This window comes from Asaia sp. As-1742, from assembly GCF_011753235.1.
In the GTDB taxonomy this organism is placed as follows: Bacteria; Pseudomonadota; Alphaproteobacteria; order Acetobacterales; family Acetobacteraceae; genus Asaia; species Asaia bogorensis_B.
On the sequence record NZ_VWWA01000016.1, the window covers coordinates 1 to 44,982 of the forward strand.

A 44,982-nucleotide genomic window follows, 5' to 3' on the forward strand; every position below is an offset into this window, starting at 1 on the left:
GACTATGCTGTATCGCTCGACGGACTGCCGCTGTCGTCGTGGCGCTCCCGTGGTGAACCTGGCCCATAGTGCTTCCTTCCATTCCGATGAAAAGATTGCACCATCAAAACCCGGGACCAAACACCTAGACCTGAATTCCCCGGTTGGGTTTCCCCCGATCAGGTTTTCCTCTAGGTCGGTTTTTCTGGACGAGCTTTCCCGTTGTGCCCTCTACTCTCAGGGCCGCCTTCCCCTCCCTGCCCCTGAGCGTTCGCAGGCAGATGGAGAAGGAGCAGGCGGGAGCCTTTTCGCCCATCACATTGGCCGGGATTGTTCCAGTTCCGCCAGACACCGCATCTCGCCTGCCTGCAAGGCCGTTACGACCTTGCAGGCCAAGGTGCGCAGCATTCCTAGCGCTGGACCTCGAACCCTCAGCGCCGGTGACACGCTCTCTCAGAACGCCAGATCGACCTGCCCGCCGAACTGGCGCGCTTCGTTGAAGTAACCCTGCGAGCCCGTCGTTACGCCCAAGGTCTTGAAGTAGACATGCTGCTCGGCAAACAGATTGCGTGCCCAGAGCGAGAAGGTGGCCTTTGCGCCGGTATGACCCAGCCGCACATTGGACACAGCGACACGCCCGTTGACGATCAGCCCACTGTCCCCCTTGGGCTGATAGACGTTCTTGGGATTTCCGATCCCCGCGTAAACAGGGTCGGTCGTGCTGGCATAATATCCGCTGTCGATATTGCCATCGAGATGGCCAAGCAGGGTAAAACCCTGAAACGGACGCACATAGTCCGCCTGAAAGCTGCCGGAATGGGCCGGGGTATAGCTCTGGTAGATTGGCACGAGCATGGTGCTGACCACGCCCACCGAGTTGGGATAGGGATTGGCGGTGGGGGGAGTGTGAACGTAGTTATAGGCATAGGACAGGCCAAGCGTCAGGTAGCGTATGGGTGACACGCTCAGCTCGGCTTCGACGCCGCTCAGGTCACCGCGACCGGGCGCATTGATGGTCGAGGTGGTTGTACGCGTCGTCAGCTGATTGCCAATCTGGTAAGGCCTGCTGAAATCGACCTGGATATCCTTGTAGTCGCCCCAATATCCCGCGACGTTGAAACGTACACGCTGATCGAGAAACTCGGTCTTGGTGCCGACCTCGAACATCGAGACCGATTCAGGCCCGAAAGCCTCGTAATTCTGCGCCCGTGAATTGGCTCCGCCCGGTTTGTAACCCGTGCTCCACTTCCCGTAGAGCAGCACATGACGGGCAAGATCACCGCTGATTTCAAGCAGAGGGTCCACGCGCGACCAGCCTGCATCGAAATCGATCGGGCCAGACACACCCGCCGTATTGACCGGTGCCTTGTTGTTGACCGTTGTCAGCGTGCCCTGCTTGCCGTCGTGAGACCAGCGCAGCCCCGCCGTCAGATGCAGCGCGTCATGTAGTACGGGTGGGGTATAGACAGCATTGCCGTAAACGCCCCAGCTTTTTGACGTGACATGGCTGGCACGATCGATGGGCTGCAGGCTCCAGTCGTCATAGGCCGGGCCGGTCAGCAGCTTGTATTCACTGCCAGCAGCATTGGTGAACTGGTTTGTGTAGAAGGCCTGCGCGTTGTCGGCGGCATGCTCGCGGTAATAGATAAAGCCACCCTGATATTTCAGACGCTTCGTGTGGCCAAAGGCCTGTATCTCCTGGCTGATCTGGTTCTGCCAGAATCCTGCCAGCGAGTTACGCGCAAAGCTCATGCCGGTGAAATTGCCTGTCGTGTTGGAAAGGCTCCCGGAGGCCATCCCGTTGTCAAACTGGCTCTGACTCAGTTCGCGATACGCCGTGATGGATCTGAAAGACAAATATTGCGGTATCGCCTTGTAATCGAGCGTCATGCGATGCCCGCTGTTCTTGCCGATACTTGGCTCTTCAGGAACGCCAATAAAGGCTTTCTTGGCACGTGTCGTCTGCAACGTTGCAAGCTGCGCGAGCTTGTTCGTTCCTCCCTTGAGCAACTGCATCCACAACGTGGTCGTGCTGTCATAGGAATTGTCATAGGCATAGTCAGCGGTGAAGTTATCGACCGGGTGATACATCGCCTCTACATGCACGCCGTGCTTGTCGTACTGGTTGAACCCACCCGTGTCCGGCATCGGGTTATCGACAAGTGGTCCGCGATGCGCGGTCACAGCGTCAATCTTGATCGCCAGATCATGGAAAGCTGGCAGATCGAGATGCAACTCGCCCTTGTTACTGTTGTAATTGCCAAACCCGCCAACCAGACGCATGCCGAATTTTCCTGTGGGACGACGCGTCACGATACTCAGGGCGCCAGCCTCGGTATTCCGGCCGAACAGTGTTCCCTGCGGGCCCTTGAGCACCTCCATGCTCTCGACGTCGAAAAGTGCCGTGCCAAGTGCCTGCGGTCTGGAGACATACACGCCGTCGATATAGACACCCACACCCTGGTCACGTGCTGGCTGGTTGCTGTCACCCAGCACGCCGACACCTCGGATATTGACCACCAGGGCTGAATTGCGGCCTGAAAACTGGGCAATACGCAAGGAAGGTACCGAGCCGTCGCCCAAATCAACCAGAGAGACAACGTGACGGTTGGCGAGTTGTCGGGCGCTGAGGACCGACACGGAAGCCGGGTCCTTCTGGTAGTTTTTGCCGTGGCCCTGACCTGTCACGCTGATGCTCTCCGGCGTAACGTGATGGGCAACATGACGGGCGGACGATGCCCGAGCCGACGCCGGCGCTGTAGCAACCTCGCTGGCAGCGGCCTTGCTCGCCTGCTCGGCTGACTTTCGTGCGCCATGTATTGTGTGCCGCGAGGTCCCCGGTTTGCCAGCAGGCGCTACCCTGGATGTCTGGGGGGTATTCTGATGGATGTCATCCGACAGAGGCGTTGCGTAAGCGGCCCCTGTGCAGCAAAGGAAAGTACACAACAGGCATAGTCTCTGACCTCTCGACACAAAACTCTCTCCCGCGCCGGATGCGCCACACCTGGTCGCCCGGCTTTTCTGCAATCGACCTTGTTTCCGGTGAACTCGCCCATCAGGCGCTTCGGACTGACACCAATTAGATCGAAACAGAAATAGTTTTGTGTCGAATCAAGTATAGATAATGAAGTAATTATTGCACTGACTTATAAATGAAATAATTATTCAATATTATATTCATATTATTTTTCTCTTGAAGAAATACGGGCTAAGTACAGCGTCGGGTCGTGAATTTTCCGACCCGAAACCCTGCCTCCATCGGCGTTGCTCAACAACCCTGCGGTCTCGAGAGGTCTCGGGGCGTGCCATGGTGCAGTCCAGCAGCCGGGAGACGACCGGCGATCACTGCTCGATCGCAGAGGCATTTCCCGGATCCGAAGTCATCAGATGATGGAACAAGAACCTCGCGACAGGCGAGCGCCCCTGAAACGGTCTTGCGATTGCTCATGAGGCCAGGAGCCTTGGCTACACCCAGCTCTGTCGTGCTGTTCAGACGACGGCCCCGGCTTCCTTTTCGATATCGTGCAGACGTTTGTAATCCACGCGATAATTCCCCAGCTCATCCTGCAGCACCATATCGACGAAGCGCATTCCCTTTATCATCTTCGCATGATCGTAACCGTGCTGGATCAGCACGGCCTGGCCTGTTGCCTCATCCGTGCCGCGCACAGTGACCAGAATTTCAGCATAGGTGGCATCCAGCTGCTCGATGCTCAGGACAGCCAATGGGCTCGCGCTGTCGATGGGATGCACAAGCATCTCGGTGTAACGCAGCTCCGGTACCTGCGATTGCAAAAGAGCGAGCGGGGTAAAGATACGCGTGGGATAACCCCCTTCCCCAATCACGAACTGTGAAAGGGAGAGTTCGACCTCCATAGCCAGAACAGCACTTTTGCGGGAATTAGCCAGCCTGATACATAATACCGACGGGGTGGCGCGTTGGCTGATCACCCCGATATGGCTGAACAGGATCTGTGTACGTGGACGTGAAAACCGCGCAAAGACCACACCTGTCGAGAGCGCGTTGATCATCATACCCAGCAGGGCTTCGACCGACACAAGCGCGTTGGCTATATGACCGCTCGGGGCCATGACACCATAGCCGACAGTAGACAGCGTCTGGACACTGAAGAAAAACAGCGAGAGCAGATCAAGATTTGTGGCGTTGTTGATCTGCGCATTGCACAGCTGATAGAGCAGCGCAAACGCCAGATTGACCACGATATAGGCAATCGTGGACCACCCGAGAAACCTCGGCCATGAGGTGGTCAGGGCGTGGTGGTAGAGGTCGGTCCAGAAATTATTGCCAATACCGATGCGTATGACCGAAGCCCGCTGTCGACCCGTACCGATTTCATCGCGGCCCTGCCTCGCTCCATTCCCCTGAAGGGGCAGCCCGGACTGCACCCTGAAGAACTGCCGCCAGCGGGACCTGTCGCGCTTCATCGCCCTTGTGCGTGGGTGAGCCTTCGCACCTTACCCTATCGCCGCCTCCTGAAGGCGGCGCAGAACCAGGTCACGCCCCATCAGAGGCAGAAGGGCATGCAGTTCAGGTCCGGCCTCCTCGCCCGTCAGGGCAAGACGCAGCGGATGGAAGAGAGCCTTGCCCTTGCGGCCAGAGACGTCTTTCAGCGTTGCGATCCACTGCTTCCACGTTTCGCCATCCCACGGGGCGTCAGGCAGGGTCTGCTGCGCCTGCTCCAGGAATCCGGCCTCGTCACGCAGGGAGGGAGGCGCGATATCGCCCTGCACCACTTCCCACCAGAAACCGATTTCGCCGGTCAAATCGACATTACCACGTATGGCATTCCAGAAAGCCTCGCTTGCCCCCTCAGGCAGGCGGGTGCGGACATCCTCGAAGGACAGGGTATGCAGCAGGCGGCGGTTGAGCCCCAGCAGATGCTGCATGTCAAAACGCGCTGCCGAACGCGAAATATGCGACAGATCGAAACTCGCGATGGATTCTTCCAGCGTCATGGGCACCGGGTCGTCCGAACTGCCGATTCTGGACAGGTAGGACACAACCGATTGCGGCTCCATGCCGTCATGACGCAGCGCACGCAGCGACAACGCATCGAAGCGCTTGGACAGCTTGCCACCACCTTCATCCAGCAACAGGGGCAGATGGGCGAAGGTGAAACGCGCAGCCTTGCCACCCAGTGCCTCGATGATATCGAGCTGAACACCAGTGTTGGTAATATGGTCCTCACCACGGATGATATGGGTAACATCCAGCTCCATGTCGTCCACGACCGAGGCCAGCGTATAGAGCACCGTTCCATCAGCCCGCACGAGAACAGGGTCGGAAATAGCCGTCAGCTTGACCGACAGATCACCCATCACGAGATCGCGCCAGCTCTTGTGACCGTCTGAGAGGCGAAAGCGCCAGTAGGGCGTCTTGCCATTAGCTTCGGCACGCTCACGCTGCTCAGGCGTCATGCGCAGCATCGCACGGTCATAGATGGGAGGCTTGCGCGCCTTGAGCCGCAATTCGCGCTTGGCGGCCAGTTCCTGCTCGCTCTCGAAACAGGGATAGAGTCGCCCCGAAGCCTTGAGAGCCTCGATCGCCTTGGCATAGCGGTCCAGCCGCTCCGACTGATGGGCCATCTCGTCCCAATCGAGACCGAGCCATTCGAGATCCGTCTTGATCCCCTGCTCGTATTCCGCCTTGGAGCGCTCCAGATCCGTATCGTCGATGCGCAGCAGGAATTGTGCGCCATGCTTGCGGGCGTACAGAGCATTGGCGATGGCCAGACGGGCATTGCCAACATGGAGATAGCCGGTCGGGCTGGGGGCGAAGCGCAGTTTCATGCTGCTTCTATGCCAAGGGCGCGGGCAATTTTCCATAGCCCGCGCACGGTATCGCCATCAGAAATATGCGTGAGTCCGAAAAGCGGTGCGTTCAGAAAACCCGGGAGAACCCCGCCCGCTGCAATTCGGCGAGTGCACCAAGTGCGCTAGGGGTCACGATGGCGCGCGGATCGAGATGGTTCGTCAGCGTCGCCGCAAGCTGTTCCTGTCCCGGATTACCGGCCACGGCACCTAGAGCGAGCAGACGCCCGGCATGGGCCCACACAGCATTATGGCAGGCAAGGAACACAACGCCCCGGGCCTGCAAGGCCGGGATACTGCGTCCAGCCGCCCCGTAAACGCCTTGCTCATCCTGATGATGGCGCGAATACCCTGTGGTGACCTGCCTGAGCGGCAGTACCGACTGGCCCGACGACGTCAGACGTGACAGGCCATAACGCGACCAGGCCTCGTCATCGTAAAGCGCCAGCTGCGCCTCACTCCACAACGCCATGACAAGCAGGGCCTCGGGGTGACCGAATGAAAAAACCTCGCTGTTCAGCAGGTTCTGCGCCTCGACAGGCCAATTGCCTGAAAGTGCCGTCCCGGTTCCGATCATGCGCTCTTCGCTGCGATAGGCCCGAAGGGCTTCGAAAGCGACGTCGTCCCACAGATCGGGATGATCCAGCAGGCGCGGCAGCGTAGTGAACTGACGCCGGCGCGGTACAGCCTGAAGCTGACGACTGAGCGCAGGCAGGCTGGTCTGGGGCGATGGCGGCTGAGGAACGACCGCTGAACTCGTCTCCCGTGCCACTGCGGCGCGTGAAAGAGCCGCAAGCACAGGGCCAGCTGACAGGCCGACCAGAATCTGACGCCGGTTCATCGGCATCAGAGCTCGACCTCCTCATCATCTTCCACGAGACGGCGCGGATCGAGGGTGCGCCAGTCACGCTCCATCGGCGTGGCGGGGTTGGCAGCGAAATCCTCAAGTTCCGATGCAGACTTCCAGCCATCATCTCCGGCCTCGACGACAATCGCGTCTTCACCGAATGAGAACCAGGCTTCGAGCACTTCACGCCCCGCGGCCCCGCCAACGCGGCAGCGCTCGACGCTGTCGCGCACATAGGCCCGTGCATAGGCATTGGCGTGGGCGAGGTCCTGAAAGTCTTTCACCTCCTCCACGATGCCTTCTTCCGCACCGCCCGAATTATCGAGAATACGGACAAACCAGCCGCGATCGGGTTCTGCTTCAGAGCTGCTCATGCTTCGCTCTCCTTCTCTCTGGACCGGATTTTCTGCAGGAGGAACTCGCGTCCGACTTTCACCCGCTTTTCACCGTCATAAGCCACGATATCGGCCGTGGCGTAGGTTTCGTTCCATTTGACCGGAATGAACGAGCCTGTTCCGACCACATCGAGCGGTGCATGGGAATCACGCATGGTCATGCATTTCTGCAGGCCAAAACCCGACGAAACGATGATCCGCACCTCGGGGAAACCAGCGGCATTGAGCTGCTCGCGCATCCACCAGATGGCGGCGGCCGACACGCCCGTGCCGACCAGATCCTTCAGCTCGTTATCGGAACGGTAGCGTCGTATCGTACCGGGCGTATGACGCTCCAGCACGGCATAGGACGATTGGGGGTCGAGCCCTTCAATGAAGCGTCCGCCATGCGTATCGAGACGCACGCTGATTCGCCCCTGCGCCGCCAGCTCGGGGAAGCGACGGCACACTGCGAGCGCATCGGTGATTTCCTGCCCGAAATAATCGACCAGCACCACGAGAGGGTCGTCAGGATAGACCTCGCGATACATCTCTGCGGCACGCAGCGTCGAGCCCGCATAACCGATCAGGGCATGAGGCATGGTGCCCAGTCCATGATCCTGGCCGAAGAAAGCCGCCGTAACATCATTGGCGCAACCGACGAAGCCCTTCGCGCCCTCGCGCCGGGCAGCGCGTGAGCCGATCGAGGCGGCATAGCCCATCATTTCCTGCATCTCGAATCCGGCGCAGTGACGGGCTTCCATGGCCATGAACGCGGCATCCGGCAGGGCCAGCGCCATCTGGTAGGCATTATGGGCCGCGACGCAGGCTGAGCCGAGCTTTTGCAGCAAAAGGGTTTCGAGGGGGGCCATGCGGGTAAAGGGCCCGGTCAGGTAAAGCAGCGGCTCACCTGCGCCAACCCAGCGTCCCTCAGGGTAGATCGTCTCGATCTCGACCGAAAAACCCTGCTCACGCGCGACATTTTCGAGCCACGCGACCATCAACCCATGCGCCGCAATGACGGGTCGGCGAATGAACAGTGCGTAGGTGACCTGGCACTCGCCAAAATGCGAGACGATCTTCTGCGTCCGGTTGAAATAGGCGTCTGTCCGCCCGGCAATCTCGCCGGGTGTCAGAGCGAGTTTCGGGCTTAGCGCTGCATCAAGTGCAGCGCGTCCCTCATCGGCCTTGGGGGGCGTCATTCCCGCAACGCCCCGTGATCGCGGAAGTGACCCGTGAGTTCCTCGGCCAGCAGGAACGCCATCTCAAGCGACTGCTCGGCATTGAGGCGCGGGTCACAGAACGTCTCGTAACGCCCGGCAAGGTCAGCTTCCGTCAGACAATGGGCACCGCCCACACATTCAGTCACGTCCTGCCCGGTCATCTCGATATGGATGCCGCCGGGGCGCAGCCCAGCCTGCTGGAATACCGAGAAGAAACCCTTCACCTCGCCCAGGATCGAGTCGAAGGAGCGGGTCTTGATCTTGTCTGCCGTGGCGATGGTATTGCCATGCATCGGGTCGCACAGCCATGTCACGGTGCGGCCAGAGCCACGCACCTTGTCGAGCAGTGGCGGCAGGAAATCACCCACCTTGCTGGCGCCCATGCGGGAAATAAGCGTGATGCGACCGGCCTCGTCCTTCGGGTTGAGGATATCCAGCAGCTTCTCGAGATCTTCCAGCGTGGTGGTGGGGCCGACCTTGATGCCAATCGGATTGCCCACGCCGCGCAGGAACTCCACATGCGCCCCATCGGGCTGGCGTGTCCGATCACCAATCCACAGGAAATGGGCCGAGCAATCGTACCAGTTCTCGCTCAGGCTATCGATGCGCGTCAGGGCCTGCTCATAAGGCAGCAAAAGCGCCTCATGCGAGGTGTAGAACTCGGTCTCGTTGATCTGCGGCGCGCTCTGGTTGAAGCCACATGCCCCCATGAAGGACAGGGTCTCATCAATGCGCTGGGCAAGGTCCTGATAGCGTTCGGCCAGTGGCGAGCGCTTGACGAAGCCGAGATTCCAGCGATGCACCTGATGCAGGTTGGCGTAACCACCCGATGCAAAGGCGCGCAGCAGGTTCATCACGCCAACAGACTGGAAATATCCCGTTTCCATACGCGCCGGATCGGGGATACGCGCCGCCTCGGTGAATTCCGGGCCGTTGATGATGTCGCCGCGGTAGCAGGGCAAGGTCACGCCGTTCTGCGTCTCGGTATCGGATGAACGCGGCTTGGCATACTGCCCGGCCATACGCCCGATCTTGATCACCGGCACCTTGGCACCGAAGGTCAGCACGACGGCCATCTGCAGCAGCACACGGAACGTATCGCGCACGATATCGGCGGTGAACTCGTTGAAGCTCTCGGCACATGCCCCGCCCTGAAGCACAAAGGCCTCGCCACGCGCTGCCTTGGCAAGCTGGCTCTTCAGGCGCCGCGTCTCGCCCGCAAACACCAGGGGCGGATATCGCCGCAGACGGGCTTCGACAGAGTCGAGCGCGGCTGCATCCAGATAATGCGGAGCCTGACGAATGGGGTGCGACCGCCAGCTCGACGGCGTCCAGCCGGCGTGCACAGCGGATTCGCGGTTCGGGTGCATGAGAGTATTTTCCTTGAGCCGAAAAAAAGGGTTCTCACTATGAAACGGAATGACCGATCCGGCTAGAGGCTAGCACTCTCGCACCCGGCGAAACGTCAGATTCCAGCGCCGGTCTCCTGTCAATTCATGGTGGCCCGGCTTCAGCGGGGCGATCCCGTGATAGGCCAGGCGCGACGGACCACCCCACACCACGACATCTCCGCTCAAGAGCGAAAGCTTGCGTGTCGGGACCGTGCGCTCCAGCCCACCGAAGAGAAATTGTGCGGCCACACCGAGCGAGACCGATACGATCGGGCTTTCCAGCGCCGTCTCGTCGCAGTCCTGATGAAGCCCCATGCGTGCACCGGGCGCATAACAGTTGATCAGACAAGTCTGGGGCACAAAGCCAGGATGGCCCGCCTGCTCTGCCATGACCCGGGCCAGTTCGAGCCAGTTATCCGGTATCCGCGGCCAGGCCGTACCACTCAGGGGGTCTCGGGACTCGTAACGATATCCAGCCCTGTCGGAATGCCAGCCCAGCACGCCACAATTTGTCATCTCGACCGAAAAACGCCGACCACCCGGCGTCTCAAGGCGGCGCAGGGGGGCTTGCGCCATGATTTCGTGCAGTTGTTGCATCAGCCTGGCCTGCATGGCCTGCGCGGCGCCCGGCAGGAACAGGGCGCCGGGTGCCAGAAGCTCGGGCTGTCTGGCTGCTGAGAAGAGATCGTCCATCATAATAGGCTCTTGCCGCCTCTGGTCTCACGAACTACTTGAAAACAGTATCTGCGCCAGAGATCGGGCCAAATTCCGAAATGGCAACCACCACTCCTGTGCGGCGACCGCAGCGGGACGAAACTGCAAGGGAAAGCTTTCATGGCAAAGCTCCGTCGCGGCGCCTTTCTGGCCGCCACTCTGTTTGTTCTGCCTGCCGGAACCGCCTTTGCGCAGTTTACCGGACAAAATGCCCCCAACGAGGCCCATGCGCCGCAGAACAACAGCAACGACACCGGTGTGGAATATCATGGCAAGGGCGAACACCTGACCGCCAAGGGGCGCCACTCCCTGCCCCCCGGCTATCAGGAAACACCGAGCACCGAATTCAAGCACGGCCCGGACCCTGACCACGCCGATAACGTGCAGCGTGACGCCGTCACCGGTGCCGATCTGAGCAAGTTCGGCTCGGCCTATTCCAATTCCAGCCCGGTCCAGAGCGGACAGCTTGGCGACGCCACCGGCAATGGCTGGGTCGCTCCGCGCTGATACGTCTCCTCCCGGCTGTGAAAACTCAGGCAGCCGGATGACATTCCCGCGGAAGGCCGCCTGAGCCTTCTGCGGCCGAGGCGGGGCCGAACGCCCTGCCTGAATACTCTTCCCTGACCAAGGCCTCACCGTCGCGTGACGCTTGCTGGCGGCTCCGGAACTTCAGACCGGACGCCCTGTTCTTTCCTCCATGCCAATCGCCTGGACATGGCCCCGTTGCGGGAGCCGCGCCGACAGGCCCAATGCAGAGGACAGGGACCATGCCTTCATTGAAACTACGCGACGGCAACAGCCTCCACTTCAAGGATATGGGCAAAGGCCGGCCCGTATTGCTGGTGCATGGCTGGCCTCTGACAGGCGATATGTGGGAATATCAGACCCTTGCCCTGCTGGAGGCCGGATACAGGGTTATCACCTATGACCGTCGAGGCTTTGGCCAGTCCAGCCATCCTTTCGGCGGCTATGATTATGACACGCTTACCGGTGACCTTGCCGAACTGATCGATCATCTCGATCTGCGCGATCTCACGCTCGTCGGGTTCTCGATGGGTGGTGGCGAAGTGGCGCGTTACCTGAGCAGCTATGGCCCCTCGCGCTTGGCTGGCGTTGCGCTCATTTCCTCGGTCGTGCCCTACCTGCTGCAGGACCAGAGCAACCCGGATGGGGTGCCGGTCGATGTCTTTGCCGATTTCAAGGTCCAGATCCGACGGGACCGTTTCCATTTTCTGGCAGAGTTCCTCAAGGGCTTCTACGGGGTCAGCATGATCCGCAAGCCGGTCAGCCAGGCGCTTATCGACTGGAGCTTCACACTCGGCATCATGGCGAGCCCCAATGCCACGCTCGACTGCATCGACTCATTCAGCCGAACCGATTTCCGCCCTGATCTTGCGGCCTTTACGGTGCCGACGCTGGTGGTTCACGGCACTGGCGACAAGACAGTGCCATACGAACTGACCGGTAAACGCGTGAGTGAGACGCTCCCCCATGCGCGCTATGTCGAATATGACAGCGCCCCGCATGGCCTGTTTGCCACCGATGCCGATGCGCTCAACCGCGACCTTCTGGCCTTTCTGACCAGCACCGGCATCTGACATCGCTCCCCTCTCCGGCTTCGCCGGAGAGGGTTCGACGCGTCATCCCTTGCGGGCAACCTGACGCGTCGGGCTGCGCATGGTCACGAACTCCTCCGCCGTAGTGGGGTGGATACCGATCGTGCGATCGAAATCGATCTTCTTCAGCCCGGCTGTGATGGCAATCGCAATGCCCTGCATCATTTCCGCAGAGGCGTCGCCCATCATATGCGCGCCGACCACCTTCTGGCTCTCACGCTCGACAACCAGCTTCATGAAGGCCTTGCGCTCGCGGCCGATCAGTGTCTGACGCAGCGGACGGAAAGACGCTGTAAACACCTCGATATCCGCCTTTTCCGCTGCCTCCTCCTCGGTCAGGCCGACACTTGCGAGCGGCTCCGAGAAGAAGACCGCCTTGGGGGTGGTCTCGAACGACCAGCTTCTGGCGTGGCCGGTATAGAGCGTCTCCGCCAGAATATGCCCCTCGGCGATGGCAACAGGAGTCAAATTGATCCGGTCCGTGACATCGCCAATGGCGTAGATGTTTTCCACATTCGTGGCGGATTGGTCGTCCACGGCAATGGCGCCATCCTTGACCGCCACCCCGACACCGTCCAGACCCAGCCCGTCGATATTGGGCTTGCGTCCAGTGGCGAAAAACACGCAATCGGTCTCGATCGTCTCGCCACTGCCGAGGCTGACGCGATAATGCGCCTCGCCCAGCTTCTCGATACGCTCAGGGCTCTGGCCTGCATGAACAGCGATGCCATGATGAGGCAACGCCTCATGCAGCTTCTCGCGCAATTCGCGGTCGAAGCCGCGCAGGGGCAGATCCTGCCTGAACACGAGATCGACTTTCGAGCCAAGCCCCGCGAAGATGCCCGCAAACTCGATACCGATATACCCGCCCCCGATGATGCAGATGCGCTCCGGGCGGGCCTTGAGGTGAAAGGCCTCATCAGAAATGATGGCGTGCTCGGCACCTTCGATCGGCGGGCGTGTGGGGCGGCCACCTGTAGCGATCACGATGCGCTTTGCCGTCACCCGTCGTGGCTCGGCCTGCTCGTCCAACGGGCCTGGCCCGATCTCGATCGTGTTGGCGTCGATCAGTCTGGCGCGTCCGACAAACAACTCGACCCCGGCCTTGCCCAGCATCGACTTGTAGATGCCATCGAGCCTTTCGATTTCCTTGTCCTTGGCCGCGATGAACCGTGACCAGTCATGGGCACCCAGCTGCACGTCCCAGCCATAAGCCCGCGCATCCTCAGCGGCCTCGGCCCCTTCTGACGCATAGACCATGAGCTTCTTGGGCACACAGCCCAGATTCACGCAGGTCCCGCCCCAGTGGCGGCTCTCGGCAATCGCCACCTTCGCGCCGTTCTGGGCCGCGATACGGGCAAACCGTACTCCGCCCGAGCCTGCACCAATCACGAAAACATCGAAATCCGGCATCAAGCCTCTCCCCAAAATCAAACGCGGCCGGAAAATCTCCCGGCCGCGCATGGTATGTTCAGTATTCTGTTCTGCGCCCCTTCAGAACGGGGCCGGAGGGCTTAGCGTTCCGCAAAGGCCTTCTCGACGACATAGGAGCCCTGATTGCTCATATTGCCCTCGTCAAAGCCCATGGAAAGCAGCAGCTTTTCCGTATCGGCCAGCATTTCCGGCGAGCCGCAGATCATCACGCGGTCATGCTCCGGATCGAGCCTGGGCAGGCCCAGATCCTCGAAGATCTTGCCGTTTTCGATCAGCGTGGTGATGCGATCGGTCACAGCGAAGTCTTCACGGGTAACGGCCGGATAGTATTTCAGCTGCTTGGACACATACTCGCCAAGGAATTCGTGGTTCGGCAGGTCATGGCGAATATGGTTCATGTAGGCCAGTTCGCCCGAAACACGAACGGTATGGCTCAGCACGACATTCTCATAACGCTCGTAGCATTCCGGGTCCTCGATCAGGCTCATGAACGGGGCAAGACCCGTACCCGTCGAGAGGAAATAGAGGTTACGGCCCGGACGCAGATTATCGAGCAGCAAAGTGCCTACCGGCTTGCGACCGACAAGCACGATGTCACCCACCTTCACATGGCGCAAACGCGACGTCAGCGGGCCGTCTTCCACCGCAATGGACAGGAATTCCAGCTCTTCCTCGTAATTGGCCGAAGCGATGGAATAGGCGCGCAGCAGCGGCTTGCCCTCGACCTCGATGCCGATCATCGTGAACTGGCCGTTCTCGAAGCGCAGACCCGGATCGCGCGTGCAGGTGAAGGTGAAAAGACGGTCAGTCCAGTGATGGACGCTCAGCACTTCGCATGCCTGGAGATGCCCGTATTCCTTGCTGGGGGGCGCCAGACGATACTGGCCCGGATGCCCCTCAACGGGCAGAAGCCCGGACAGGGGCTCGGCAATGGTAGGCATAGGCAGGGAGACAGGCGCGTTCATCAGGCACTCTTTCGCATGCTTGCAGGGGGCGGGCGGTCTGACACCGCCCAAAGTGGCGAAATTTCTAGATCATCCTTCCGCCGTTTGGAAACCCCACAGCCGCGCCTGTTCTAAATTATTACGACGATTTCGGATGCGTCCTTGCAATAAACTGCGAAACGTTATCGTGCATTTCCTTCAACGCGGGCAGATGGGCATAGACCATATGACCCGACGCATATTGCTTGATCTCGATATTTTTCGCGAGCGCGCGCGGGATCGGCAGATGGCGCATTTCATACACACCCTCGAAATAGGGCGTGCCGAGATCGTAATAACCCTGGTTGAGCATGACCTGTAGCGAGGGGTTGGTTTTCATCGCCATCGCTAGATCCGGCAGCACATTGGGCTCGCCACGGGCAGGACCGCGCTGGTCGGGCTGCTTGTGGGTGAAGCTCCACTTGCCGATACTATGGGCGCTCACACGATATTCCATATACCCATCGCCAAAGGACGGATCGGCACCGTAATGCAGCGTCTTGCGCGCATAGTCGTTGAACGCCGCCACATAGGCCGAGTCCATGGCCGCCGATTGCGGATCATAGGCCGGACGCTGGGCCAGCGGGTCGAGGCTCGGGCCGGAGAAGCGGCTATCGAGGCGACCCGTATCCTGCCCCTCATCACCCAGCAGCGTCTTGGCAAACTCGCCGCCATTCACGCGCAGATCGGCCTTGATCAGATAATCGACCGGCAGGCCCGTATAGCGATGCAGCTTTTCGGCCGTGGCCTTGAGCTTCTCATCGCTGATGCCGGTGCCATCCTGCAGGGCGGAGGTGTAGTCGGTCAGCGCAAAATGCTCGACCTCGGCCAGAAACGCCTTCAGATCGGCAGGCTGGTCGGGCAGCTTGTGATGATACCAGGCTGTCGCGGCAAAGCTCGGCAGGCCCAGCACATAAGGCTGGTCATTGCTCGGGTTACCCTGCGCACGATCGATGGAATTGCCGTAATTCAGAATCTGGGAAAGCAGGATCACACCATTGAGGTCGATCCCTTTCTCATTGGCCAGGGCATTGGCGATGATGGCGGAACGCGTCGTGCCGTAGCTTTCGCCAAACAGGTATTTGGGTGAGTTGTAACGCCCGTGACGCGCCAGAAACTGCGCGATGAAATCGGTGAACGCAGCAGCATCGGGGTCAGTGCCGTAAAAGGCCTTGTCACGATCCTTGCCGATCACGCGGCCAAAACCCGTGCCCGGTGCATCGATAAAGACGAGATCCGTCGAATCCAGAAGTGAGTCGTCGTTATCCACGAGCTTGTAAGGCGCAGCGGGGGTGTGGACGTCATCCGATGTGACAACACGCTTGGGGCCAAGCGCACCCATATGCAGCCAGACCGTCGCAGACCCCGGCCCACCATTATAGACGAAGGTGATGGGACGGTTTTCCGGATGCGCGCCCTTCTTGAAATAGGCGACGTAGAAAATGGAGGCGACAGCCTGCGGGGCTTTCGGATCGGGATTGGCATCGTCCCAGCCCTCGGGATGAACGATGAGCGTGCCGGACTCTGCCTGATAGGGAACAGCCTGCCCGCGAATGGTCACACTGCCATCGCTCAGAACATGCTGTGGCTTCATCAGAAAGGCAGGACCATGCACATCGCCGGGGCCACCATCGGGGCCGGGCGGCGGGGGTGGCGGGCCCATATGCGGCGGCGGCATGTCCGGCGCTGCGAGGGCCGTGCCGCCCATCAAAGCCGTCAGAGCGAAAAGAGCAGAAATCTTCGGAGCTTGCTTGAACCGCACCGGGTTCTCCTTGTGTCACGTCTCAAAAAAATACGCCGCAGCGTATCGTTCCGGTTGCGTATAGGAAAGCGAAACGCCCATGGCCGCAAGTCTCCCGTTGCAGCAAACCGTGTCATAACGCACAAACGGATTCATGGACTCAGCACTCTCCCCCGCCGATCACGCGCTCTCTGTTGCGATCGAGGAAACCGGCCTCTCGCCCTCCCCCAAGGAAGAGCCGCGCCTGCTCAAACTGATCGCACGAAGCCTCGTGCCGGGGACGAACACCATCCTCGCCTCTGAATATGAGCGCCTGATATGCGATGTGCGCCGCAAGGACTGGGCAGCACAGCTGATGAACCTCACCCGCCGCGCGGGTGAACTCTGGATCAGCAAGGCTGACATGCTCGATGCGGTGAGTCGCGTGCACGACCCCCGGGCCACGCCAGAGCTGCTCCGTGCCACGCTGGCAGACACGCTAGCCGCACGTTTTCGCGATATGGGGCATACGCCGCGCGACGTGCTTGAAGCGGTGCAGGCCGATCTGACCGATGCGGGCACTTTCCTCTCGGGCGGACAGATCGATCGGCTGGCGCAGATCATCGCCTCGGCTTTCGGGGTGGAGGATACCGGCTTCGAGGCCGAGCTGATCGCGAGCGAAAAGGCGCGACGCGAAGAGGAAGAGCGGATTGAGGCGCGCGCCGAGGCACGGCGCAAGCGGGAAAACGAGCGCCTCAAGGCATGGGAAGAAAGCCTCGTCGGCTTCGATCAGGTGCCCGCCATCCTGCATTGCACCCCGCGCGAGGCACTGCGCTGGATTGCCGAAAACCGCCTGCCCGTCACACGCCGTACCCCGCAGCCCGACGGTACTGAAAAATTCGAGTTCGATCCCGAAATCCTCAAGCGCCTGCGTTCGCAACTGGCGGAATGGCGCGGTGGCGAAAAAGGCACACCAGCGCTCGCCGGGCGCAAGGTCGGCAATGCTGTCATCGCCCGTGTGGCCGCGCTCGATCGCTATGTCGCGCATTTTCGCACGGCACGCTCGCTCAAGCGCCGTATCACGCTGGTGACCGGTCCGACCAATTCAGGCAAATCCTACACCGCGCTCAATGCGCTGGCCAACGCCGAGAGCGGCCTCGCCCTCGCCCCCCTGCGCCTTCTGGCCCATGAGTTTCGCGAGTCCCTGTTGTCCCGCGGGGTTCCGGCTTCGCTCGCCACGGGTGAGGAACGCATCGATTTCCCCGGCGCCCGCCATCTGGCCGCAACAGTCGAGATGTGCCCCTTTCACAACCCGGTCGATGTCGCGCTGATCGATGAAGCGCAAATGCTGATGGACCCCGATCGCGGCGCGGCCTGGACGGCTGCCATCATGGGTGTACCGGCGCGTCATCTGTATATTCTGGGCGCCCCCGATTGCATCCCGCTCATCAGGCGTATTGCCGAGCTTTGCGATGACCCGCTGGATGAAATCAGCCTTGAGCGCAAATCGCCGCTGCGCGCCGCCAGCGCGCCTTTGCGTTTGCGCGATCTGGAGGCGGGCGATGCGCTCATTGCCTTCTCACGACGCGAGGTGCTGGATCTGCGCGCCGAGCTTTTGACGCTCGGCAAGCGTGTGGCCGTAGTCTATGGCGCGCTCAGCCCTGAGGTGCGCCGTGCCGAAGCCGCGCGATTCAATAATGGCGAGGCCGAAATCCTTGTCGCAACCGATGCCATTGGCATGGGACTTAACCTGTCCATCAAGCGCGTGGTGTTCAGCGCGCTGCGCAAATATGACGGCAAACAGACGCGAGACCTGACCGCGCAGGAAATCAAGCAGATTGGCGGTCGCGCCGGGCGCTACGGCCATCATGAAAACGGCGTCGTCGCCGTGCTGGGTGAAGCTGGTACACCGGCCCATATCCGCAAGATGCTGGCCGCACCGCCCGAGCCCATCACGGAACTGCGCCCCCTCGTGCAGCCGGATGCCGATATCGTGCGCGCGGTGGCTGAGGAAATCGAGACCGACAGCCTTTACGGCGTGCTGGTGCGCATCAAGCGCGCCGTGTTGCGCGCCGACGACCCGAATTACCGTCTGGCCGATATGGATCAGGCCTTCGAGATTGCCTCAGCCCTGGAAGGTGTGGAGGGGCTCTCCCTCACGCAGCGCTGGGTCTACGCCATGTGCCCCATCGATGAGCGCGATAATGGCATTTCGCGGCTGGTCGGCTGGGCCAGCGATCATGCAGCGGGTCGGCGGGTGCCGCCCCCCGGCACAGGGCGTCTGGTCCAGCCCTCACAGGCCGGGCGCGAGGAACTCGAACGCGCTGAGAAACGGCACAAGCGCCTTGTGGCGTGGCGCTGGCTCTCGCTGCGCTTTGCCGATGCCTACACCGACAAGCAGGCCGCCGAGGACAACACGACGGCCCTGAATGACTGGATCGAGGCGGTGCTTCGCCAGCAAAGCCGCGAGCGTGAACATCAGAAACGCGCCATGCCCGGCAGGCGCGGCGGCGGGAAAGGATTTGGTGGCCGGTCCGGCGGAGGCTATTCCGGCCCCGGCCGCCCCCCGTCATCCAGAAGCGATGCGCGTCGTGACGGCGCCGGGCGCGATGGTGGCAGAATCGAGTCGGGTGAGCGCTCCCCCGGTGGATCGCCCTCCGGCAGGCGTTTCAAGGGAGCGGGCGGCCCGCGCAAGGGCGGCAAGGGTGGCCGCGGCCGCGGCTGACACGCCGCAATCGTTTTTTATCCCGCGTCGTCTCGCTGCGCTTCGGCAGGGTGGCAGAACATACCCGGAATAGGGACATGGGAGGGTGGCCGCGCGAGATCGCGCGTGCGCGTCCCCTCCCTGTCGCTGGCATCCGCATCCCTGCCGAGCCGCTGTCAGAACCATGCGAAACGGTTGGGTGGGCGCTGTAATGAGCTCGATATGACGATTCGGCCTGCCGCACCATGAGCGAAAAAATCTCGTTCAGACAGAGACTTATCCAGATCGGCGGCCCGGTTTCCGGCGCGACACATGAATTTTTTCGCGTGGTCGACGCAAAAAGTTCTTCCATTCTTCACAAAAACCGCGCTAGCGTTTCCTTGCGGCAACCGAGGTTGCTTCAAGTAATTCTCCGGAAATCACTCCGGTTGATTGAAGTAAAGTTCGACCAACGCGAAATAGTGCGCATCGTGCGCCATGTGAAGAAGGAATACAGATATGTCGTCTGGTTTTTCCGTAAGCACATTTTCGTCGAAAACCATGATCTCGATCAGGGTTTTCTCTGCAGATGCCAAATATAAAGGGGTTGGCCCACCGTAAAGGTGCGCCTCGGCCCTACGCCACCTTGCTTTGACAGGCCTTGCGCAGGGCCACCCGTTCTACTCTCCTCAGATACTTTCTGCTTTCCAGTTTCGCTTCTTTGTCGACCTTCCAATACCGGGATTGAGACAATTACAAGGGTCCAAATCCCGGTAATGGGCAAACAGGGCGTCATCGCCTTCATACAAATGACCGAGATTATGTTCCGCAGGATAGCGGGCCCCTCTCTGGTCCAGCAGCCTGAGCATTTCATGCTCGGTCGCTTCCGCTGACTCCCCCGGCTTCAGAACGTAATCCTGATGCATCACGTGGCAAAGAAAATGCCCGTAATAGAGCTTCTCCAAAATCCGGGCATCGAGTGCTGCGGGCAAGGTTTCGGACCATTCCCTGTCGTTCCGTCGCAGCGCAACATCGAGGGCAACAATCTCCCCCACCTCATGATCATGCACCGCGCGATAACGCAGCGCCGCACCGGCTGCCGCAAACCGATGCAGAAAGGCACGATTGCCCTCATCGGGTGTGCAGGCGAACCAGTCTGTTCCTTCTGTCGCGAACGTATCGCGCAAATGCGCCTCGACCCTGGGGGCCAGATCTGCCGAAACGCGCAGCATGAGATGGTGCTCGAATCGCGCCTCGAAGGCGAGCATACGCTCTGGAATCTGCTGGGGTAACAGACGCCCCAGCTTCTGCATGACCTTGTCGGTCAGGTGCGCAGGCAGCCATTTCCACTGACCAAGCCAGTCATCCAGCCAGGCCTTGGCCGCAAAGAGACGCGGAATATTTCTGGTGCCTGCGTAGCGTATGAGGGCCACCGTATCGCGCCCATAGGCCTCGGCAATACGAAAGGCATTGCGGTGCATGTACTCACCGGCGATCGGCAGCGTGTCATAGGCCGTCAGCAGATGGCGGCGCAGATCCTCAAGTTTGTCGGTGCAGTTCGTACCTATATAGAAAACGCGGGAATCGAGCTCGGCCGGAAAGCTGTCAACGCGCACGGCAAAGACAATCAGCTTGCCCGCGCAGCCAGATGCCTCGAACAGACGGCGCTCATCCTGGTTGAACCGCGCAGGTGTCTGGGCCTCAACATCGCGCACATGCGCGACATAGCCGTCATCATGCCCTTTCCGGCCGGTCCATTCGATCTCGTCACGTGTGAACGCCCCACTTTCCAGACGGGCCAGCGCCCTGATCGGGTCAGCATCCAGTTTTACGCCCAGATGGTTGACGAGCTCGAGTCGTCCCTCTGCCGTGACACGACCATACAGGGCCATCTCGGTATAAGCCGGGCCGCGCTGCACCAGAGCGCCCCCTGAGTTATTGCTGATCCCCCCCAGCACCGAGGCCCCGATGCAGGATGAGCCAATAACCGAATGGGGCTCGCGCCCATGACGCGCGAGGGTGGTTTCAAGCTTGTGCAGGGTTGTGCCGGGCAGGCAGATCACCTGTCGGCCACCATCGAGCAGATGCATGCCGCGCAGACGACGGGTGTTGATCAGGATGACGGGGCGATCATACGCGTCGCCGTCTGGCGTCGAGCCCCCGGTCAGCCCGGTATTGGCCGCCTGCACGATCATGATCTGGTCAGCCGCCACACAAAGCTCGGCCACACGCCAGAATTCCACCAGCGTCCGCGGCCGGATGACCGCCCTCACCTTGCCCGATCCGAACCGGAACCCCTTGGTATAGGGCGCTGTCGCATGAGGCGCGACAAGCACATGCGGCGTGCCGACGATCTGACGCAACAGCACAAGAAGCCTGTCGGCATGAAGGGTCGGCTCGGTCAGACGCATGAGGGTCTTCCTTCTCGCAATGTCAGTCACGACGCCCTTTTTACGGGCGTGTCAGGCAGGTGCTCACCCGCACGGCGACGATGCGACCTGATCCGACAGACTGGCTTTGCCGTGCCATCGGATGCGCGTCCCATCGAGCTTAAGCATCAGCCGATGCGGGTCATCCCGCCCATATAGGGGTGCAAGACCTCGGGGATCTCGATCGCCCCATCGGCCGTCTGGCCGTTTTCCATGACGGCAATCAACGTGCGCCCCACTGCCAGACCAGACCCGTTAAGGGTGTTCACAAAAGCCGGACCGTTCTCGGTGCGGTAGCGCGCATTCATGCGGCGTGCCTGAAAATCGCGCGTGTTGGAGCAGGAAGAGATTTCGCGCCAGGCCTTCTGGCCGGGCAACCAGCCTTCGAGATCGAATGTCTTGGCAGCACCGAACCCGGTATCTCCGGCGCAGAGCAGCATACGGCGATAGGGGATATTCAGCCGCTCCAGAATGGTTTCTGCACAGCGCGTCATGCGCTCATGTTCATCCGCGCTGGCTTCGGGCGTCGTAACGGACACCAGCTCGACCTTGCTGAACTGGTGCTGGCGCAGCATGCCACGCACGTCACGCCCGGCCGACCCGGCCTCGGAACGGAAACAGCTTGAAAGCGCCGTCATACGCAACGGCAACGCCTTCGCCTCGAGGATCTCACCTGCGACACTGGCCGTGAGGGGCACCTCTGCGGTCGGGATCAGCCAGCGGCCATCCGTGGTCTGAAAGGAATCCTCGGCGAATTTGGGCAGCTTGTCGGTGCCGTACATGGCCGCATCATTGACCAGAAGCGGCACGATGGTCTCGCTATAGCCAAATTCCTGCGTGTGGGTATCGAGCATGAACTGCCCAAGAGCACGCTCCAGACGCGCCAGCGCTCCGCGCAGCACCGTGAAACGGGCACCTGAAAGCTTGGCGGCCGCCGGGAAATCCATCAGCCCCAGCTGTTCGCCAAGTTCGAAATGCTGCTTGGGCTCGAAGTCGAAAACAGGCACCTCACCCCATTGGTGAACAACCTGATTGGCCTCCTCGTCGCGCCCTTCCGGCACGGTTTCATCAAGACGGTTGGGCAGACCGGCCAGCGTGGCGCTGATCTCGCTCTCGATTGTCGAGGCACTGGCTTCGAGCGCCGCGATATGATCGCGCAGTTCGACAGCCTTCTGCTCAAGGGCGCTGGTATCCTGCCCGGCTTTCTTGCCCTGACCGATTTCCCTGGCCAGAACCTTGCGCTGTGCCTGCTGCTCCTGAAGGACTTGAAGGGCCGCACGACGCTCCTCATCGCGTCGCACCAGATCACCGGCGACAGGCGACAGGCCGCGACGAGCCAGAGCCGCATCAAAACCAGCCGGGTCGGCGCGAAGGGCGCGCAAGTCATGCATGTCAGTTAAGTCCTGTCAGGTTTCAGTCGATCGTCGCAGGGCGCGGCTCAACGAGACGTGCCGTAAAGATCGAGATTTCATACAGAAAGATCAGCGGCACGGCGAGGCCCACCTGGGTAATCACATCGGGCGGGGCCAGTATGGCGGCAATGACCGTTGCCCCGACGATGGCATAGCGGCGGAATTTCTTCAGGCCTTTGGAGGTCACGATGCCCACACGTGCCAGCAGGGTCAGTACGACGGGCAGTTCGAAAGCCGCACCGAAAGCCAGGATCAGCTTCATGACCAGAGAAAGATAATCCGAGACCCTTGCCTGCAACTCGATATGCAGCCCCTGTGAGCCAGCCGGAGCCGTCTGGAACGACAGGAAGAAGCGCCATGCTATGGGGAAGATGAAGTAATACGCCATGGTCGCGCCAAGCAGGAACATAAGCGGCGTGGCAATCAGAAATGGCGCAAAGGCCCGCTTCTCGTTGCGATACAGGCCCGGCGCAATAAAGATCCAGGCCTGCATGGCGATGATCGGAAATGACAGGAACACGGCCCCGAACACTGCCACGCGCACATAGGTAAAAAAGGCTTCTGACAGCGCCGTATAGATCAGATGCGGCTGCTCGCCCTGCTGCCGCATGATCTTCGCCAAAGGCTCGGCAAGAAACAGATAGATCTGCTCCGAGAAATGATAGCAGAGCAGGAAGGCGACGATAAACGCGACCAGAGACCAGATAAGCCGCCTGCGCAGCTCGATCAGGTGATCGAGCAGCGGCATGGCCTTGTCATCGAGGGAGTCGTTATTCGTCATGGCGCTGTCGGACATTCAGGCAGGATCACCCCCGGCGCAGGGGCCGGGGCCGTTGAGACCTCTGGGGTCATGGCAGGATAGGGCGCTTGGGCAAGATCGGGGGTCGCGGCAGCGGGATGATCGCTCATCACAACGCCGGGCTTTGACGATGCAGGAGGCACCGAGGCAGGCGCAGCAGTTGGCGGATCGAGCGCGACACGACGCCCGTTATGGATGACCCGAAGGGGCGGAATGACGGCCGGGGCATGCCACAGCGTCTCTTCATGCCGGAGGCGACGCGCCGTTGCCGGGGGCAGGATCGCCGGACCAAAGGCCTCGGCAGGCCTGGCTGGGCTGTGGGCCTCAACCTCACCGGCCCCGTAGGCATGGGTATTGGGCGTCTCTGTCACGCCAGGACCCGAGACCGGGATCGCGTTGTCCGTTCCGTGGGCCGGAGAGGAAAGCGACGGAGGCGGCGTGAAATCCAGGCTCTTGCTGATCGTCTTGTCGGAGTCGATCGTCCGCGCAATACGGTCCCGGAAGTCGAAGCGCTTCAGGTCGCGCAGATGGTCACGTGCTTCCCCCAGATCGGCCTCGCGGATCATCTCATCCACATGGCCCTGAAACTCGGACGCCATGCGACGCACGGCCTTGATACCCCGACTGACGGCGCGAATGGCGGTCGGCATGTCCTTGGGGCCGATGAAAACCAGCGCCACGACAACGATCAGCGCAATTTCCGACCAGCTAAAATCGAACATCTTCCCCACTCATCTCAGAAACCCGGCTCCGGTCTTGCACGACGCCCGGCCTAGCCCGCGCCCTTCTGGGTCACGATACGATCATTACGTCCCGAAGCATCGGGATCGAGCAGCAATTCCTCACGCCGTGGCAGAGCCCCGAGATCACTCAGCCCGAAACTGCTCAGAAAATGCGTCGAGGTCCCCCATAAAATGGGGCGACCCGGTACTTCCTTGCGCCCTTTGGGCATGATCAGTCCATCCTCGATCAGGGTATCAAGCACGGTCTGGCTCAGCGAGACGCCGCGTATGCCTTCGATATCGGCACGGGTGCAGGGCTGATGATAGGCGATGATCGCCAATGTTTCCATCGCGGAACGGCTCAGCCGTCGCGGTTTCTCCACCACGCGTGTCAGTGCCGGGGCAATTTCCGGACGTGTCCGGAACTGCCAGCCTCTGGCGACCGACACCAGCTCCACTGCATGATCCTCATATCTTGCCACGACACAGGCCAGAACCGGCCCCAGAAGCGACTCATCGGCCCCCTGCGAGACCATGAACTGCTTTAGCGCTGTTTCGGTGACGGGCTCGGCACTGGCGAAAATCAGTCCCTCAACCAGACGGGAGAGCGCGTTCACGGCCTCGATTGCGCGGTCGCGATGCGTGGCTGCCTGATCCGCATCAGTAACCGCATCGGGATGAACGATGAAACCTGCCGTCGGTGAGGCGACCGACACATCTTCGGCCTGTTCCACTGCATCCGCAGGAGAAGTCGACCAGTCGGGCAAGGGGAGTTCTGACATCAGCTTTCTGTCACTTCCTGAAAGTCACCCTGAGGGGCCCGAAGCATGATCTCGGCAAAAACGCTCTCTTGCCGCAGTTCCACAGTGCCGCTCTTGGCCATTTCGAGCCCTGCCACGAGGGCGCTGGCCATGGCGGCAGCCCGTGCCCGTGGCGATGCGGCGGATTGCACCGGCAAAAGCGAGGTCAGTTTCTGCCAGCCCACCACCTCGCTTGCATTCAAGAGGCGATGCAAGGCTGAAACGGCTTCGGTCACGGTCCAGTAGCGCGGGCGTGGTGGCGCGTAGATATGTTTGCGTCCACGACGGCGGGTCATTCCCAGATAGGCGCCGATCAACCCCATCAGATCCACCCGCAGCCCCGAACGATCGATACGGGTCATGTCCTCGCCAGCACCGCGCGCGAAGACGTGCTCTCCCAGTCTGGGGCGTTGATCAAGCCAGACAGAAAGAGCCCTGATGGAGTCCAGTTCCTGAAGGCGCCCCTGCAGTAACCCCGCAGCATCCTCCGCCTCGGTATCGGGCTCATTCTCGATGGGCAGCAACAGCCGTGATTTGAGCCATGTCAGCCAGGCTGCCATGACCAGCCAGTCTGCGGCCAGTTCGAGCCTGATCTGCCGGGCACCCTCAACGAAAGCCAGATATTGCTCGACCAGTTGCAATATTGAGATCTGTGCCAGATCGACCTTCTGGGCACGGGCGAGATCGAGCAAAAGGTCGAGCGGCCCCTCAAATCCGGTCAGGGAGAGATGCGGCGCTGATTCAAGATCCGCGCCACCCGGTACCATGGCCGACGAAAAGGCGGTGCTTCCCTCACCCATGCCGATCAGAAAACAGCCGGCGTGCAGGCAATCGAACGTGCATGCAGGCGCACGCAGAACGACTTTGCGGCCTGGGTGGTGTCAAACCCGCCGACGCGCAGACGATAGAACACATGACCATTGATGGTCTTTTGCTCGATCATCGGCGTACGGTCGCTCAACAGATCACTGGCCTGCTTCGAAAGCTTGCTCCACGTTGCCTTGGCGTCGGCTTCGCTGCCAAGGGCTGCAAGCTGGACCATATGCCCGCCCGTTGCCGTATTGGCGGCAGCGGTCTTGCTGGCAGAGTCAGTGGTTGCGGAAGACGATGCAGCGGGAGAAGCCGATGCTGCCTTGGCCGGTTTCTCCGACGGTGCGCGCTCGGGCACAGCTTTCTCGGGCACAACTTTCTCAGGCGCCGCTTTTTCAGGTATCGCCTTTTCAGGAGCCGAACTTTCTGATGCCGTCGGTGCGGCAGACCCGCCCTGATCGGCTTCACCCTGCGCCCCGGTCCCTTCCGGCAGCTTCTGAACGGACGTGTCGGGCAGGCCACCAGAGGCGCTCTGCCCCGAAGCCCCGGCGCTATCAGCCCCCACATCCTGCCCTGCTCCCGCGCTTGCTGATCCAGCTGGCGCAGTTGCTCCGGCAGGAGGCGTCTCGGGGGCCGTGCGCGCCGCCAGCGCCTCGGGGCGTGGCTGCTCTGGTTCAGGGGCCAGATGCGCCTCACCCTTGCCTGTCACGTCAAGGTCGGTGCCATCACCCATGATCTGCATCCCGCCCGGATCGGCCGGGCGGTCGCGCACAGGACCAGGAGGCGGCCCAATGACGGGAATACCCCCGGAATGGCCGCCCAGCAGCGACCAGCCACCCACGCCAACCACGAGCAGCGCACCCAGGCCCGCAGCCCCGTAAACAAGGCGACGCGTCATGATGTCAGAGCCCAGTAGCGACGCCAGACCGCCTCCAGCCCCGGCGCTGCGGCGCCTGAAGACAGGTTCGTCATCATAATCGGCGCTCAGGCGCTCACGCGGAGAGGAAGGCTGCGACGATGCACCACGAGGAGAGCCCGTTGCACTGTCATACCCGGCACCGCCCGTGGCGTCCGAGGGATAGGAAGGCGGACGCGTATCGGTAAAGCGCGGGTCATTGGCACGCCGGTCCGGGCCACGGCCTGTCTCCTGGCGGAAGCGGTCATAGCCCCCGTCGCCACCCGGCTGATCGTCGCGCCAGTCTGGCGTATCGTCGTTCATCGCATCTCCTCAACCGGCTCGACACCGAGAATGGCCAGGCCACAGCGCAGGACGCTGGCAACCGACGCCACAAGGGCGAGCTTGGCCAGACTCGCCGGGCGATCCTGCTCATGCAGGAAGCGCAGCGTCGTATCCTCACGGCCCTTGTTCCACAAGGCGTGGAAATCGGCGGCAAGCTCACCGCAATAATAGGCGATACGATGCGGCTCGCGCGTCTGGGCAGCCCCCTCGACCACACGCGGGAAGGTCGAGAGACGACGCAGCACGGCAAGCTCCACATCGGCATTAAGGCGCGACAGATCGGCACCGAGCAGGGAGGCATCGCTCGTGCTGTCAGCACCGAACATGGTTTCGGCACTGCGCATGACAGAGCGGCAGCGCGCATGGGCGTACTGAACATAGAAAACGGGGTTGTCGCGCGTCTGGGCCACGACCGCATCGAGGTCGAAATCCATCTGCGCATCGGCCTTGCGGGTCAGCATGGTAAAGCGCACGGCGTCGCGCCCTACCTCGTCCAGCAGGTCGCGCAGGGTTACGAACGTACCGGCACGCTTGGACATGCGCACGGGCTCGCCGCTCTTCATGATGCGCACGATCTGGCACATCACGACCTCAAACTCGGTCTTGCCGTCGGTCAGCGCGCTGACAGCAGCCCGCATACGCGAGACATAGCCGCCATGATCGGCACCCAGCACGTCGATCAGCACATCGGCTGCTTCGGCCTTTTTGGCGTGATAGCCGATATCATTGGCAAAATAGGTGTTGCTACCATCGGATTTGCGCAGCGCACGATCCACATCGTCGCCAAACTGGGTGGAGCGGAACAGCGTCTGGGGGCGTGGCTCCCAGTCTTCCGGCGTCTTGCCCTTGGGGGGCTCAAGCACACCCTCATAAAGCAGCCCCTTGGCGTCCAGCGCATTGATCGCCTCATCCACGCGACCGCTGGCAAGCGTCTCGGCTTCCGAGGCGAAAACCTCGTGATGAATGCCCAGAGCCGCAAGATCGGTACGGATCTCTTCCATCATCGCCTTGAGCGTTGCAGCACGCACGATCTCGAACCATACGGAAGGCTCGGCGGCCTGCCCGGCCTCATTCGCCAGCGCCTTGCCATGCGCGGCCGCGAGAGCCTCACCAATGGGGATGAGGTAGTCGCCCTGATATTGCAGACCGGTTGGTGTCAGCGCGGCAAAAGCCTCGGTATCGACCTGCGTGCCAATAGCCTGAAGGTAGCGCCAATATGCCGCCCAGGTCAGCGCAATGACCTGCGCCCCGGCATCGTTGATGTAATATTCCTTGGTGACATCATGCCCGGTCTTGCCCAGCAGATTGGCGAGGGCATCGCCCACCACGGCGCCACGGCAATGGCCTACATGCATCGGGCCCGTCGGGTTCGCCGAGACATATTCCACATTCACGCGCTTGCCCGCACCCAGACGCGACTCACCAAAACGCGGCCCGGCCTCGATCACGCTGCGCGCCACCGATTGCAGCACGTCAGGGCTGAGCGTGATATTCACAAAGCCCGGTCCGGCAGCTTCTGCCTTGGCGACACCCGGCAGCGCCACAAGCAACGGCACCAGATCGGCTGCGATATCGGCAGGACGACGACGGGCGAATTTCGAGGCCAGCAGGGCGGCATTGGTTGCCATGTCACCATGAGACGGGTCGCGCGTCGGCGTTACCTCGACACGGGCCGCAATCTCGTCAGGCAGATCGGCCACCACCGAACGCAATGCCTCACGCACCTGGTTCTGGTAACGGGCGAAAAGGCAGTCTGTGGTGGGCGTTGGTGTATCGGACATGAAGAGCCTTGCGTTCCTGACGTGTATTCTGCTGCCTGTATCAACCCAGCATCGAGAGTTCCGTCAACCGTCGATGTTCATCCATCGCAAATCGATCGGTCATTCCTGCGATGTAATCGGCCACGACACGTCTGCGCCCGTTCTCATCGCCCTGCTGTGCCTTTTCGCGCCAGCCATCGGGCAGCAGGCTTGGGTCTTCTGCCAATATCCCGAAAATCTCGCCCAGCGCCAAGCGGGCCTTGCGGGTCATGCGCTTCACCTTCCAGTGACGATACATGCGCGCATAAAGAAACTTGCGGATTTCCTTGTTCTCCAGCGCCACCTGCTCGCTGAAGGCAACCACGGGCCCTGGGGCCTGGCGGATGTCGTCTGACGATTCCGGCCGAAGCGCCTCGATATTGGCCCTTGTCTGCATTGTGAGATCGGTCACCAGCACATTGATGACCTGCCTTATGGTCTCATGGCGTATCCGGCGTTCGCGATCATAGCGCTCGGTTGCCCTTGCGCCGCTCATCGCCCGCTCAAGCGCTGGCCCCACAATTGGCAGACCTGCGATATCCTCAAAGCGAAGCAGCCCTGCGCGCAACCCGTCATCGAGGTCATGGCCATGATAGGCGATATCATCGGCCAGCGCCGCCACCTGAGCCTCGGCAGAGGCATAGCTGGCGAAATCGAGGTGATGCTGGGCGTCGTATTCCAGCAGATAGGGCGTGGGGCGTTTGACCGGGCCATTATGCTTGGCCAGCCCCTCAAGCGTCTCCCAGGTGAGGTTGAGGCCGTCAAAGGCGTGATAGCGCCCCTCAAGCAGGGTCACGAGACGCAGGGATTGGGTATTGTGGTCGAAGCCGCCATGATCCTGCATGCAGGCTTTCAGCGCATCCTCCCCCGCATGGCCAAAAGGCGTATGACCAAGATCATGCGCCAGAGCGAGTGCCTCGGTCAGATCCTCATCCAGACGAAGCTGGCGGGCAATCGAGCGGGCAATCTGCGCCACCTCAAGCGAGTGGGTCAGGCGTGTGCGAAAGAAATCACCCTCGTGATTGATGAAAACCTGCGTCTTGTATTGCAGCGTGCGAAACCCCGCAGAATGAATGACGCGATCGCGGTCACGCTGCCATGGCGAGCGCGTGGGCGCATCCTCCTCGGGGTGCAGGCGGCCTCGCGCTGTCTCGCGACGCACGGCATAGGGGGCGACATCCTGACTGATCATCCACACTCTCCACTTTGCCCGCTTTAAGAGCATGGCCGAGCGCATTATATGGGAAAACATGAGCCAGACCACGCCCCCTTCCGACGCGGCCCTTGCGGGCAGCTTTTCGGTCTCGCCCGGTGCCGCTGCCCGGATTGTCGAGATCATCTCCCAGCAGGACGAGCCCGCGGGGCTGGCCCTGCGTGTGGCCGTGCTGGCCGGGGGGTGTAATGGCTTCCAGTATCAGTTCAAGCTCGACACTGACCGGGCAGATGATGATGTGGTGATCGAACAGGACGGTGCAACGGTTCTGGTCGATCCGGTCAGCCTGGACCTGCTGGGTGGCGCCCAGCTACAATTCGTGGACAAGCTGATGGGGGCGCATTTCACGGTCGCCAATCCCAATGCAGCCTCGTCCTGCGGATGCGGCACGAGCTTCTCCCTCGCATGAGCTTTACTTTCGCAAGCTGGAACGTCAATTCCATCCGCCAGCGTGAGAAACACGTGCTCGACTGGCTCGACCGCGTCAAACCGGATCTGCTCTGCCTGCAGGAACTGAAATGCGAGACGCATCTCTTTCCGGCAAGCTTTGCAGAGGCCGGATATCATCCGGTTGTGGTGGGGCAAAAAGGCTATAATGGCGTTGCCATGCTGGCGCGCACGCCTGTCGAGGTGGTTCACGAGCGCCTGCCCGGCTTCGCCCATGAAGCCGCCCGCTATGTCGAAGTCCGCATGGCGGGCATGACGATCGGCAATCTTTATCTACCCAACGGAAATTCGGGCGGGGCAGAAGGCTTTGCGACCAAGCTCGACTTTTTCGCCGCACTTGCCGAGCGAGCCCAAACCCTGCGCGATGAGGAAGCCGATTTCCTGTTCACGGGTGATTTCAATGTCTGCCCCACAGATGAGGATTTCGCCCCCGGGGCCCTGAGCGCGGGAGATGCCCTGCTGCGCCCCGAGAGCCGCGCAGGCTGGCATCGTCTGCTCTGGCTCGGGCTGACTGATGCATTGCGCGCGCTCAAACCCTCGGGACGGCACTACACATTCTTCGATTATCAGAACGCCGCCTTCCAGCGAAACGCCGGCTTGCGCATCGACCATGCGCTGCTGTCGCCAAGACTGGCCGAACGTCTTGTATCGGTCACGCCCGATCAAGATGAGCGGGCGAAAGATCAGCCATCGGATCACATCCCGCTGATTGTTGCGCTGGCTTGAATACAGGCCTCTGTTGGCCGTTGTTTATGAAGGGCGCGACGGCCTTTACAGCCCCCCTCATACGGCTGTCGCGACCCTGACCACACCCGAATGAAAACGCATCCGGGGTACGGCCGAGAGCCGACCCGTTCTCGTCGGGTGGCGGCGTGGCCGTCGATCGAGAGCGCAGGGCTCGTGTCAGGGGCAGCGCGGGTTTGGCAAACTTGTCAGGCTCTCGATCTGGCCTGACAGAACATAATCACCAAAATCGATCAGCAACCTGTCCTCGACGCCGTTCGTCCAGAGGCGGTCGCTATACGTCGAATCAGGCAAAAACGCCGCGTTGCCGACGCCAAAACTCGCCACCGAGACCGGCACGGCGCTGAGCCCGTCAAAGAGCGCCTTGGGATTATCAGGCTTTACCTGCGCCAGTCGCCCCAGCGTAGCATAGCTTGGCGTCGCGCCATCGGTGGAAGCCCCATCGAACAGATCGCGCTCCAGATGCAGTACGCCCTTATGCGCGCCATCGAGCAATTGAAGGGTGAACTGCGTGGGAAAGACGACCCGTGCCGGCAAGGTCATGACCTTGGCCTCTGGCTTGGTAAAGCGCACCAGCACATTGCCATTGCGCTGGCGTCTGGCCTCTCCGGCGGTCTCGCTGGTGGTTTCGTTATCCTGAGTCTGGACCGTCCGGAAAATGAAGGACCGCCCCTTCTTGTCCTCGAGCGTTGCCGATTGATAGCTCAGTACCGAGACCGTGCCATCGGCACCGGTCACCTGCACATCGAGCTTCTGGCTGACAGACCAAGCATCGCACAGATCATGAATCTGGTAAGTGGCCTGACCACCCGCCGTTGCCAGCGACCCCGCCTTGAGACGGGCGAGATCGAGCGTGTAGGTCACCTTATGCGCAAGCAAGGCTGGCTCGGCCTTCGGAACTTGCGCCGCGTGCGCGGGGGGAGCCAGACCGTAAAGGGCCAGCCAGAGACCCGACAGAGCACCGGCACCTGCCGAGGCCACAGCCTGAAGGCAGAGCATCGCAGGCGATGCTCCCTTTGCCCGGCTCAATCGCATGGTTCTGCTCCGAGGGGTTCTCAGGCAGCCCCGTCCTTCTGGCCGGCTTCTTTCTGTCCCCCGTCCTTGACGACCGCAGCCTTGGGCTTGGGCGGCAGGATGGCAAGCGAAAGCTCCTTCAGGCGCGCGGGCTCAACCGGCGCCGGCGCTTCCATCATGAGGTCCTCACCGCTCTGGTTGAGCGGGAACAGGATGACCTCACGAATGTTCGGCTCATCGGCCAGCAGCATCACAATGCGGTCCACACCCGGTGCCGAGCCACCATGCGGCGGGGCACCGTAGCGGAACGCGTTGAGCATGCCGCCAAAGCGCGCCTCGACCATGTCCTCGCCATAGCCGGCAATGGCAAAGGCACGGATCATGACTTCCGGCAGATGGTTACGGATCGCGCCCGAGGAGAGCTCGATGCCGTTGCAGACGATATCGTACTGATAGGCCTTGATGGTCAGCGGGTCCTGCGAGTTCAGCGCCTCAAGCCCGCCCTGCGGCATGGAGAACGGGTTGTGCGAGAAGTCGATCTGACCCGTCTCCTCATTGCGCTCAAACATCGGGAAATCGACAATCCAGCAGAAACGGAACGCGTCCTGCTCGATCAGATCAAGTTCCTGCGCGATGCGCGTACGCACCTGACCCGAGAACTTGGCCACGGCATCGCCTTCGCCTGCGGCAAAGAACACGGCATCGCCCGCCTTGAGGCCACAGGCTTCACGAATGGCCTCAACGCGATCGGCTTCCAGATTCTTGGCAATCGGGCCCTTGCCGCCATCTTCCTCGAAGATGATGTAGCCCAGACCGCCCGCACCGGCATCACGCGCCCAGCTATTGAGCTTGTCGAAGAAGCCACGCGGACGCGTACCGGCACCGGGGGCCGGAATGGCGCGCACTTCGCCGCCATTGGCCGCGATACGGGCGAACAGGCCAAAGCCGGAATTGGCAAAGGCTTCTGTCACCGTGCTGATCAGAAGCGGGTTTCGCAGGTCCGGCTTGTCGGAACCGTAAAGACGCATTGCCTCGTCATAGGGAATACGGCGGAAAGGTGCCGTGTCGACCTTGCGGCCCTTGCCGAACTCGGCAAACAGGCCACTCAGCACGTCTTCCAGCACGGCAAACACGTCTTCCTGCGTGGCGAACGCCATCTCGAAATCGAGCTGATAGAACTCGCCGGGGCTGCGGTCAGCGCGTGAGGCTTCATCGCGGAAGCAGGGCGCGATCTGGAAATAGCGGTCGAAACCCGCCACCATGGCCAGCTGCTTGAACTGCTGCGGTGCCTGCGGCAGCGCATAGAACTTGCCCGGATGCAGGCGCGCAGGCACGAGGAAGTCGCGCGCGCCTTCAGGCGAGGATGCGGTCAGGATGGGCGTCTGGAACTCAGTAAATCCGTGGCCGATCATGCGCGAGCGCATGGAAGCAATGACTGCCGAACGCAGGCGGATATTGGCCGCCATCTTCTCGCGACGCAGGTCGAGGTAGCGATATTTGAGGCGCAGGTCCTCGGGGTAGTTCTCGTTGCCCGCCACCTGGAAAGGCAGCACGGCGGCATGGGAGCGGACCTCGATCTCGCGGGCGCGCAGTTCGATGGCGCCTGTGGGGAGATGCGGGTTGCGCTGGCCGTCTTCACGCGCCACGACTTCGCCCGTAACGGTAATCACGCTCTCGACGCGCAGACGCTCTACTGTCTCCAGCAGATCCGTTCCCGAAGGAATGACAATCTGGGTGACGCCGGTCTGGTCGCGCAGGTCGATGAAGAGAAGACCACCATGATCGCGCTTGCTGTGAACCCAGCCCGACAGACGGACGGTCTGGCCGGCGTCGCTTTCGCGCAGGGCGCTACAGCTATGCGTGCGATAAAGGTGCATGGGCGTCTTCCTGATTCGTAACCACGGGGTTGCGGGGGTGTTCCCCCCGCGAATGAAGCGCAGGAAGCCGCTCCACCCCTTGTCTGTCAAGCATCGTCGAAGGTGACGGCTTCCTTCGCCATCTCTTTTGGACGTCCCGCCATGGCGAGACCCACAATTTTATCACCCTTAAGATAACGTGCGGTGAAATCGAAGCGATCCGCCTCGCCGTCGATCTCGACCCTGTCGAAGCTCTGGGGCCAGCCGAGATATTCGATCTTGCGGTCATAGTGCTGCGTCCAGAACCACGGCACAGGCAATGTCCCGCCGGGCAGGCCCAGCATGGTGCGTGCCGCGATACGCGCCTGACACTGCGCGGTGCGCCAGTGCTCGATGCGGTAACGCTGGCCGTCATGCGCCATGCTGGCGATATCGCCCACCGCATAGACATGAGGGGCAACCCGCATGGACTCATCCACATCGAGCCCACCCTGATTGTTGATGGCGTAATCAGGCAGATAATCCAGCACCGGGCTGGCACCGATACCGGCCAGAACCAGATTGGCGCTGATGGTGCTTCCGTCATCCAGCGTCACAGCGCTGACTGCCTTATCTCCCTCAATGGCCTTCACCTTGCGCGAGGCGATAAAGGCAACGCCTTTCTCCTCATGCAGGCTGCGCAGGGCACCTGCCACGCTGTCGCCAAGCTGCTTCTGGAATGGCAATTCGCTTTGCGACACCACCGTTACGCCAGCCCCACGCTTGCGCAAGGCCGCCGCCGCCTCCATGCCGATAAAGCCGGAGCCGATCACGACGACACTCGTGTTCTTGTCCACCGCCGCGATGATCTGCTGAGCGTCCTGCGCAGAGCGAAGCCCATGCACCCCTTCCAGCGTGGCGCCGGGCACATCCAGCTTGCGGGCGCGCGAGCCGGAGGCAAGCAGGATATGATCCGGCGTGAACGGATTGCCTTTCTCCAGCGTGATCAGGCGGGTTTCGAGATCGACGTTGACCGCCCGATCAATCAGCCGTTCGATCCTGTGCGCGTCATACCATTCTGCCGGGCGCAGAGCCGGAGGAGGTGCCCCCTCCTCACCCGAGCCAAGCACCATCTTGCTGAGCGCTGTGCGATCGTAGGGCAGGTCGGGTTCTGGGCTGACCAGTACCACGCGTCCGGCAAAGCCCTCCTCGCGCAAAGTCACGGCCGCAGCAATCGCCGCCGCTCCGGCCCCGATGACGGCAACGAATTCGTGCTCGCGCATGGGGGCTGGCGCCGTCTGGCTCATGGGCTGTTTGCCCACGAGCACGCGATCATCATGAACTTCAACCGGGTAGCGATTGAGCGGATCGAGAGCGGGCGGCTCGATCAGGCGACCACTCTCGGCCGAGAAACTCGCCTTGTGCCAGGGGCAGACAAGCTGCACATCGCCCTGCAGTGAGCGGCAGGCCACGCCCTGCTCCATCGGGGCCCCCTTATGCGGGCATTTTCCGTCGAATGCCCGGATCTGATCGCCTGAGCGATAGAGAACCAGCGCCTTGTCGCCGATGCTGAAAGGCGTGATGACCTCTTCGGGAAGGTCATTCAGGGCCATAACATCGGTCCAGTCCAGCAGATCTTGGCTCATGTCGTTTCCAGTGCAATCGGATGAATCAGTGTTGGATACCGATTGCAACGCCGGGAAACGGATCCGGTTGGGGGCTCTGGCTTGCGTCATCCTCCCGAAAGCAGCGCATGACGTCAGCAAGCCCGGGTCGGGTCATGACGCGATACGCCAACCACCAGTGTGAGATCTTCGCCTGCCCTCCCCCGATCTGTCCGAGCAGAGGAGAGCCCCCGACGGCTAGCGGGGCCGTGCCATCAGCCAGTCATGGACCACCCTGTTTGTCCGCCCGAAGGAAAGCGGCGTCACGCTCACATGTTTCTCGGCGATGGCACGGGTTTCCGTACCGGGTGCGTCGCTCTCATGATCGCGCCTGAGATGCAGCCAGTGATAGGCCGCGCGGCGCATATCCTCGCGGGCCACAACCTCGACATCGCGCAGCAGCCCGCGGCCCTGCGTCGTTACCACGGCCTCCTTTGCCTCGCTGGCGCGACAGGCAGGAAAATTGATATTCAGGCAGGCGGGCTCCGGCAGCGCGAGGGGGGCGAAGGCGGCAATGACATCGGGTGCCAGTTTTCGGGCTGTTTCCCACGGCACATTATTGCCGTCGCTGAAGGCCTGACTGAGCGCAAATGCAGGCAGGCCGAGAAGCATGGCTGTCATGGCCGCCCCCACCGTGCCGGAAAACACCGTTTCAACGCCCAGATTCGCCCCACGATTGACCCCGGACAGGACAAGGCTCGGGGCCGCGTCACCCAGAATATGCCGTGCCGCAATGGCCACGCAATCACCCGGCGTGCCGGTCACGGCAAAGCGCCTTGGCCCATGCTGATGCACCCGCAGCGGGTCATGCAGGCTCAGTGCATGCGAAATTCCGCTCTGATCCCGCGCCGGGGCAACCACCCACACATCATCCGACAACTGCGCCGCCACGTCCTGAAGGACCGCCAGACCGGGTGCGTCAATGCCGTCATCATTGGTCAGAAGGATACGGCGGAAAACCGGATGGCTCATTAGAGAGTTTCTCCTCACGGATGGCGGGACAGCCAGAAATCATGCCCCGACGCCTGACAATGGACCCGCGACCCTGTCACGATCTGTCGGCGGGCAAAAGAAAACCCGGCGTGAGGGCCGGGTTTTCCAGAAATCACTCGTGGGCCTGAGGCTTCTGCGTGAATTGCACTGAGGCTGCATAGCCCGGAGATCCGCTCGGATCAGGCCATGATGACGGGCTCAGAAGGAATCGTCGCCCCAGCCGCCACCGCTGTCACCACCCCAGTCTCCGCCGCTATCGCCGCCATTATTGCCCCAGTCATTGGCGTCGTAGTTCTGCCCGGCGTCCTGACCGCCCCCGGCAAAGGGATCGTTACCCGCACCGCCGTAATTGTTGTTGATGATGGTTTCACCACCACCAAAACCCCCGGCAGCATCGGCGCCATGATGGCCCGAAAACAGGCTTTCAATGGCGTTGGCAGCCAGCATACCGCCTGCAACACCCGTGGCCGTGGTCAGTGCCGAGCCGAGAAAGCCCGACCCGCGCTGCTGGAACATGCCGGTCGAGTAGCCCGGAGGCAGATTGGCCTGCGGCGGCGGAGCGTAGCCCTGCTGGCCATAACCCTGCTGACCGTAGCCTTGCTGGGGCTGACCACCCCAGCCCGGAGGCGGCGCCGATGACTGCTGGCGGTTACCGCCGCCAAACAGACCACCAAACAGGCCGCCGCCGCCCTGCGGGCGCTGCTGCTGTGCCTGTTGCAGCTGGGACTGCGCCTGCTGCAACTGGAACTCGAGCTGGCGGATGCGGTTCTGCGCTTCAGCCAGCGCCACTTCCTGCACCACAGCCATCTGGGTCACGCGGTAGCGGGCTTCAGGGTATTTCTGGAAGTTATCCGCAATCCAGCGATCCGCCTCGGGATCGACCGGAGGCAGATTGGCCGGGGCCTGAGAGCCGCCAAACCCGCTATTCGGCGCTCCGCCGACGCGGGCAACGAACTGCGAAATAAGATCACGCTCTTGCTGGTTCATGGGGATGACTCTCCATCCGGTCAAAATGATAACGGGATATAATGTGGTTTGGGTCGGAAAGAGTTGCAAGAGCCCGTCTCAAAGGCCAGGCCTATTGAGTGTGGCACCTGAGATTGGCTTGTTTGGGCTGTCAGGGTAGAACAGGGCAAGTGAACAAGACCGGAGCCTCGATCCTTGACCCCCTTGCCCGAAAACGGCGGACGCCCCCTTTCCTTTCAGGATCTGATCCTGCGCCTGCACCAGTTCTGGTCGGCACAGGGCTGCGCCCTGCTCCAGCCCTATGACACAGAGCTTGGCGCGGGCACGCTCTCGCCGCACACCACCTTGCGGGCATTGGGGCGCAAGCCGTGGAAGGCCGCCTATGTGCAGCCCTGCCGCCGTCCCTCCGATGGCCGCTATGGCGAAAACCCGAACCGTCTTCAGCATTATTACCAGTATCAGGTACTGCTCAAGCCAACACCCGAGGACAGCCAGCGCCTGCTGCTCGACAGCTACCGCGCCATCGGGATCGATCCGGAAAAGCACGATATCCGCTTCGTGGAAGATGACTGGGAAAACCCGACCATCGGCGCCTGGGGTCTGGGCTGGGAAGTCTGGTGCGATGGCATGGAAGTCACGCAGTTCACCTATTTCCAGCAGGTTGGCGGCATCCCGACCGTCGTACCCTCAACCGAGCTGACCTACGGGCTTGAGCGTCTGGCCATGTATGTGCAGGGCGTCGAAAACGTTTATGACCTCGACTTCAACGGTCAGGGCCTGAAATACGGCGATGTCTTTCTGCGTGCCGAGCAGGATTACTCGCGTCACAATTTTGAACTGGCCGATACCGAAATGCTCATGCGTCACTTCCGTGATGCCGAGGCGGAGTCTGTCCGTCTGGCCGAAGCCGGTGTCGCCCAGCCAGCCTATGACCAGTGCGTCAAGGCCAGCCATCTGTTCAACCTGCTCGACTCACGCGGTGTGATCTCGGTCTCGGAGCGTGCCTCTTACATCGGTCGCGTGCGCAATCTTGCGAAGCTGTGCTGCGAAACCTGGCTTGCTGGCGACGAGGAGTCGAAATAATGGCCGAATTCCTTCTCGTTCTCGATTGCGAGGAAATTCCCGCCCGGATGCAGGAAACGGCGGGGCAGGATCTGGCCCGTCTGGTCAGTGAGGCCCTCTCGCCCCTGTCCCCCGTAAACGTCACAGCTTTCTGGGGCGCGCGTCGTATCGGCGTCTCGCTTGAGATCAACGATCAGATTGCTGAAACGACGCAGTCCGAGCGCGGCCCGCGCGAGAGCGCGCCCGAACAGGCGCTCGCCGGTTTTCTTCGCAAGCACGGTGCCGAGCGCGATGCGCTCGTGCTCGAAAACGGTTTCTGGGTGCTTAATCGCACACTGCCAGCCATCACCGCTTCCCAGCAGATTGCAGCGACCATTCCGGGCCTGCTCTGGCGCTTTCCCTGGCCCAAATCCATGCGCTGGGGACAGGGCAGCGCTTTCACCTGGGTACGCCCCCTGCGCCGCGTGATCTGCCTGCTTGACGGCAAGCTGGTGCCTTTCAGCCTCGCTACCGACAACGATGATGCCCACGGGCTCGTGGCCGGTACGCAGACCGAAGGCCATCGCTTCATGGCACCGGAAGCGTTCGAGGTGACGTCCTTCGAGCAGCTCAGGAGCGAGCTGTTTGCCCGCAAGGTCGTGCTCGACCCGGCGCAACGCCTGTCAATCATTCGCGACGGGTTGCAGGCTCAGGCAGAGAAGGCAAGCCTGACCCTTGTGCAGGATGACAAGCTAGTCGAGGAAGTTTCGGGTCTGGCCGAATGGCCCGTTGCCCTGCTCGGGCGTATCGACGATGCCTATATGGATCTGCCGCCTGAAGTGATGCAGGTCTCGATGCGTATCAACCAGCGCTATTTTGCGCTGCGCACGGCAGACGGCAAGGCAGCACCGCATTTCGCATTCATCGCGAATATGGACTTTGCCGATGGTGGCGCCCTGACCATTGCAGGCAACGAGCGCGTGCTGCGGGCACGGTTTGCCGATGCCCGCCATTTCTGGGATCTCGACCGCAAGACGACGCTGGCCGATCGTGTTGCGGCACTAGATGCCGTGACCTTCCATGCCCGCCTCGGCAGTCAGGGCGCGCGCGTCCAGCGCATCGTGACGCTGGCCGGTATCGTGGCGCAGGCGATGGGGCTGGATGACACCGCACAGAACCACGCAAAACGTGCCGCCCTGCTGGCCAAGGCCGATCTGACTACCGGCATGGTCGGCGAGTTCCCCGAACTTCAGGGCATCATGGGTGGCTATTACGCCCGTCATGACCATGAGGGCGATGCGGTTGCGGATGCGGTGGCAGAGCATTACATGCCGCGCGGCCTGAATGACGACACGCCGCGCGCGCCTGTCTCGGTCGCCGTGGCTCTGGCAGACCGTCTGGACCTGCTGACGGCCTTTTTCGCCATGGGCGAGACACCGAGCGGCTCCGGCGACCCCTATGCGCTGCGTCGCGCGGCGCTAGGGATCATCCGCATCATCCGTGACAACCAGTTGCGCCTCGATCTGACAGCCCTGATCGCACAGGCTGCGCAGAACTTGCCCGAAGGCCTGCGCGAAGGCGGCGAGCTTGCCGCCCTGCCCGGCTTCCTGGCCGAGCGCCTGCGCGTGCAGCTTCGCACCGAGGGCGAGCGCCATGATGTGCTCGCCGCTACACTGGCAGGTGGACTGGATGGCGACCTCGTACGCCTCCTGGCCCGCACCTCGGCATTGGCCGAGATGGTGGACACGGATGACGGACGCAACCTGCTGGCTGCCAGCAAGCGCGCCGCCAATATCCTGCGTATCGAGAACCGCAAGGACGGCCCGCATCAGGGTGAACCCGATGCGGCACTCTATGTGCAGGATGAAGAGCGCGCTCTGGGCCACGCTCTTGCGTCTGCCCGCAAGGATATCCACGATGCCTTGGTGGCAGAGCGCTTTGCCGATGCCATGCGTGTGGCAGCAGGGCTGCGCCCGAGCCTCGATCAGTTCTTTGCCGAGGTGACGGTCAATGATACCGAGCCCGCTCGACGCCTCAACCGCCTGCGCCTTCTGGCCCAGATTGGTGAGACACTGACCGAGATTGCCGAGTTCGGCCAGATCGAAGGCTGATATTGATACCTGCCCCTGTCTTTAGCGCCTTAAGCGCTGGAGACAGAAGGCTTCCTGCCTGAGCTGAAGGTTGCGCCGCCCACAACTCTCCCGCAGCCATCCTGCGGACAGTGCGGCCGCAAGCTATACCGGGCGGTTTCGTCAGCCACAGCCTATCTTCTCATCAGACAAAAGCGCCTATCTGGGCATGGAGAATGCATCGTCGCGGGTGTTGGCTGATATCAAGGCCCGGCACACGACTTACGCCGTGATTCCGCGGAAATGCTCCCATACGTTCCCGGTTCCGGCTCATGAACGATGACGCCTCAAGCTTCCCAGACCCCAGATAGAGTCACGCAGGGTTCCTCAGATAGAGTCACGCAGGGTTCCTCGCGCCTGCGCTCTGTCCATGATCCGTGCTGGCCGCACGAAGAAGCGGCCCGCGTCGGGCTTCCGGTTCAGTGCCCTATGGTCTCACCCGGCGGGGCGCGTCCGTGGCCGACCAGACTGGCATCCTGATAGGCCGGTCCAAACGCACCGATCGATGTGCCTGTTGTCGGATCGTGCCCCGGTGCTCCATTCCCCGCAGGAAGAAACTGCCGCCCGAAATCCACGATCCTGCCAATCGTGGTGCGCCGTAAAGGCGGTGCCGCCATCGGGCGAGGCATTGGCGCAGGCTCCCAATGTCCCGATCCCGCCGAAGGGCCATTTGAGGGCGGAACCATCTTGCCGGCAGGCATATCGAGCTGAAGCGGCAGGACGGTCGAGAAGCCTTTCGCGCGGGCCGGATAAGGCAATGAGGCAGCCGCGCAGACGACAACTATCATCATCCGCACATGGTCTTGGATCATCTCGAAGCGTCCTTAGGAGCCAGAGACACAATCTTCAGATTCTGATCCGGAGTCGCGCAATAGTCTTGGGGATCGTGCGCTTTTTCCTGCCGTTATCCCCGAGACCGCAACGGTATTTTCCAGATGATCGTTCGGCTCCGGAGCAGGGACTCCAGCGATACGATGCCTGCGCCAAACTGCGGCCACACCGAGGATACTGTTCATGAAAATCGATTGGTTCGATCCATAATATCAATTGGATCGATTGACCCACGCCCCTGATACTCCCTGAGACGCGAGGGAGTACGAAACCATGGACAGGCGATATGAGATTGTCATCATCGGCGGGGGAGCCAGCGCAACTCTCCTTGCCCATGTTCTGAAAAGACAACATGGACGGAATTGTCTGATCATCGATCCCAACGCCAACCCGGCTCTCGGGGTGGCCTATGGCACGCGGTGCATCGGGCACCTGCTCAACGTTCCAGCCTGCGGCATGAGCGGGCTGGCGGACGAGCCGGATCATTTCGTGCAGTGGCTACACCGACACATCGATCCGGGCATCGCACCCGATGCCTTCATCCCCCGCGCGATTTACGGCCTCTACCTCCAGCACCTGTTTGACGAAAGCGGCGTCGCATCCATTCAGGGCAAGGTGGTGGCATGCGATGCTGTCGCCAGGGGTTTCAGGCTTGTTCTGGCCTCCGGAGAAATCGTCATGGCGCAGCAGGTCGTTCTGGCCCTTGGCAATTTCCCGCCTGCCATGCTGCGTGGCGCAACGCCTGAAGTCATGCGCGACCCGCGTTATCATCAAAATGTCTGGGATAGCGAAGCCGGCTACCGCACTGCCGCTGCCGAAGATGTGGCCACGAAGGGCCGCCTCACCCCGTTTGCCCCTGAGGCAACATTACTGATGATCGGTAGTGGCCTCACCGCCATCGACATGGTCATGAAGGCGCGCCTCGCCGGACATGCGGGACCAATCCATCTCCTGTCAGGCCATGCAAGCCTGCCGAAGTCTCATAAATCCGGCCAGAAATCAGTCGCGCCTGTTATCAGCGTCGAAAAAGGCGCCGATCAGGAGGGTGCCCGTCTCAGCCGGTATGTCCGCGAGTTTCATGCAGCGCTGAGGCAGGGACTGGACTGGCGCAGTGCGATCGACAGCCTGCGTCCCATCACCAATATCTTGTGGGTGGCGCTTTCGCAGACAGAACAGGCGCGGTTCAATCGTCATCTCAGGCGTCAATGGGATGTAGCGCGCCACCGCATCGCGCCGCAGATCGCCGCTTTCCTGCACGATGCCCTGCAGGAGGGCACGCTCGAACTTCACGCCGGCCGTGTCACGCATATCGAGACGCAGCCTGAAGGCCTGATCGTGACAGCCAGCCATGCCGGGGGCAAGACGCGCTTTCGCGCTGACCATGTGCTGAATTGCACGGGTCCCGATCTCGACTACACACGTGTCGGGTCGGCCCTGCTTGAGCAGTTATTTGCCTCGGGGCTCGCCTCGCAAGGCAACCGGGGCGCCGGGCTGGATACGGGCAATGATGGCAGGCTGATCAACGCCAATGGCGAAAGCCCTCATGCGCTTTATACCCTGGGACCCGCCCGACTGGGAACACTGTTCGAATCCATCGCCATTCCGGAAATCCGCCAGCAGGCCTATGATCTCGCCACACGCCTCGCCAGCCCTTCAGCCATTCAGACACCAAAGGGCGCGTCTGCTTCCCCCCGTCATGAAAGCCGCTCCTGATGATTGCCCGCTATACCGACCACGCCGCCAATGAACGCACTTTTCTGGCTTGGGTGCGTACGGCGCTGGCCATGGTCGCCATCGGGTGCATGCTGGCAAAATTCAACATCTTTCTGCGCCTTATCAGCAGCGAGCATCATGCTGCCATGCCGGTCCTGCCGGGGTCCTCAGCCTGGATCGGGGTCGCCACTATCTGTGCCGGGCTTGCGCTTCTGCCTGCCAGCTGGTGGCGGTTTCGCAAGGTAAAGGAAGCCCTGTCGGCAGAAGAACCCCGTGAGATAACGCTCAGTGGACTGGAGGGTATTTTCTGTCTGCTCCTCTGCGCCCTGATAGGCGCCATTCTGCTCTCGCTGCTCGGCGTTCTGCCTTCATGACGCTTGACCAGCTGCGCATCTTTGTGGCGGTCGCAGAACGCGAGCATATGACCCGTGCAGCCGAGGCGCTCTGCCTGACCCAGTCAGCCGTCAGCCATGCCATCATGACGCTGGAACAGACATTCGGCCTCGTCTTTTTCGATCGTATCGGGCGGCGCATACGCCTGACACAAGCAGGTGCGCTCTTTCTGGAGGAAGCCCGTGCGGTTCTCAAACGCGCCGGTGCCGCCCAGCAGCGCATGCGTGCCCTGACGACGCTCGCTGAGGGGTCGCTGCATCTCTGGGCGAGCCAGACCATCGCCAGCTACTGGCTGCCCGCCCGTATCAACCGCTTTCATGAACAGCATCCGGCTATCACGTTGGAAGTCACCATCAGCAACACCGAGGATATCTGTCAGCATCTGCTGGACGATACGCTGGCCATGGGGCTGATTGAGGGCGTTGTGACGGACCCCACGCTGACAACCACGCCGGTCGCAACCGATCAGCTTCTGCTCGTGGTTGCTCCCGAACACGGATGGGCCCGCCAACCGCCCTGCCCCCAGGACCTTACCGGTTCAGACTGGATTCTGCGCGAGAAAGGCTCAGGCACCCGTGCCAGCTTCGAAAAAGCGGTCGCAGACTGGGGCGTTGACCGCGTTGCCCTGTCTGTCGTGATGGAGCTGACATCCAACGAGGCAATCGCCAATGCTGTCGCGACCGGCAATGCAGCCACGGTGCTTTCGGCCAGTGTGGTCGCTGGCTTGATCGAGAACGGGCTGCTGCATCATGTCGGCATCCGCTTTCCCGAACGTTGTTTCTCGCTTGTGCGCAACGCCAGAGCGCTTTCCCCCGCAGAGAAAGCATTTATCGCCTTGCTTTGAACGCTTCGGTTAGCGCAAGGCGGTCGCATAGCCACACCAGCCGGGCCTTTTGTCCCCTTCGTGCGATGACGAGGGCATTCTGACCGAATTGCCGGCCCAGTACACGGGCTCTGTCAGGCGAGAGCGGCACTGCGAAGAACGGCTCCTGCCACTGCCCCAGCACACCCTCACCGCAGAGCACCACTGGCGTGAGCCCTGAGCCAGACGAACGCAATGCACGGTAGATGTTTGGTCCCGGGTTTTGATGGTGCGGGTTTTGCGTGAATCTTGATGGCTCGTGCTGCCATTGCTGGCAAACGAATTCGTATGGCGTGAGGCCCCGGAGCGTCTTCAGTCGACGTGCGAAAT

General features: G+C 61.5%; 37 protein-coding genes. 10 read left to right on the forward strand and 27 right to left on the reverse strand.

The annotated features are described in order from the left end of the window. Positions 1 to 432: 432 nt before the first annotated feature. The 8 genes from F3J08_RS15020 to alkB form a co-directional block, all read right to left on the reverse strand. On the reverse strand, positions 433 to 2,667 hold the full coding sequence (locus F3J08_RS15020; RefSeq protein WP_205207065.1) for a TonB-dependent receptor plug domain-containing protein: 2,235 nt from the start codon (positions 2,665 to 2,667) through the stop codon (positions 433 to 435). 801 nt (positions 2,668 to 3,468) lie between these two features. Beyond that, positions 3,469 to 4,425: an ion channel gene (locus F3J08_RS15025; protein ID WP_122039054.1), complete on the reverse strand. Its 957-nt coding sequence runs from the start codon at positions 4,423 to 4,425 to the stop codon at positions 3,469 to 3,471. Between the two features lie 30 nt (positions 4,426 to 4,455). Next, entirely contained in the window at positions 4,456 to 5,790 is a 1,335-nt protein-coding gene (gene gltX / locus F3J08_RS15030; RefSeq protein ID WP_166931137.1) for a glutamate--tRNA ligase, read from the reverse strand. Between the two features lie 91 nt (positions 5,791 to 5,881). Continuing rightward, positions 5,882 to 6,658 carry a transcriptional initiation protein Tat gene (locus F3J08_RS15035; RefSeq protein ID WP_166931140.1) on the reverse strand — a complete coding sequence of 259 codons (777 nt, stop codon included), beginning with the start codon at positions 6,656 to 6,658 and terminating at the stop codon, positions 5,882 to 5,884. After that, complete coding sequence (locus tag F3J08_RS15040; protein WP_062164205.1) at positions 6,658 to 7,032, reverse strand: hypothetical protein; 375 nt, start codon at positions 7,030 to 7,032, stop codon at positions 6,658 to 6,660. Before F3J08_RS15040 ends, F3J08_RS15035 begins: the two co-directional genes overlap by 1 nt. Next, positions 7,029 to 8,234 (reverse strand): nicotinate phosphoribosyltransferase, encoded by a 1,206-nt coding sequence (locus tag F3J08_RS15045; protein ID WP_240149391.1) that lies wholly within the window; start codon positions 8,232 to 8,234, stop codon positions 7,029 to 7,031. Before F3J08_RS15045 ends, F3J08_RS15040 begins: the two co-directional genes overlap by 4 nt. Next, complete coding sequence (locus F3J08_RS15050; RefSeq protein ID WP_122039058.1) at positions 8,231 to 9,625, reverse strand: class II 3-deoxy-7-phosphoheptulonate synthase; 1,395 nt, start codon at positions 9,623 to 9,625, stop codon at positions 8,231 to 8,233. Before F3J08_RS15050 ends, F3J08_RS15045 begins: the two co-directional genes overlap by 4 nt. 69 nt (positions 9,626 to 9,694) lie before the next feature. After that, on the reverse strand, positions 9,695 to 10,342 hold the full coding sequence (gene alkB / locus F3J08_RS15055) for a DNA oxidative demethylase AlkB (protein ID WP_166931143.1): 648 nt from the start codon (positions 10,340 to 10,342) through the stop codon (positions 9,695 to 9,697). A 138-nt stretch (positions 10,343 to 10,480) separates the two neighbouring features. Between alkB and F3J08_RS17265 the strand changes: the two genes are divergently transcribed. Further along, positions 10,481 to 10,867, forward strand: a complete 387-nt coding sequence (locus F3J08_RS17265) for a hypothetical protein (RefSeq protein ID WP_023978146.1) — start codon at positions 10,481 to 10,483, stop codon at positions 10,865 to 10,867. 260 nt (positions 10,868 to 11,127) lie between these two features. Beyond that, the gene (locus F3J08_RS15065; protein ID WP_166931146.1) at positions 11,128 to 11,958 is read left to right on the forward strand and encodes an alpha/beta fold hydrolase; all 831 of its coding nucleotides are present in this window, start codon (positions 11,128 to 11,130) and stop codon (positions 11,956 to 11,958) included. 42 nt (positions 11,959 to 12,000) lie between these two features. Here the strand turns inward: F3J08_RS15065 and gorA are convergent, their stop codons facing one another. The 3 genes from gorA to F3J08_RS15080 form a co-directional block, all read right to left on the reverse strand. Next, positions 12,001 to 13,389, reverse strand: coding sequence for a glutathione-disulfide reductase (gene gorA, locus F3J08_RS15070; protein WP_166931149.1), 1,389 nt, complete (start codon positions 13,387 to 13,389; stop codon positions 12,001 to 12,003). Between the two features lie 101 nt (positions 13,390 to 13,490). Next, entirely contained in the window at positions 13,491 to 14,375 is an 885-nt protein-coding gene (locus tag F3J08_RS15075) for a ferredoxin--NADP reductase (protein ID WP_166931152.1), read from the reverse strand. A 118-nt stretch (positions 14,376 to 14,493) separates the two neighbouring features. Next, positions 14,494 to 16,071, reverse strand: coding sequence for a S10 family peptidase (locus F3J08_RS15080; protein WP_370458751.1), 1,578 nt, complete (start codon positions 16,069 to 16,071; stop codon positions 14,494 to 14,496). Positions 16,072 to 16,288: 217 nt separating this feature from the next. Between F3J08_RS15080 and F3J08_RS15085 the strand changes: the two genes are divergently transcribed. Continuing rightward, a complete protein-coding gene (locus F3J08_RS15085) occupies positions 16,289 to 18,838 on the forward strand; it encodes a helicase-related protein (protein ID WP_166931155.1) in 2,550 nt (849 codons plus the stop codon). Positions 18,839 to 19,485: 647 nt separating this feature from the next. On the opposite strand, the gene dld is transcribed toward F3J08_RS15085, so the two are convergent. The 9 genes from dld to F3J08_RS15130 form a co-directional block, all read right to left on the reverse strand. Beyond that, complete coding sequence (gene dld / locus F3J08_RS15090; RefSeq protein WP_166931158.1) at positions 19,486 to 21,207, reverse strand: D-lactate dehydrogenase; 1,722 nt, start codon at positions 21,205 to 21,207, stop codon at positions 19,486 to 19,488. 146 nt (positions 21,208 to 21,353) lie between these two features. After that, complete coding sequence (gene serS, locus F3J08_RS15095) at positions 21,354 to 22,616, reverse strand: serine--tRNA ligase (protein WP_166931161.1); 1,263 nt, start codon at positions 22,614 to 22,616, stop codon at positions 21,354 to 21,356. 22 nt (positions 22,617 to 22,638) lie between these two features. Continuing rightward, complete coding sequence (gene tatC, locus F3J08_RS15100) at positions 22,639 to 23,433, reverse strand: twin-arginine translocase subunit TatC (RefSeq protein WP_171840661.1); 795 nt, start codon at positions 23,431 to 23,433, stop codon at positions 22,639 to 22,641. Further along, positions 23,415 to 24,158 (reverse strand): Sec-independent protein translocase protein TatB, encoded by a 744-nt coding sequence (tatB, locus tag F3J08_RS15105; RefSeq protein WP_166931164.1) that lies wholly within the window; start codon positions 24,156 to 24,158, stop codon positions 23,415 to 23,417. The genes tatC and tatB overlap by 19 nt, the downstream gene beginning before the upstream one ends. Before the next feature lie 50 nt (positions 24,159 to 24,208). Beyond that, positions 24,209 to 24,940: an SMC-Scp complex subunit ScpB gene (gene scpB / locus F3J08_RS15110; RefSeq protein ID WP_166931167.1), complete on the reverse strand. Its 732-nt coding sequence runs from the start codon at positions 24,938 to 24,940 to the stop codon at positions 24,209 to 24,211. Next, on the reverse strand, positions 24,940 to 25,725 hold the full coding sequence (locus tag F3J08_RS15115; RefSeq protein WP_240149394.1) for a ScpA family protein: 786 nt from the start codon (positions 25,723 to 25,725) through the stop codon (positions 24,940 to 24,942). Before F3J08_RS15115 ends, scpB begins: the two co-directional genes overlap by 1 nt. Positions 25,726 to 25,763: 38 nt before the next feature. Further along, a complete protein-coding gene (locus F3J08_RS15120) occupies positions 25,764 to 26,987 on the reverse strand; it encodes an SPOR domain-containing protein (protein WP_166931173.1) in 1,224 nt (407 codons plus the stop codon). Beyond that, positions 26,984 to 28,789 carry an arginine--tRNA ligase gene (argS, locus tag F3J08_RS15125; RefSeq protein ID WP_166931176.1) on the reverse strand — a complete coding sequence of 602 codons (1,806 nt, stop codon included), beginning with the start codon at positions 28,787 to 28,789 and terminating at the stop codon, positions 26,984 to 26,986. The genes F3J08_RS15120 and argS overlap by 4 nt, the downstream gene beginning before the upstream one ends. Before the next feature lie 40 nt (positions 28,790 to 28,829). Further along, on the reverse strand, positions 28,830 to 29,999 hold the full coding sequence (locus F3J08_RS15130) for a deoxyguanosinetriphosphate triphosphohydrolase (protein WP_031240767.1): 1,170 nt from the start codon (positions 29,997 to 29,999) through the stop codon (positions 28,830 to 28,832). A gap of 58 nt (positions 30,000 to 30,057) precedes the next feature. Between F3J08_RS15130 and erpA the strand changes: the two genes are divergently transcribed. Next, positions 30,058 to 30,429 carry an iron-sulfur cluster insertion protein ErpA gene (gene erpA, locus F3J08_RS15135; protein ID WP_062165699.1) on the forward strand — a complete coding sequence of 124 codons (372 nt, stop codon included), beginning with the start codon at positions 30,058 to 30,060 and terminating at the stop codon, positions 30,427 to 30,429. Then, positions 30,426 to 31,193, forward strand: coding sequence for an exodeoxyribonuclease III (gene xth, locus F3J08_RS15140; RefSeq protein ID WP_166931179.1), 768 nt, complete (start codon positions 30,426 to 30,428; stop codon positions 31,191 to 31,193). Before erpA ends, xth begins: the two co-directional genes overlap by 4 nt. Positions 31,194 to 31,370: 177 nt before the next feature. On the opposite strand, the gene F3J08_RS15145 is transcribed toward xth, so the two are convergent. From F3J08_RS15145 to F3J08_RS15165, 5 genes are all read right to left on the reverse strand, one after another. Next, the gene (locus F3J08_RS15145; protein WP_166931182.1) at positions 31,371 to 32,246 is read right to left on the reverse strand and encodes an EipB family protein; all 876 of its coding nucleotides are present in this window, start codon (positions 32,244 to 32,246) and stop codon (positions 31,371 to 31,373) included. A gap of 20 nt (positions 32,247 to 32,266) precedes the next feature. Beyond that, positions 32,267 to 34,102, reverse strand: coding sequence for an aspartate--tRNA ligase (gene aspS, locus F3J08_RS15150; protein WP_166931185.1), 1,836 nt, complete (start codon positions 34,100 to 34,102; stop codon positions 32,267 to 32,269). An 86-nt stretch (positions 34,103 to 34,188) separates the two neighbouring features. Then, positions 34,189 to 35,706, reverse strand: coding sequence for an FAD-dependent oxidoreductase (locus tag F3J08_RS15155; RefSeq protein ID WP_166931188.1), 1,518 nt, complete (start codon positions 35,704 to 35,706; stop codon positions 34,189 to 34,191). A gap of 216 nt (positions 35,707 to 35,922) precedes the next feature. Beyond that, on the reverse strand, positions 35,923 to 36,696 hold the full coding sequence (gene surE / locus F3J08_RS15160; RefSeq protein WP_166931191.1) for a 5'/3'-nucleotidase SurE: 774 nt from the start codon (positions 36,694 to 36,696) through the stop codon (positions 35,923 to 35,925). A gap of 219 nt (positions 36,697 to 36,915) precedes the next feature. After that, positions 36,916 to 37,704: a DUF2076 domain-containing protein gene (locus F3J08_RS15165; RefSeq protein ID WP_062164192.1), complete on the reverse strand. Its 789-nt coding sequence runs from the start codon at positions 37,702 to 37,704 to the stop codon at positions 36,916 to 36,918. Between the two features lie 174 nt (positions 37,705 to 37,878). Between F3J08_RS15165 and F3J08_RS15170 the strand changes: the two genes are divergently transcribed. Together F3J08_RS15170 and glyS are read left to right on the forward strand one after the other, a co-directional pair. Further along, positions 37,879 to 38,766 carry a glycine--tRNA ligase subunit alpha gene (locus F3J08_RS15170; protein WP_031240773.1) on the forward strand — a complete coding sequence of 296 codons (888 nt, stop codon included), beginning with the start codon at positions 37,879 to 37,881 and terminating at the stop codon, positions 38,764 to 38,766. Beyond that, positions 38,766 to 40,835, forward strand: a complete 2,070-nt coding sequence (glyS, locus tag F3J08_RS15175; protein ID WP_166931194.1) for a glycine--tRNA ligase subunit beta — start codon at positions 38,766 to 38,768, stop codon at positions 40,833 to 40,835. Before F3J08_RS15170 ends, glyS begins: the two co-directional genes overlap by 1 nt. Positions 40,836 to 41,272: 437 nt before the next feature. Here glyS and F3J08_RS15180 read toward each other — a convergent pair whose 3' ends face one another. Continuing rightward, positions 41,273 to 41,665, reverse strand: coding sequence for a hypothetical protein (locus F3J08_RS15180; protein WP_166931197.1), 393 nt, complete (start codon positions 41,663 to 41,665; stop codon positions 41,273 to 41,275). A 292-nt stretch (positions 41,666 to 41,957) separates the two neighbouring features. Here F3J08_RS15180 and F3J08_RS15185 point away from each other — a divergent pair, with 292 nt between their 5' ends. The 3 genes from F3J08_RS15185 to F3J08_RS15195 are packed head-to-tail and all read left to right on the forward strand — an operon-like array spanning position 41,958 to position 44,634. Continuing rightward, positions 41,958 to 43,397: an FAD/NAD(P)-binding protein gene (locus F3J08_RS15185; RefSeq protein ID WP_166931200.1), complete on the forward strand. Its 1,440-nt coding sequence runs from the start codon at positions 41,958 to 41,960 to the stop codon at positions 43,395 to 43,397. Next, on the forward strand, positions 43,397 to 43,771 hold the full coding sequence (locus F3J08_RS15190) for a YidH family protein (protein WP_023978667.1): 375 nt from the start codon (positions 43,397 to 43,399) through the stop codon (positions 43,769 to 43,771). The genes F3J08_RS15185 and F3J08_RS15190 overlap by 1 nt, the downstream gene beginning before the upstream one ends. Next, positions 43,768 to 44,634 carry a LysR family transcriptional regulator gene (locus F3J08_RS15195; protein WP_166931203.1) on the forward strand — a complete coding sequence of 289 codons (867 nt, stop codon included), beginning with the start codon at positions 43,768 to 43,770 and terminating at the stop codon, positions 44,632 to 44,634. Before F3J08_RS15190 ends, F3J08_RS15195 begins: the two co-directional genes overlap by 4 nt. Here the strand turns inward: F3J08_RS15195 and F3J08_RS17270 are convergent. After that, the coding region (locus F3J08_RS17270; protein ID WP_240149392.1) for a DUF3293 domain-containing protein at positions 44,618 to 44,982 on the reverse strand (365 nt) is incomplete at its 5' end. The two genes, F3J08_RS15195 and F3J08_RS17270, sit on opposite strands and share 17 nt — an antisense overlap.

What these genes read in the sequence shown, in the direction of transcription:
- F3J08_RS15065 (WP_166931146.1), top strand. Translation starts at nt 11,128, where the DNA reads ATGCCTTCATTGAAACTACGCGACGGCAACAGCCTCCACTTCAAGGAT.
- F3J08_RS15085 (WP_166931155.1), top strand. Translation starts at nt 16,289, where the DNA reads ATGGACTCAGCACTCTCCCCCGCCGATCACGCGCTCTCTGTTGCGATC.
- F3J08_RS15130 (WP_031240767.1), bottom strand. Translation starts at nt 29,999, where the DNA reads ATGATCAGTCAGGATGTCGCCCCCTATGCCGTGCGTCGCGAGACAGCG.
- F3J08_RS15050 (WP_122039058.1), bottom strand. Translation starts at nt 9,625, where the DNA reads ATGCACCCGAACCGCGAATCCGCTGTGCACGCCGGCTGGACGCCGTCG.
- F3J08_RS15035 (WP_166931140.1), bottom strand. Translation starts at nt 6,658, where the DNA reads ATGCCGATGAACCGGCGTCAGATTCTGGTCGGCCTGTCAGCTGGCCCT.
- F3J08_RS15040 (WP_062164205.1), bottom strand. Translation starts at nt 7,032, where the DNA reads ATGAGCAGCTCTGAAGCAGAACCCGATCGCGGCTGGTTTGTCCGTATT.
- F3J08_RS15120 (WP_166931173.1), bottom strand. Translation starts at nt 26,987, where the DNA reads ATGAACGACGATACGCCAGACTGGCGCGACGATCAGCCGGGTGGCGAC.
- F3J08_RS15025 (WP_122039054.1), bottom strand. Translation starts at nt 4,425, where the DNA reads ATGAAGCGCGACAGGTCCCGCTGGCGGCAGTTCTTCAGGGTGCAGTCC.
- F3J08_RS15165 (WP_062164192.1), bottom strand. Translation starts at nt 37,704, where the DNA reads ATGAACCAGCAAGAGCGTGATCTTATTTCGCAGTTCGTTGCCCGCGTC.
- gorA (WP_166931149.1), bottom strand. Translation starts at nt 13,389, where the DNA reads ATGCCGGATTTCGATGTTTTCGTGATTGGTGCAGGCTCGGGCGGAGTA.
- F3J08_RS17265 (WP_023978146.1), top strand. Translation starts at nt 10,481, where the DNA reads ATGGCAAAGCTCCGTCGCGGCGCCTTTCTGGCCGCCACTCTGTTTGTT.
- F3J08_RS15080 (WP_370458751.1), bottom strand. Translation starts at nt 16,071, where the DNA reads ATGCCGCCGCCGCATATGGGCCCGCCACCCCCGCCGCCCGGCCCCGAT.
- dld (WP_166931158.1), bottom strand. Translation starts at nt 21,207, where the DNA reads ATGCGTCTGACCGAGCCGACCCTTCATGCCGACAGGCTTCTTGTGCTG.
- scpB (WP_166931167.1), bottom strand. Translation starts at nt 24,940, where the DNA reads ATGTCAGAACTCCCCTTGCCCGACTGGTCGACTTCTCCTGCGGATGCA.
- F3J08_RS15185 (WP_166931200.1), top strand. Translation starts at nt 41,958, where the DNA reads ATGGACAGGCGATATGAGATTGTCATCATCGGCGGGGGAGCCAGCGCA.
- F3J08_RS15145 (WP_166931182.1), bottom strand. Translation starts at nt 32,246, where the DNA reads ATGCGATTGAGCCGGGCAAAGGGAGCATCGCCTGCGATGCTCTGCCTT.
- aspS (WP_166931185.1), bottom strand. Translation starts at nt 34,102, where the DNA reads ATGCACCTTTATCGCACGCATAGCTGTAGCGCCCTGCGCGAAAGCGAC.
- tatC (WP_171840661.1), bottom strand. Translation starts at nt 23,433, where the DNA reads ATGTCCGACAGCGCCATGACGAATAACGACTCCCTCGATGACAAGGCC.
- gltX (WP_166931137.1), bottom strand. Translation starts at nt 5,790, where the DNA reads ATGAAACTGCGCTTCGCCCCCAGCCCGACCGGCTATCTCCATGTTGGC.
- serS (WP_166931161.1), bottom strand. Translation starts at nt 22,616, where the DNA reads ATGCATGACTTGCGCGCCCTTCGCGCCGACCCGGCTGGTTTTGATGCG.
- F3J08_RS15155 (WP_166931188.1), bottom strand. Translation starts at nt 35,706, where the DNA reads ATGAGCCAAGATCTGCTGGACTGGACCGATGTTATGGCCCTGAATGAC.
- glyS (WP_166931194.1), top strand. Translation starts at nt 38,766, where the DNA reads ATGGCCGAATTCCTTCTCGTTCTCGATTGCGAGGAAATTCCCGCCCGG.
- F3J08_RS15195 (WP_166931203.1), top strand. Translation starts at nt 43,768, where the DNA reads ATGACGCTTGACCAGCTGCGCATCTTTGTGGCGGTCGCAGAACGCGAG.
- alkB (WP_166931143.1), bottom strand. Translation starts at nt 10,342, where the DNA reads ATGATGGACGATCTCTTCTCAGCAGCCAGACAGCCCGAGCTTCTGGCA.
- F3J08_RS15180 (WP_166931197.1), bottom strand. Translation starts at nt 41,665, where the DNA reads ATGATCCAAGACCATGTGCGGATGATGATAGTTGTCGTCTGCGCGGCT.
- tatB (WP_166931164.1), bottom strand. Translation starts at nt 24,158, where the DNA reads ATGTTCGATTTTAGCTGGTCGGAAATTGCGCTGATCGTTGTCGTGGCG.
- F3J08_RS15075 (WP_166931152.1), bottom strand. Translation starts at nt 14,375, where the DNA reads ATGAACGCGCCTGTCTCCCTGCCTATGCCTACCATTGCCGAGCCCCTG.
- F3J08_RS15045 (WP_240149391.1), bottom strand. Translation starts at nt 8,234, where the DNA reads ATGACGCCCCCCAAGGCCGATGAGGGACGCGCTGCACTTGATGCAGCG.
- F3J08_RS15115 (WP_240149394.1), bottom strand. Translation starts at nt 25,725, where the DNA reads ATGGTACCGGGTGGCGCGGATCTTGAATCAGCGCCGCATCTCTCCCTG.
- surE (WP_166931191.1), bottom strand. Translation starts at nt 36,696, where the DNA reads ATGAGCCATCCGGTTTTCCGCCGTATCCTTCTGACCAATGATGACGGC.
- argS (WP_166931176.1), bottom strand. Translation starts at nt 28,789, where the DNA reads ATGTCCGATACACCAACGCCCACCACAGACTGCCTTTTCGCCCGTTAC.
- erpA (WP_062165699.1), top strand. Translation starts at nt 30,058, where the DNA reads ATGAGCCAGACCACGCCCCCTTCCGACGCGGCCCTTGCGGGCAGCTTT.
- F3J08_RS15190 (WP_023978667.1), top strand. Translation starts at nt 43,397, where the DNA reads ATGATTGCCCGCTATACCGACCACGCCGCCAATGAACGCACTTTTCTG.
- xth (WP_166931179.1), top strand. Translation starts at nt 30,426, where the DNA reads ATGAGCTTTACTTTCGCAAGCTGGAACGTCAATTCCATCCGCCAGCGT.